Here is a 57,671-nt window from a genome sequence, read left to right on the forward strand (position 1 = left end):
TCTCGCGCACGCCATGGATTTCGACGACACGCACCTGCCGTCGGTCCTGCATCCCTCCGCGAGCGTGGTGCCCGCGGCGCTCGCGGTCGCGGAGTCGGTCGGGGCCGGCGGCGCGGCCCTGCTGGACGCCATCGCGGCCGGAGTGGAGATCACCGTCCGCCTCGGCATGGCCGGGTACGACGACGCGCTCGGCAATTCGGTGTTCTTCGAACGAGGTCTGCACGCGACGGCGATCTGCGGGGCGGTGGGCGGCGCGGCCGCCGCGGCGATGCTGTCGGGCCTGAGCACCGAGGGCATCGCGCACGCCATGGGGATCGCGGCGAGCATGGGATCGGGTCTGCTCGAAGCCAATCGCACCGGCGGCACGGTGAAGCGGGTGCACTGCGGCTGGGCCGCGCACGGCGCGGTGACGGCGGCGCAGCTCGCGCGCCACGGTCTGACCGGCCCGCCCACGGTGATCGAGGGCAGATTCGGTCTGCTGCAGGCGTTCTGCGGTGACGATGCCCATCCCGAGGTCATCGTGGCGGGGCTCGGCGAGGACTGGGAACTGCCCGGGGTCTTCTTCAAGCCCTACCCCTGCAATCACTTCACCCATGCCGGCATCGACGCGGCGCTACGGCTGCGGGCGCGCGGTGTCACCGCCGATGCCGTCGTGCGCCTGGTCCTCGGTGCGCCGACTCCGGTCCTGCGCACCATCGGAGAACCGGCCGACAGCAAGCGAAGCCCCGAATCCGGTTACCACGCCGCGTTTTCCGGTCCGTACACCGTGGCCGCCGCGCTACTGGGCGGCGGCGGTCTCGGAGTCTTCCATCAGGACTTCACCGATGCCGCCGTCCGCGATCCCGAGCGGCTCGCGCTCGCCGCCAAGGTGGAGTGCGTCGCCGATCCGCGCAGCGACGAGATCTTCCCGCACCAGTTCCCCGCCGTGCTGACCGCCGAACTGCACGACGGACGCACACTCGTCGAGCGGGTGGAGGTCAACCGCGGCGGCCCGGGCAACCCACTCAGCGCCGAGGAACTGGCGCTCAAGTTCGAGCTGAACACCGCATCGGTGCTCACCCCCTCCCAGGCGCGCCGACTCACCGAAATCGTCTACGACACAGCCGCACTGGAGACGTCGGGGCACCTGTTCCACCCGCTGCACGCCGCCGCGGCCACCGCCGCCGACCCACGAACGGCGCGCTGAACCGCGCTCGCTCCCCACACCCACCGAGGCACGAACACCACCACGTTGTCCCCCACCACCACCGCCGCCTCGCTCCACCGTCAGGTTCGCCCACCAACCGGTTCGCCCGGCAGCCGGTTCGCCCGGCAGTGGGTTCACCCGGCAGTGGGTTCGCCCGGCAGTGGGTTCGCCCGGCAGTGGGTTCGCCCGGCGCCAGGTTCGTCTCCACCGCGAGGTTCCTCGCGGCGCCGGGTTCCTCGCGGGAGCGGGTTCCCGCAGCAGACCCGGCAATCAGCGTGCGGTGGATCGGTTCACCGATTCGGCCTCCGTCGGAGAATCCGTGTGGTCACGGCCGGGCTTGTGGCCGCCGGCACCGCTTGCCGTCGATCATTTCGTCTCCGGCGGAAACGGTCCCGCACGCCCCAGGAGCGCGGGGACGGGGGCGGCCAGCACCTCGCCGAGCCAGCGTCCGGTCTCGATCACCCGGCCCAGATCGATTCCGGTGACATACCCCATGCGATCGAGCGTGTAGAGCAGATCCTCGGTGGCGATATTGCCGGTGGCGGCGGGCGCGAAGGGACAGCCGCCGATTCCGCCGGTGCTCGCGTCCAGTACCCGGGCTCCGGCCTCGAGCGCGGCGAACGCGTTGGCGTAGCCGGTGTTACGGGTGTTGTGGAAATGGCATCGCACGTCGGCGTCCGGTGCGATCGCGCCGGTTGCGGCGACCAGCGCCCGCACCCGGTCCGGAGTGCCGACTCCGATGGTGTCGGCCAGGGCGATCTCCTGCGGACCGTCCTGCGCGACCCGCCGGACCAGTTCCAGGACAGTGGATTCGGCGACCTCGCCCTCGAAGGGACATCCGAAGGCGGCGGCGATCGTGACCGTTCGCACCAGTCCGGAGTCGGCCGCCCGTGCCGCCAGCGCCCGCCAGCGTTCGATTCCGTCGGCGACGGTGCAGCCCTGATTGCGCAGGCTGAACGTATCGGTCGCCACCACGACCACATTGATCTCGTGCACCCCCGCCGCCAGCGCGCGGTCGAGTCCGCGCTCGTTGAACACCAGTCCCGCATAGGACACCCCGTCCATCCGCGGAACGCCCGCCAGCACCGCTTCGGCATCCGCCATCTGCGGAACCCGCCGCGGGTGCACGAAACTCACCGCCTCGATCCGCCGCACGCCCGCCGCGATCGAGCGTTCGATCAGGCGGATCTTGTCCGCCGTCGACACGATTTCCGGCTCGTTCTGCAGCCCGTCTCTGGGCGCGACCTCCACCACCGTGACGTCCACTGGTCCTCCCGACCGTCGCATGGCTGATCACACCGAGACCCGTCGCGGCGGCGAATTCCCTTAGCGCCGAACCACTTCGCTCACGGTGCGATATTTTCGTCTTGCCGCACTGTTTCACTGAGGGATACAGTGTCACCACTTTCAGTCACCCTACCCGCCTCCGCACCGCACCGCGCGGGATCGCGCGCGCATCAGAAGAATTGGAGAGGCCGCATGCCAGCCGAGAAGACGACAGCGACCGGACCGCTCACCGACCTGCGCGTGATCGAGATGGGTCAGCTGCTGGCCGGGCCGTTCTGCGGACAACTGCTCGGGGACTTCGGCGCGGAGGTGATCAAACTCGAATCGCCGGGCACCGGAGATCCGATGCGCCAGTGGGGACGCGAGCAGTCCGACGGGAAATCACTGTGGTGGCCGGTGGTGGCCCGCAACAAGAAGTCGGTCACCTGCAATCTGCGCGCACCCGAGGGCCAGCGACTCGCGCGCGAGCTGATCGCGCAGTCCGACATCGTGATCGAGAACTTCCGTCCCGGCACCATGGAACGCTGGGGTCTGGGCTACGAGCGGCTGCGCGAGCACAATCCGGGCCTGATCATGGTGCGGGTCACCGGCTACGGGCAGACCGGGCCCTACGCGCCACGCGCGGGCTACGGGTCCATCGGCGAGGCCATGGGCGGAATCCGTTACACCACAGGCGATCCCGACCGCTCCCCCGCACGCACCGGCATCTCGCTGGGCGATTCGCTGGCTGCCGTGTTCGCCACCATCGGCACGCTGGCCGCGGTGCACCACCGCGACCGCACCGGGCAGGGCCAACTGGTGGATTCGGCCATCTACGAGGCGGTGCTCGCCATGATGGAATCACTGCTGCCCGAATTCGACATCACCGGCTACCAGCGCGAGCGCACCGGCTCCGTGCTCCCGAACGTCGCACCCAGCAATGTGTATCCGACCGCGGGCGGGGAGATGGTGCTGCTGGCCGCCAATCAGGACACCGTGTTCACGCGGCTGAGCGAACTCATGGACCGGCCCGAATTGGCCACCGACGAGCGGTATTCCACGCACATCGCACGCGGCGCGCGTCAGGACGAGCTCGACGAGCTGATCACCGAGTGGACGGTGCCCCAGGACGCGGAGGCGCTGCTGGCGCGCCTGCACGAGAAGGGCATCCCGGCCGGGCGGATCTACACCGCGCGAGACATGTTCGCCGACCCGCATTTCGCGGCCCGCGAAGCCATCGTGCGCATCGCGCATCCCGAACTCGGCACGCTGCCCATGCAGAACGTGTTTCCCAAGTTGAGCCGCACGCCCGGTTCCATCCGGCACGCCGGACCGAGGCTCGGGGAACACAATGCCGACGTCTACGGGCGGCTGCTCGGCCTGGATCCCGGCCGGCTCACCGAGCTGGCCGACATCGGCGTGGTCTGAGGGGGATTCGATGCGGGACAACCACGCCGTCGACCTCGGTGAGGACGCGCGCAGCGCCGGATACGGCGCGCCGCTGGGCGCGGGCGATCACCCGGCCGTGCTGGTGATCGATATCTGCGCCGCCTACCTCGCACCCGGCTCCCCACTGCGCGCCCCCGTCGCCGACGCCGTCCGCGCCGCCGCCGCAGTGGTTCATCGGGCCAGGACAGGCGGGTATCCGGTGGTGTTCACCAGGGTCAGTTACCGCCCCGGCACCACCGAGGGCGGCCTCTTCCGCCGAAAGGTGCCCACGCTGGCGGTGTTCGAGGAGGGCAATCCGCTCGCGGACTTCCTCGACGACCCCCGCCCGCGCCCCGGCGAGAGCGTGATCGTCAAGCAGTACCCCAGCGCGTTCCACGGCACCGCACTCGCGGCCAATCTGACCGCCGATCGCATCGACACGCTCGTGATCGTCGGACTCACCACCAGCGGATGCGTGCGCGCCACCGCCACCGACGCGCTCCAGCACGGGTTCCGGCCGCTGGTGGTGGCGCAGGCGTGCGGAGATCGCGATCCGCGCCTGCACGAGGCGAACCTGTTCGATCTGAACTCGAAATACGCCGACGTCATCGATCTGGACCGCGCGCTCGAGCTGCTCGCCGATCCGGAACCGGCTCGCACCGAACAGAATCGGGAGAAGTGAATGGGACCGCATCCGTACGGCTGGTGGATCCTGCTGCACCTGGTGTTGTTCGTGTTCTGGCTGGGCGGTGACCTCGGGGTCTTCTATTCGAGCCGGTTCGTGATCAACCCGAATCTCACACCCGCCGCCCGCGCCGCCGCCCTGGGCATCATGAGCGGGCTGGATCTCGGGCCGAAGGTCTGCCTGGTGCTGTTCCTGCCCAGCGGCGTGACCCTGATGGCCACCGCGCCGCACGGTGCGTCCGTGTTCGGAATCGCGCTGTTCCCCTGGTGGTTCGTGGCAGCGGTGTGGGTGTTCGCGGCAGTGTGGTTGGCGCTCACCGTGATTGCGCATCGCACGCACGGCCGGATCGCCGCCGTCACGCGGGCGGACCTGGCCATCCGGATCGTGGTGATCGCGAGTCTGGCCGCGGCGGGCCTGTACACGGTGTTGGCCGCCGAACCGTTCGGGGTCACCACCCACCCGAGGTGGCTCGGCGCGAAGATTCTGCTGTACACCCTCGCCATCGCCGCCGGGCTCGGCATTCGAATGACCTTGCGCCCCTTCGGCCCCGCGTTCGGGGCGCTGGTGTCCACGGGCTCGACCGCACAGCTCGAGCACACCCTGCGGCGCAGTGTGAACGGCTGCCTGCCATACGTCTGGCTGATCTGGGGCAGTGTCCTGGGCGCCGCCGCGCTGGGCGTGTTCAAGCCCGGCGCGCAGCTGTGAACCGGCTACCCCGAATAGCCCAGCTGCGCCGAGACCGCGGCGGAGGCCTTCTCCAGCAACGTCACGCATTCGCGCATGCGCGGCTCGAAGCGCGAGAGCGGACCGCACACGCTGATCGCGGCCACCACCCCGCCATCGTGATCCAGTACCGGCGCGGCGACCGAGGCAGCCCCGATCTGCCGCTCCCCCAACGAGACCGCGTATCCGCGCTTGCGAATATCGGCGAGTTCGGTGCGCAGCTTGCGCGGGGTGGTGATGGTCGCGTCGGTGAACGGCGTGAGCTCGTGCCGGTCCAGGTATTCGTCGACCTCCTCCGTGCGCAGGAACGCCAGGATGACCTTGGACGAGCTGCCCGCGTGCAGCGGATACGGCACCCCGAGCGCGACCTCCATGCGCAATTCCTGGTCCGGCACAACCTGATCCACGTACATGCGGGTATCGCCGCGGCGAATCGAGAGGGTGGCCGTCTCTCCGGTGGCGGTGGCCAGCCGGCGCAGTTCGGGGGCGGCCATGACGCGCAGATCGGTGCGGGCGAGGTACGCGCGCCCGAGCGCGATCGCCGCATGCCCGAGCGCATAGCGACGCGTGGTGGGTTCCAGCGCGATCAACTCGCGATTGCGCAGGGCGGTGAGGATGCGATGCACCGCGGCCTTGGTCAGGCCCAGCTCATTGGCGATTTCGGTGACCCCGAGATCGGGACGGCCGGTGCGGCCGAACAGCAGCAACACATCCATGGCCCGCTCCACGGCGGCGATGGAACGACTCTGACCTTCGGCCTCGTTGTCCGACACGCGTTCAGCTTAGGCCACACGATTTCCCGATGGGAAACGGCACACCGAATATGCGCCGCGCCCCGCATCCACCGGCCGCCCACTTGCACGGTCCCGACGTCGGCGTTACCGTGTGCGTAACAGCGTTTCCTCTATCGAAACGGAGGCAGGGTGGATACCACGTATCTCCGTGCGGTACTTGCCCAGTGGGCCACCGGCGTGGTCGTCGTCACCACCGTGCACGGCGACGGTGAACGGCACGGTATGACCGCCAGTTCGTTCACCAGTGTCGCGCTGGAACCGGGCCTCGTCTCGGTATGTCTGGCATCGGGCAGCACCACCTGCCGAATGATCCGGCGCAGCGGCGTTTTCGCCGTCAACGTGCTCGGGCACGACCACGAGGACATCGGCCGCCGATTCGCCGGCGGCGGCGCGGACACCGACCGTTTCGCGGTGGGCCACTGGGATACCGCGACCACCGGCGCGGCCGTACTGGCCGAGGCGGTGGCGTGGCTGGACTGCGTCGTCACCGCATGTCACCCCGCCGGGGATCACACCATCGTGCTCGGGCTGGTGCAGGACGCGGCCACACCCCGGCCCGCACCCCCGCTCATCTATCACGATCGCACCTACTACGAGGGGATGGCCCGATGATCGGCGAACGACTCGTCGAAGACATGACCGACACCGAACGCGCACGCGCCCAACGGGTCGAGTCGATACTGCCCGCGCTGCGCGCCGCCGCGGAGGAGGCCGATCGCACGGCCACCTTCCCCGCCTCGCACGTCGCGCTGTTGCGCGACGCGGGACTGCTCGGCCTGGTGGTGCCCGAGAAGTTCGGCGGCCTGGGCGGCACGCTGCGTGATCTCGCGGCCGCCACCTTCGCCATGGGCACCGCCTGCCCGTCCACCGCGCTGGCGTTCTTCTTCCACAACACCAGCGCCTCGCGCGGACTGCTGCCGCTCGAGGCCATCGATGCCGGCCTGTTCGACGACGCGGAGATTCCGGTGGTGCGGGCCTTCGCCGAGAAGGTGCTCACCCGCATGGCCGGCGGCGTCTGGCTGGCCAACTTCGCCTCCGAGGCGGTCAAGACCGCCGCCGCGAACATCACCATCGCCACCACCGCCCGCCGCGTCGACGGCGGCTGGATCCTGCAGGGCGAGAAGTCCTTCGGGTGCGCGACCGGTGTCGCGGACTACTACCTGACCTCCGCCAAACTGGAGGGTTACGACACCGCGGAGGGATTGGCCACCTTCTTCGTGCCCCGGGACGCACCCGGGGTGAGCGTGCGCGCCCCGTGGGACGGGCTCGGCATGCGCGCCACCGCCAACAACGGCATCCGCCTCGACGAGGTCTTCATCGCCGAGGACGAGGCGCTCGCGGTGCCGGGCGCGTTCACCAAGATGCTCACCATGAGCCGGGGCAGTTTCGTGGGCAACCAGCTCGCCATCGCCGCGGTCTACACCGGGTGCGCCCAGCGCGCCTATGACGACACCCTGGCCGCGACCACCCGTAAAACCTTCGCGGACACCGGCGCTCCCATCGCCTCCTCCCCCGTGCACCAGGTGCTCATCGGCGAGATGACCCGGCAGCTGCACACCGCGTACCTGTGGCTGCGCTACCAGCTGGCCATCGAGACGGTGGAACCGCCGATCAAGCCCAAGCCGGAAGTGTTCGCGCAGTGGCGACTCGGCAAGGGCGCGGTCACCGAGGCCTGCTTCCAGGTGGCGCTCGGCGCGCTCAAGGCCGGTGGCACCTCGGCCGCCTCCATGGACGGAGTCGCCGGGCGCGCGCTGCGTGATCTCGCGATGGGCCTGGTCATGACCTTCCCCGCCGAACGCGGCATGCTCGAGGTCGCGCGCATGGTCACCGACGCCAAGGCGAACGAACTCTTCGCCACCGCACCCCCGACGCCTGCGGCACCCCCGACGCCTGCCGCACCGGCGCGCGCCACGCCCGCCGATGGCGCGGCATCCGAGCGGATCGCTTCGCTCGCGGACGGGGCGCGATGAGCACCGCGTTTCCGGTGGCTCGCGCCCACACCGCGGAACCCCAGGCCGGGCAGACCGCGGAACCCCGTGCCGGACAGTTCGATTCCACGCTCTCCGCCGCGCCGAAATCTCCTACGGGAGAGATACTCACCGCATCCCGGGCGCCCGAGGTGGACCACCTCGAACGCGCTCGCCCGCCACGGGCGCAGCCGTGCGCACGAGCGCCACACAGACCCGTACGAAGGAGGACCCTCCGGTGATCGCCGAACTGCCGCAGACCGTCGACCTCGTGGACGGCGAGTGGGGAACTCCGCCGACAGACCTCGGGGTGTCGCTGGAAGATCCGGCGACGGGGGCGGAGGTCGCCCGCACCGTCGCCACCTCGGCGGCCCGAGTCGACCGGGCATTGGCGGTCGCCGAACGCGCGACCGCCGCGGTGACGCCCGAGATGCTCCACGCCATCGCCGACGGGCTCGACGCCCGGCTCGAGTGGATCGCCGAATTGGATTCTCGCGCAACGGGTGTGCCGATCACGCAGACCCGGTTGCTGGGGGTGATCGTCTCCGGCTCGTTCCGGCTGGCCGCCGAGCAGCTGCGCGGCGGAGCGCTGCGCGCGGATCGGGACGGTGTCCAGGTGCACCGGCTGACGCTGGGCCCGGCGCTGTGCCTGGTGCCGTGGAACGCTCCCGCGCCGATGGCCGCGCACAAGGTGGCCAATGCGCTCGCGGCGGGCTGTCCGGTGATCCTCAAGGTCAGTGAGCTCGCGCCCTACAGTGCGATGCCGCTGGCCGAGGTGATCGCCGACCATGTTCCCGCCGGGATGTTCCAGCTCGTGCACGGCGATGCCGAGACCGGCGCACGCCTGGTCGCGGATCCGCGCATCAAGGCGGTGTCGTTCACCGGCGGGCTCGCGGGCGGGCGATCGGTCGCGACCGCGTCGGCCCCGCTGCTGCGGCCGTGTCAGCTCGAACTCGGCGGGAACAACCCGCTGGTGGTGCTGCCCGACGCGAATCTCGACACCGCCGCACGGATGGCGGCGGAATTGCTCACCACCCTCAACGGCCAGTGGTGCCGGGCGCTGGGACGACTCATCCTGCCCGCCGATCGCGCCCCCGAGCTGCTCGACGCGATCGGAAAACGCCTGGGAGAGTTGCGTATCGGCGCACCGCTGGACCCGGAGACCGATTTCGGTCCGCTGGTGCACTCACGCCATGTGCGCACGGTGCGCAAAGCGGTGGCCCGTGCCGGGCATCGGTCCTACGGGGAGCTTCCCGAGATCGGGAACTACTTCGCGCCGACCCTGCTGGACGGTGATCTCGCCGACGAGGTGTTCGGACCGGTCGCCGGGACCCGCACCTACGACTCGATCGAGGAGGCGGTGCGGCTGGCCGACGCGGTGCCGTACGGACTCGAAGCCTATGTCTGCGGCACCGACGAGGACCTGGCTCTCGCGGTGGCACAGCGCATTCGCGCGGGCGAAGTGAAGGTCAACGGCTCCTCGGTCATGAGTCTGCACCTCATGACGCCGCGTCCGGCCTGGGGTCTGTCCGGGCTCGGCGAGGAGGGCACCGCGGAAACCCTGCGATTCTTCACCGGAACGCGGGTCATCGGCGTCGAGGGCCGCTTCGCCCTGCACACCTCGTGAGCACGATCGTGGTGGCCGGCGCGGGACCGGTCGGTCTCACCGCCGCGATGGTTCTGGCCCGGCGCGGCCACGAGGTCGTGGTGCTGGAGCAGGGCGACGAATTGGCCACCGAATCGCGCGCCTCCACCTTTCATCCACCCACCCTGGAGATGCTCGACGATCTCGGGGTGCTCGAGGCCCTGCTCGACCGCGGCATCGTGGCGACGACCTTCCAGTACCGCGAACGCGGCGGCGGCGAGATCGCCACCCTCGATCTGGGGGTGCTGGCCCCGGACACGCCCTATCCGTATCGCGTGCAGTGCGAGCAGAGCAGACTGACCCCGATCCTGCTCGACGCCCTGCCCGCACCCGCGCGAGTGTTGTTCGGGCACACCGTCGATGACGTCACCCCCTCCGAGCACGGGGTGCTGGTGCACACCTCCCGAGGCCCGATCGCCGCGGACTGGCTGATCGGCGCGGACGGGGCGCACTCGGCCGTGCGTCACGCCGTCGGCGCGGCGTTCGACGGCGACACCTATCCCGAACGCTTCCTGGTCGCCTCGGTCGAGGAGGATCTGACCGCGGCGCTCCCCGGGATCGCGCCGATCAATTACGTCTTCGATCCGGCCGAATGGCTGGTGCTCCTGCGCACGCCCGCGCACTGGCGGGTGCTGCTGCCCACGCCCGGCGATACCGGCGACGACGTCGAATTGTCGCGACTACCCGAGCGTTTGGCGGCCGTCGCGGATCTGGGGCGGCCGTGGAGACTGCTGCACGCCTCCCTCTACCGGGTGCATCAGCGCGTGATGGAGAGCTTCCGGGTGGGCCGAATCCTGTTCATGGGCGATGCCGCCCACGTCAACAACCCGCTCGGCGGTCTGGGCATGAACAGCGGCATCCACGATGCCGTGCAGATGGCCTCGGCCCTCGCCGATGTCCTCGAAGGAGGCTCGGAGTCGGCGCTGGATCTGATCGCGACCCGCCGTCGTACCGTGGCGGTCGAGCACGTGCAGCGCGCCAGCCACGACAACTGGAAACGGCTGCGCGAGCGCGACGACGGCTTCCGGCAGCATCTGCGAGAGCTGGCGGCGGATCCGGTGGCGGCCCGCGCGTATCTGCGCCGTGCCTGCCTGCTCGATTCGCTCGAGGCCCGGCCGTGAGTGCCGAGCGCGCGGCGATGCGGATCACGCGGGAAAACCCCGCCCGGCCCAGTGATCAGGTCGGATCGGTCCCGGTGACCACGCCCGGTGCAGTGGATGCCGTTGTGCACCAGATGCATCGGCGGCACCGTGAGTGGGCGGCGGTCCCGCTGCCGCAACGACTGGCGGCACTCGCCTCGGCCGCCGACGCTCTGCACGCGAGATCGGCGGACCTGGCGATCCTGCTGGCACGGGAAACCGGAAAACCCGTGGCGGACTGCCGGGGTGAGATCGGTTTCGCCGCCACCTATCTGCACTGGGTGTGCCGCAACGGTCCGAGACTGTTGGGCGAGGCGGTGATCGACGACGCCCAGGGACGGATCGTGCGCACCCCGGCGCCGTTCGGGGTGATCGCCGCGATCACGCCGTGGAACGCGCCGATCATCCTGTCCGTGCTCAAGCTCGGCCCGGCCCTCGCGGCGGGAAACACCGTGGTGCTCAAGCCCTCTCCGCTCGCGCCGCTGGCGGTCACCGAGATGGCCGCCCTGTTCCCCGGCGTCCGGGTGATCCACGGCGGCCCAGAGACGGTGCAGGCGCTCATCGCGCATCCGCTCGTGCGCAAGGTCGCCTTCACCGGCGGCGAAGCGGCCGGCCGCAGTATCGCCGCCGCGGCCGGGCAGGCCCTGACCCCGGTGGTGCTCGAGCTCGGCGGGAACGACCCCGCGGTATTCCTCGACGACTTCGCCCTGACCGCCGACGATTACGACCGTCTGGTGCTCGCGTCCTTCGCCACCGCGGGCCAGGTCTGCATGGCCGCCAAACGGCTCTACGTCCCCACCGCCCGCCTCGAGGAGTTCCTCGAGGCGTATCGCGCTGCCGCGCACCGCATCCTGCGGGTCGGTGATCCTCTCGACGAACACGTCACCATGGGCCCGGTCGTGACGCGCGCCGCCGCGCAACGCATGACACACCTGATCGCGGACGGCTGGAATCGCGGCGGCTGGATGCTGCCGCTGGCCGATATCCCCGGCCACGACGGCTATTTCGTCGCCCCGGCCCTGGCCCTGGACCTCCCCGACGACGCCGATCTGGTGCGCTGCGAACAGTTCGGCCCGGTCGTGCCGGTCCTGACCTACGACTCCGAGCCCGACGTGCTGCGGCGCGCCAACGATTCGGAACTGGGCCTGGCCGCCTCGGTGTGGTCCGCGGACGAACAGCGCGCCCTGGACTTCGCCGCGCGACTCGACGCGGGCTTCACCTTCCTCAACACCCACAATCGCACCGGCATGTCGCTGCGCGCCCCGTTCGGCGGCACCAAGCACAGCGGCTTCGGCCGCGAGTACGCCGACGAGGGTCTGCTCGAGTACGTGCAGCCGACGATCGTGCACGCTCCCGCCGCCTTCCGGCCGGGCGGGCCGGGCATGCCTGCCCGCTCGTATCCGAATACCCTCGTGGACTGACACTTTCGCGCGTGCGACGCCGTTGCCACGGGACATCTCATCTCCGCTACGGTCACCGCCGACGACTGGGACCGATACCACCCCCGCGCGGGCCCTGTCGCGGCCGCTGAGCGCTGCGCCGATCTCGATATCCGGGCCGCAGGGTCGGCGGCCGGTGCGAGAGGCGCTGCCACCGGCTCACGGGCGGTCCGATCTGGTGCCGGACGCCCGCGTGACACGGTCCGGCGCACGCCTGCCCACCGCGTCGTCCGGTCCGTGCCGGAGCGAATGCGATGGGCAGGCAGTGTCGTGCGGGCAGTGTCGTGATCACAGGTGGCAGTCGAGCACCACCTCGCTCGCCGGTCGCCGGACCGACCATCCGGCGACCCCGCGACGCGCTGAATCCGGCTGGTGCGCGGCCGATCCCGATCCGGCGGCGTTCACCGTGTTCCGCTCCCGCGGCGGCGCACCGCCACCACGGTCACCGCGAGCACGACCACCACGACGGCGACGGCGATGCCCACGATCAGGCCGGTATTGCTGTCGTCACTGTCGGACGTCGCCGAATCACCGGCCACCACCGTGGTTTCCGGAGTCTTCGCCGCACCGAAGGTCAGCGGGACCGAGGTGAGAATGTTGGACGGATCGGTCAGGCTGGTGACGCTGATCGTGCAGGCCCCCGGTGCGCTCGTACAGTCGGTGCCGCCGATCGAGCTGACCAGAGCGAGGGTGTGGTTTCCACCGGCGGGCTGCCACACCCCTTGCGCGTCAGCCTGACCCATCAGCGAACCGGTCAGATTGCAGTCGGTGGGCTGAACGATCTGCGGTTTGCACTGCCCGACCGCGACGGTGGGCATGTTCGCGGTGAGCCCGTCGAGCGTGACCGTGACCGTCTGACCCGCCGTCAGACCCGAACTCGGGCTCAGCACCAGCGCCGGTGCGGCGGAGGCGACGGGACCGCCGCCCAGCAGCGCGAGGCTCGCGAGAGCCGAGATGATCGCAGCGCGAAAACCGCTGCCCCCGAGCCGTTTCACCCGAAGCTCAGCGGTGCGGAGGTGATGATCGCCGACGGATTCGTCAGGCTGGTGACCGCGATCGTGCACGCGCCGGGGCCCGAGGCGCAGTCGACGCCGCCGATCGACCCGACCAGTGTGATCGAGTAGCCGCCGTTGGACTGCCAGTTGCCGTCTCCGTCGGCGTGCCCCATCAGGGTGCCGACGAGATTGCAGTCCGCGGGTCCGGACACCTGGGCCTTGCACTGGCCCACCGCCACCGAGGCCAGGTCGGCCGGCAGTCCGCCGAGTGACACCGACACCGATTGCCCCGCGGACACTCCGTCGGTCTGACTCAGGGACAGGAACGCTCCGGCCGTGGCCGGGCCGCTCGTCGCGAGCAGGCCGCCCGCGACGGCCGCGGCCAGCACACCGGCGCGCAGAATGATGTTCTTCATTGTTCCTCCTCAGGAAATCTCACAATCGCCGCCGATCGATCAGCGCGAGGACGGCGACTGTGAAAAGCAGGGCGGCTGTCGCGCCCCACAGGGGTGTGGAGGGTCCGCGGGTGTCGGTCACCGTGCGGGCCTCGACGATCGGGGCGGTGGTGGGTGCGGGCACCCGTGAGCCCTGGAACACGATCGAGATGGACGCCGAGTTGGCGGTGATGATGGCGGGCGGCTCCGTTCCCGGCAGCGGCGCGGCCGCGATCACGCACTGCTGTTCGAGACAGTCGATGTTCCCGAAGCGGTGACGCGCGGTGAGCACGACGGTGGGCAACGTGCCGTCTCCGGCGACGTTCACGAATGTCGCGCCGCCCTCCAGATCACAGTCGCGCAGGCCGTTGACGAAGTGCTCCTTGCACAGGCCGATCGCCACCGCCGCGATACCGTGCTGGAAGCCGGTGCCGTTCACAGTGATTCGCTGCCCCTCGGCCAGCTCGCCGGTGACATCGAGACGTAGCGCGGCCGGATTGTCGGGCGAGGCGTGTGCCGGAGCGGGACCTGCGGCGGTGAGGGTCGCGGCGGCCAGCGCGGCCAGGATTGCGCGGATCACGATGCGCCTCCTTCGAGAATCGGGGCGGGCAACGCCGAGCGGGGTGCGAGACGGCGACTGCCGCAATACAGGGCCACGAGCAGGGCCGGGAGGGCGAGCAGGGTCACGCCCGTTCCCACTCCTGCCGGACCGGCGAGAACGGTGACCAGACCCAGGCCCGCGAGACCGGCGAGGACCATCGATATCGCCGTGGCCGCCGCCCCGTCGCCTCGATGCCGTTCGGCCAGTACGAGATCGAGTCCGCGCGCCGCGCGCGCGGACGCCGCGAGGGTGAGCCCCAGGCCGATGGTCAGCGTCACCCGGCCCGGCGCGGTCGCGACGAGCAGCGCACCCCCGGCGGCGAGCACCAGCAGTACCGCGAGGGCGTCCGCATTCGGTCCGGGCAGGGCCAGCACCACGAGCGCGGGCAGGGTCGTCGCCAACAGCAGCACGGCTTGTTCGGCGCCCAACGCGTTCCAGCGGAACAGCAGCAGGTGCAGCGCGGGCAAGACGACCCCGCCCAGCGTCAGCCCCACCGCCGCATAACCGGGCAGCAGGGATCGCACGGAGTGCGGGCTCGCACTCGATGCAGCGGAATCGCGTGCGGGAGAGGGCGAATACCGCGTGGGGCGAGTTCCGGCAGCGCTGTCGGCTGGTGCGGCGAGCATCAGCGCGCCGCACAGCACGGTCACGACACCAGTGCCGAGGACCCCGCTGCCCGGTGTACTCGCGCACAGTGCGGCAAGCCCGGCGGCGCCGGCGAATCCGGCCGCGCAGCAGACGTGCCACACGGTCAGCGACGCCGCCCTGGATCCGAGAACGCGAGCTCGGCCCCGCACGACGACCGGACCGGCGGCGACGCCGGCCGAGAGCAGCGTGATGGTGAATCCCCATGTGCTCGAGACCGTTCCCGCCGCCACGAGCGCGGCGCCCGCCACCACCGTGCACCAGCCCGCACCGCGCGAGGACACCCGCAGCCGAGTTGTCGCGGCGGCACTCGCGCACCCCAGCACGAGCATGGTGAGCGCGATGTATCCGACCACCTCGCCGGGCAGCCCCAGCACACCTCCGAACGGTTTGGTCAACAGCGCCAGCTGCCCGCCCGCCGTCGGCCCGAGAAGTATTCCGGCCAGCGCCGATGCCGGCGCGCCGAGTCGATCGCGGCGCATCTCAGCAACCCGCACAACGAGAAAGCCGGGCGCGGGGCAGGTTTCGCCGACCGACCCGGACCGAGTATCGCCTCGCGCAGTGCCGGACACCGGCGGACCCACCCTGCCGGACCCCGGCCGGTTCGGACTGCCGGACTCCGGCGGACTCGGACTGCCGGACCCCGGCGGACTTGAACTGCCGGACCCCGGCGGACTTAGACTGCCGGACCCCGGCGATGAACGTGAAGGACGATTCGCAGGTCATCACACCTACCCTCCCGCTAGCGTTTCTCACACGGAAACGCGGTTTCGGAATGGGCATATTGAACCCGGGGTGTCAGCGGGTGTCAACCCGCAGCGGCGAGGACTCGCGGAGCGAACACTCGCGCAACCGCACGGAAACAACAGGATTCGGTTACCGCGGGTTGCGGTCGCGTGAAATCGGGAACCAGCCCTGGACAGATCATCCGGTCGGGTACAGAATCAGCACATCGGAAACACCGTTTCGCTCTCCGAAACATGCGTTCCGACACCTACCGCCGAGCAGAAAGGTGGCGCCCATGACCCGAGTCGCGGCCGCCCAACTCGCCGCGGGCACCGACGTCGCGGCCAATCTCGAAGCCTGCCTGCGCCTGATCGATGCCGCCGCCGGCGTCCGGGCCGAACTCCTCGTCCTGCCGGAGTTCTGTAACCACCTATCCTGGTACGCGGATCGCGACCATGCCCGCCGAATGGCCTGCCGAATCGGCGATCCCTTCCTGAGCGACATCGCCGAGCGGGCCGAACGGCACCGGATGTACGTCAAGATCGGTGTCACCCTGGCCCAGGACGACGGCCGCACCACCGGCACGAGCCTGCTCTACGGACCCGACGGCGCACTGCTCGGCCGCTCCGACAAGCAGATCCTGATGGGCGCGGAGAACGACTGTCTCGAACCGGGATACGAGGACTCGCCCGTCATCGAGACCCCGCTGGGCCGCATCGGCATGTACGCCTGCATGGAGGGCGTCGTCAACGAGGTCACCCGCTCCCTGGCGGTCCGCGGAGCGCAGTTGCTGCTCAACAGCCTCAACTCGTTCGCGACCGACGAAGCGAGCCTGCACATTCCGGTGCGGGCCGCGGAGAACAAGGTGTGGGTGGTCGCGGCCAACAAGGTCGGCCCGCTGCTGCCCGCCGACCAACTGCCCGCCATCGCGGCACGACTCGGGGTTCCGCCCGATCGCCTGCACGGAGCGGGCGAGAGCCAGATCGTCGCGCCCGACGGCACCTGCGTCGCCATGGCCCCGGCGAGCGGGGAGGCGATCGTGATCGCGGACATCGATATCGGCGCGGCCGACGACAAACGCCGGCCGGACGGCACCGATCTGCTCGCCGCTCGCCGACCCGAGTTGTACGGGCCACTGCTGACCACCGGGGCCGGACGGTATTCACCCGCCGGAGCCGACCAGCTCACGGCCGCGATCGCACTGCCGGACGCCGAGATCGTGCGAAAGCTGGCCACCAAGGGAGCCGAACTCGTCGTGCTGCCGGAGCTGGCCGCGCTCGCGGTGCCGGATATCGTGCGCGCCCTGCGTGATACGACCGCCTACGCGGTGACCAGCGTGCGCGCCGGAAACGCCCACCTGGGGCTGCTGATCGGCCCGGACGGCGTCCTGGCTCGCCAGCCACAGTTGCACCCGACCGCCCGGCACCCCTGGCTCACCGATCCCGGCACGAAACTGAACGTCGTCGAACTGCCCTGGGGCCGAATGGCACTCGTGGTGGGCGATGACGCACTGTTCCCGGAGACCTTCCGGCTGGCCGCCGTCCAGGACGCCGACGTCGTCGCCGCACCGTTCACGCCTGCCGAATCCTGGGAGCTCAGGCTCGGACTACCCGAGCGCGCCGCCGAGAACCGGCTCAACGTGGTCTCCGCGGGAATGGGCGAACACGGAACGCTGACCGGTGGAATCTACGGTCTGACACCGGATTTCACCCTCTGGACGACATGGAGCGGACCCTTCGACGGAATCATCAGCCATCCGCTGGTGACCACTCCGGAGCCCGGCGCGAGCAGCGCCCGCGCCGTCATCCGCCCCGCGCAGGCGGTGAACCGCCATGTCTCCCGGGGCACCGACCTCGTCGACGGCCGGCCCCGCCGACCGCTCGATGCCCTCACCGCGCACTGACGCGCGCCTCTCGAACGAACGCCGCCACCGACAACCCACCGGAGCAGCCATGAGCGAAACACTCCAGCACGTCGAGCAGATGGTCGACACCACTCCCCGCGCCGACGTCACCGAAACCTTCCAGGAGTGGCAGGAACTGCTGAGCGGGCTCAAAACCCGTATCGCACAACGATTCGAGCTCATCCGAGACCCCTCGACCGAGGACCTCGAGTCCTACGGTGACGCGGCCACCGGTCCCTCGGGCAGTCTCGCCGCGTACTCCGGTCCCGAGATCGACTGGCTGGTGCACTCCTGGATCGGTGATCCCCGGACCGGTTTCGTGAACCTGCATCTCACCGCCTGGCTCGGTCCGCACATCCGGGTCCCGCATCTGGGTTCGGCACTGCTGCTGTGGCCGGACGGCTGGTTCTACGTCGATGCCATTCCGCGTGGCGATATCGTCGGCGACGGAGCGTGTTTCGACCGGTACTACGCCGAGAACGACGCTCCGTGGCTGGCCTTCAAGCAGGAGCATCCGGACTTCACCTGGTTCACCAGCCGCACCGGGTTCATTCGCGCGAGTCTGTCGCCCACCGCGTACTGCTACTCCTTCAAGCCGACCCGCCCCAATCTCGATACCGTGGCCGAGCTGTTGACCGCCCGGGTCGAGCAGTGGCTCGGCTGGGTCGACGCGGCCGAACCCGTCCCCCTCGCCGAGCGCGAGCAGCTGGCGGAGCGGGATCTGGCCGTGCGCCGCAATATCGCCGAACGCGATCCCGCGAACGCGATGGGAGAGCGGCTCTTCGGACCGGAACTCACCCAGCGACTGGTGCGCGCCCTGTGGGGCGGCGACAGAGAACTGCCGAGGCCGACCGCATGAGCCTGATCCGATCCCTGTGGTGGTCCACCCGCACCGACGGCGAACCGCCCTTCGACACCGCCCATCTGAAGATCTACTACCCCGCCATCGCCACCGGGGACGACGCCGAGCGCCTGACCGGGGTGTTCGCCCCCGACCTGGCCGGTGCGCCCTATCCGGTGGTGGTGTTCCTGTCCGGCGTCAATGTCGGGCAGGACGCCTACCGCCGCTTCGCCACCGCCGTCGCCGCGAGCGGCTTCGTGGTGGTGACCATGGATCGGGTGGCCGAATTGTTCGGCGGCCAACGCGGTCTCACCCCCGGCGTCGATCTCGATGCCGCCCGGCCCGACGCCTACGGCACCCGTCCCACCTGTCCCACCATCGGGGCGGTACTGGATTCCCTCGCCGAGCTGAACGAACTGCCGCCGCTGCGCGGTGCGCTCGATCTGGACCGGATCGCGCTGGGCGGCCACTCCGCGGGCGGCACCGTCGTCCTGCAGTCCGCGCGCTATTTCCCCTCCGTCGCAGCCGTTTTCGCCTGGGGCGCACACACGATGGTGGCGACCATGCTGGGCTGGGAGCCGGGGACCGTGCTGCCCGCGCAGGTGAGCTGCCCGGTGCTGCTCGGCGTCGGCACCAATGACGGCGTGATCCGCGGCAGCGCGGATCGCTACGGCGAGGACGGGGCCGACCGCCCCGATCCGGTGCGGCGCACCTTCACCGAGGCGCTGCCGCCCGGAGACCACCTGCTCGCGGTCGTGCCCGGCGCCAACCATTTCGGCATCGCCGATGCCGACCCGACCGCCGCGCGCGCGTTCCTGGACGGTCCGGCCGACACCGACGCCCTCGTGCCGTTCGCCCGGTTGACCGCGGCGTTCCTGCGCGCGCATCTGCGCGGCGATCCCGAGGCGAAAACCGTACTGGCCGAGCCCGACTCGGATATCCGGCTGACTCGGCGAGAGGAAACGACATGTTGAAGAACTTCTGGTACGCGGTGGAATTCGCCGATCAGGTCGGGCCGCAGCCCCGCAAGGTCACCTGCCTCGGTCAGGATTTCGTCCTGTTCCGCACCGCGTCGGGGGCGGTGACCTGCCTGTCGGATCTGTGTGTGCACCGGGGCGGGGCGCTGTCGATGGGCACGGTCGTGAACGACTGCATCGCGTGCCCGTATCACGGCTGGCAATACAACACCGACGGTGAGTGCGTGAAGATTCCGGCCAACGCCGACGAGCGCAAGATCCCCCGCAAAGCCCGGGTGGACGCGTATCCGGCCGTCGAGCGCTACGGCATGGTGTGGGCGTTCCTGGGTGATCTGCCCGAGGCGGAACGGCCGCCGATTCCTCGGATCCCGGAGTTCGAGGACGCCTCCTTCCGATGTGTGCAGTACGAGATGGTGGTCGAGGCCAACTACGAGCGCACCTTCGAGAACGTGGTGGACGCCTCGCACACCCCGTTCGTCCACGGCACCGCCTTCGGCAATCCCGGCAAGCCGCAGATCCCGGATTTCCGTATCCACCAGACGGAGTGGTCGGCCGAGGCCGACATCGAACTGAGCCCGCCACCGCCCAAGGGCCTGTGGGGCATGCTCGCGCGGCGCCGCGAACAGCCGGAGTTCGTGACCGTCACCAACGCCTGGTACCTGCCCAATATCGTGAAACTGCACGTGCGGCTCCCGATCGGGGATCTGCTGCTCTACGACTTCAATATCCCGCTGTCCCAGGACCGGACGCTGATCAAGATTCTCGGTTTCCGCAACTTCTTCACCGGATCGTGGGCGGACGGCAATACCCGCAAGCGGATCGAGAAGATCCTGTTGCAGGACCGTCCGGTGGTGGAATCGCAACGGCCCGAACTACTTCCGTTCGACCTGTCGGACGAATTGCACGTGCGCAGCGACGGACTGCAGGTCGCCTATCGCAGGCGGCGGCTGGAACTGATCAAACAGGGCTGGTGGGTGGGCGGCGACGACGTCATCACCGGCGACTCTCCGCGCCGCACGGCCACCGTGCTGGCCTCCCCCGCCCGCCGCGACAATCCCGAACTGGCCAGTGCCTGGGTGCACAAGGCCCGCACCGGAGGTATCGACCGATGAGCCTGCCCACCGCGCTGAGCGAGCGCACCCTCGAAACGCTGCGCGACACACTCGGCCTCGAGACCGTCGAGGATCTGCCGCTCACCAGCGCCATGTCCCCCGAACCGGTGGGCCGGCTGCGGGTGCTGCGCGGCGGCCCGATCGACAAGGCCGTCACCGTCGACCTGGTCGTCCCGCCGATCGGCCTGGACAGCCACATGATCTTCGCCTTCACCGGAAGCGATTCGGCCGTACCGCATTTCACGCTGGACTCGGTATACGGCGGCGAGTACTACGCGATGCACCTGGACCTGATTCCCCGCGTGGATCTGGCGGTGCACCTGGAGTATCTCGACGCGGCCTATCTGCCGCTGACGCCGCTGCTCGAGGATGCCTGGACCATCGAGGGCGTCACCGCCGCCGCCATCGGCCCGCGCCAGCGCGCGCAGATGTCGCCGTGGATGGTGGTGTGCCGCGCCACCGAGACCGCGTTCCACGCGCTGGACGACACCGTGCATCAGTATCTCGATCACTGGATCTCGTTGCTCGACAAAGGGGTTCCCGCCGTGGACGCCGATCTGCCGGGCCGGGATCGGGCGAATCGCGCGAACCTGTTCAGCCCCGAGGTCGATCCGGTGTGGGCGCGGGTCAGCCGGTTGCTCGGAGCCCAGCAGTGCGAACGGGTGCGCGGGGAGCTGCTGCGGTGAGCGCGCCGAGCGAGTTCCAGCAGCGGATCAGCGGTGAATGGGTCGGGCGCCCTTCGCTCTTCGATGCCGGCGGCACCTGGCGCGGCTTCGAGGACATCCGGCGCTCGTCGGTCTTCGACAACGGCGTCACCACCTACTACATGGACGGCGGGCTCACCGGCGGCGGCGATCTGGCGGGCCGGTTCGCGCTGGGCGCGCCGTTCGCGTTCGGGGTGCGCGACGCGGACGACGATCGGCTCTACACGGGACCGGATTTCTTCGGATCCGGGCAGCCCTACGGCGGATTCGTGGACGCGAACTACTACGGGCCGGGGTGGCAGGTGTCGCTGAACACCTGGAATCAGACGCTCGGCGATACCCAGGTGTACTCGTCGGTCCTGTATCAGGGACCGGCGATGGTCGGGGTGTTCGACGGCGTCTACACCCGCGACCCCGGCCTTGTCGAGCAGCGAGTCGAGACCGAGACTCGGTGCGGCGCGGTGCCGTTCACGGTGCCGACCAAGGAGAAGTCCACCTATGCGGGCGTGGTGGAACTCTGGAGCGCCGAGCAGCGGTTGCTCGAGCCGGTCGCCCTGGAGTGGGAGATCGATCCGCTGAACCTGCTCGTCGCGGAACGTCTGCTGCGCCTGTCGGGGCCGATCGAGGCCACGCTGCGGGCGACGGTACGACGCGACGGAACCCACTCCTTCCACGAGGGACCGGACCTGTGGGGCAATGGAACCTCCTACGGCCGCGCGAATTTCGTGCGACTGCACACCACCGACGGGCGTCGGCTCGTCGGGCGGGAGTTCATGATGGACGCCGAACCGGGCATGGGCGCGGGTACGAGGCTCGCGGTGGTCTATCAGGTGTTCGAGCACAATCGCCTGAGTTCGATCCTGCACGGCGTGCTGGAGCGCTCATGAGCGCGGTGGTGGTGACGGGCGGGACCCGGGGCATCGGACTCGGAATGGTGCGCGCGCTCCTGGGCAAGGGACATCGAGTCGCGCTGTGCGGCACCGATTCCGAGCGAGTGGACACGGTGCGTGCCGAACTGCCGGGCACGCTCGCGCTCACCGCGGACGTCACCGACCGCGAGCAGCTGCGGGCGCTGTGGGACGCGGCCGTCGAGGAGTTCGGCCGGGTCGATGTCTGGATCAACAACGCGGGCATCTCACACGATCGCACTCCCCTGTGGCAGTTGCCCGAACAGGAGGCGCGACGGGTCGTGGACACCAATCTGCTCGGCGCGCTCAACGGTTCGGCCGTCGCCCTGGCGGGAATGAGCGCCCAGGGCGGCGGGCACGTGTGGAACATGGAGGGCCTGGGCAGTGACGGGCGCACCGTCGCCGGACTCGGCACCTACGGCGCGAGCAAGCGGGCGGTCACCTATCTGACCACCGCGCTGGCGAAAGAGGTGCCCGCGGGCGTATCGGTGGGTCTGCTCAGTCCCGGCATGGTGGTCACCGACCTGCTCACCCACGGCTACGACGACGCCGAGGAACTCGCGAAGGCGCGCAAGATCTTCAATATTCTCGCCGACCGGGTGGAGACCGTCGCGCCCTGGCTCGCCGAACAGGCGGTCACCCGCACCCGCAACGGCGCGCACGTCCGCTGGCTCACCACACCCAAGATCATCGGCCGTTTCGTCTCGGCGCCGTTGCGCCGCCGAGACCTGTTCACCGACCAGGAGAGGACCCGATGACCGACGCACTCGGGTGGCGGGGCAAGTTCGGCGTGCTCGCCCCCTCCACCAACACCATCGTCGAACCCGACTTCTACCGGATGGGGGTGCCGGGGGTCACCGCGCACTTCAGCCGCATTCACATCCGCGACCAGAACATGAGCGACGACGCCGGAATGGGGCGTCTGCTGGAACAGATTCGCGCCGAACTGGTGTCGGCCTGCGAGCGGGTGCTGACCTGCGAACCCGATTACATGGTCATGGGCATGTCGGCCGAGACCTTCTGGGGCGGCGTGGAGGGCAATCGGCAGTTCGTGCGGCAGATTCACGAGGTGACCGGGCTCGAGGTCGCCACCGGCGCGGAGGCGTGCCGGCGGGCCCTGGAGATGTACGGCGCGAAGCGGATCGGCGTGGTGACGCCGTACCAGCCGGTCGGCGACGAGAACGTGGTGCGGTTCTTCGGCGAGCTGGGCTTCGAGGTGAAGGCGATCCGCGGATTGCGCTGCCCCACCGCGGTATCCATCGCCCATGTCACCGAGAGCACACTGCGCGCCGCACTCCTGGAGGTGGACAGCGACGGCGTGGACGCGCTGATCCAGTGCGGCACCAACCTGTCGATGGTGGGGCTGGCCGAAGAGGCCGAACGCTGGCTGGGCAAGCCGGTGCTGGCGATCAATGCCGCCACCTGGTGGATGGCGCTGCGCGACAACGGAATCGAGGATCGGGTAGAGGGAGCGGGTTCGCTGCTCAGGGACCACTGACCACGCTCGCGGGTGCCACCGAGCGCCGCCCCCGCGTGCACCGCCTTCGCGCCGCCGGAGTCGACAACCGGCACACAGCGACCCACCACGACTGTCGCAACTTCGGCCGGTAGGCGGGCGGCGGCGACCCGGCTATCGGAGCAGTCTGCGTGCTTGGCGGATCACCGCGAGATCGACCATGCGGCCCTCGGCGTCCAGGACCACGCCGCCTTGCGCCGCCTCGAAGCGCTCGATCACCGCACGTGCGCGGGCCAGTTCCGTCGCCGACGGCGTGAAGATCTCGTTCACGATCGGCACCTGATTCGGGTGGATGCAGGCTCGGCCGCGAAATCCCAGGCGTGCCAGTGCTTTCGTGGAGTGCCGTAGGGCGGCCAGGTCGGTGAAGTCGGTGCTCACCGGGGCCAGCGGGGCGTCGATTCCGGCGGCGGCGCTGGCGAGCACCACGTGGCTTCGGGCGTAGAGCATTTCGCGTTCGTCGGGGCCCGGCGAGATCCCCGCGTCGGCCCGCAGATCCGCTTCGCCCAGTTGCAGGCGTGCGATGCGCGGCGCGGCGGCGATCTCTCGCGCGGCGAAGAGCGCCGCGGCGCTCTCGAGCAGCGCGCAGAGCCGAATCTCGGCCGCCCTCCGGCCGTGTTCGTCCAGGAGGGTGCTGATCTGCCGAACCTGCTGTGCCGATTCGGTTTTGGCCAGGCAGATCGCGGTGACCGCGGGCTGCGCCACCGCGTTCAGGTCGGCACGACCGAGCTCGCCGGGATTGATCCGCACCCAGATGCCCCGTGCCGGACCGGGAAAGCCGCGCAGCCAGTCTCCCACTTCCGCACGCGCGGACTCCTTGTCCGCCAGGGGAACCGAATCCTCCAGATCGATCAGGATCACGTCCGCCGGCCCGGCCACGGCCTTGTCGAACAGGTCGGGCCGGTTACCGGGGACGTACAGTGCCGAGCGCACGGATCAGTGCTCCCGCAGCAGAGCGCCGCCGCCCGCGAGCCGATCGTCGATTCCGTGCTCGCGCAGCGCATGCCAGAGTGTGGCGGTGTTGATGGCGATCACGGGTTTGCCGAGTTCGCGTTCCATCGCCTCCGCCTGTGCGACGAAGGACAGGTTGGTGCCCACCTGCACGATGGCCTCCACGTCGGGCCCGTCGATCTCGGCGACGACCTCGCGCAGGCGCTGCGCGCCCACCCGGGCGATGGACATCGCGGTCGGACAGCGCAGGCCGGTGATCGCCGCCACCTCGAAACCCGCCTCGGTGAAGAATCTCCCGACCTCGGTGTCCGCGATCGGCTGATAGGGCGAGAAGACCGCGATCCGGCGGCATCCCAGCGCGCGCAACGCCGCCCGGCAGGAACTCGCCCCGGTCGTCACCGGCAGGCCGGTGCGCTCGCGCAGCCGCCGCTCGAAGGCCGCATTGCCTTCCACACCGCCCCAGAAGGTTTCGGCGGACATCCCCATGACCAAACGGTCCGGCTCGGCGGTGAGTACATCACGCACCGCCGTGTCGATCGAGGCGCGAATCTGCCCCAGTAGTCCCTGGAAGTCCTCGTCGTCGCCCATGACCGGGTTCGGAATGAACATCGACCCGGCACGGTAGGCGACGCCCGGTACCGCCGCTCGCCAATAGTCGTGTTCCACAACGGTATTCGTACTGGGCACGATCACACCGAAGATCGCGCGGGCACCGACGGCGTTGGGCATCGACGCCCCGCTACTGGTAGGTGGGATCGGCCCACCGGCCGATCGACCGCGAACGCACCGGTTCGACCACCCGGGGCAGCAGGCTCTGCGGGAAGTCCGGGCCCCAGTTCGTGGCGTCACCGCTCATTTCGATCCGGGCGTTGTCGGTGTACCAGTCCACCAGGTCCGCGTCCGAGCGGACGATCCACGTGCAGCCCGATTCCGCGTCCGCGGTGAAGTCGCCGTGCCGGATCAGGGCCGGACGCCAGAAGTAGGTGCCCGGCCACATCTTGCCGTAGTTGTAATCGAATCCCCCGTCCAGGCAGTATGCCTCCTCGCTGCACGGATGGTGCGCCAGCGGCTCCTCGCGCCACCCCGGCTTGGCCTTGATCAGCCGGGTGTAGAAGCCGGTCTTCACGTCCCGATGCAGGAGCTTGATGTACAGGCCGGGCACGGGGGTGCCGCCCAGATCGAAACGCATCGGGCTGCCGTCCTTCACGTCGATCCACGGCATCACCGCCGAATCCAGGATCACGAGCGTCTGATCCTCGCGAACGAAGTCCCGGTCACCCTCGGCCGGATCGAACTCCCAGCCGCCGCCCTCGCGGAACAGAAGGATCTCGGTGCCCGCGGCGACCGAGATCGGAGGCGTGTACACACCGGTCGGGGCCATCCAGAAGCCCTCCGGGCCCAGCTCGGTGTCACCGATGGTGACGCTGCCGGTCAGGACGTACCACTCGGTCTCCGCCGCGTGCACCCCGGCGGGACGGGACCAGTCGGTGCCGAAGCGCACCTTGAGCGAGGCCGAGCCGTCCTCCTCGTCGTAGCTGAGGTTGCGCTGTTCCGCCCGGCCTTCGGCGTGCGCGAATTCGGCGGTGTGCCAGATCAGGTCGCTCTCGTCGATCAGTTCTACGTGTGGACGCATGGTGTTCTCCTGAGGGATACGGCGTTTCCATTACAGAATGTACGGTCGATCGATACCCCGCACAAGATCCGGAACGCACACGGCCCGAACGCTGTAGCGTTTGACAGACTCTCGAAACTGGGCGCTAATAGTCACCCAAACCAGGAAACGCGATTTCCCCAACGGAAACAGCGTCCTTCATCGCTGGAGAGCACGATGCACCTTCGAGGTACCGCCCTGGCCGTCGCCGCCGTGTGCACCACACTGGCCGCGCTCGCCGCACCCGCGAGCGCCGAATCGACAAGGGCTCCGGGCGGAATCGACATTCCGTGCGCCGGGCACACCCTGCACCAGCAGGCGTCCTGGTACCTGCCCCCGGGCGCGCCGCGCGGATTGATCTGGCTCCAGCACGGATTCGCTCGCACCAGTGACAATGTCGCGGATCTGGCCGCCGGGTTCGCCGCCGCCGGCTATCTGGTCTTCACCCCGAGTCTGCCGTTCCTGGACCTGTCCGGGTGCACCCTGCAGAACCTCGGCGACAACACCGGATTTCTGGACAATGTGGCCCAATTGTTCGCCACCGCAAGCGATCCGGACGGCGCGCTGGCGCGCAATCTCCGGAGCGCGGCGACCCCGCTCGGCCGCGCCGAGCTGACCATTCCCCCGAATCTGGTCTTCATCGGGCACTCCGCGGGCGCGGAGGCGGTCGAATACGTGGCGCACCGCCTGCACACCGACCACCCCGCCGCCTGGGCCGCGCTGCGCGGGCTGATCCTGCTGGATCCGGTGAAGTCGTTCCTGGGCGACAACACCGACACCGCCCTCACGGACCTGGACCGGACCGAGCTGCCGATCCTCACCGTCTCCGCGCCGCCCTCGCTCTGCAACAACCTCGGCAGCGGCACCACGGCCATGCAGACCCTGCTGCACCGCCCCTACCTCGGCATCCGCATCTCCTCCGGCGTGCACACCGACGCCGAAGGGGACAGTACCGACATCATCGGCGAGATCGCCTGCGGCACACCCGAATCGGTGAACATCGCCACCCTGCACAAGCTCACGCTCGGCTGGGCCGGGGATTACCTCGACGGCACCCGCACCGCCGACTACTACCCGCCGGCCGCCCCGATCACCGATATCGTCATCGCGGCCGCGCCCAGCGCACAGATCCTGCGCGGTCTCCCGGACTGACTCCCGAGCCGACCTCGCGGGGAGTTCCGCTCCGACTCCGGCCGCCGCGGGTGGCGCGGCAGCCGGACTGCCGAGTCAGCCGAGCGGGTTGAGGCCCAGCTCCGCACCCGACATGTCGGTGATCAGGTCCCACTGGGCGGCGACCTCGTCGATGCTCGGCGGGGTGGCGAAGTGGGCGCCCTTGTTCTGGAACAGGGCAACGCGCCGGACGCTGCCGCCACCGGCCACGACCACCGTTGCGGTGTCGGTGCATTCGTCGCTCATCAGGTAGCCGACGACGCCTGCCACGTGGGCCGGTGGGAGCTGGTCGAGCATTTCCTGCGGCGCGATGTCCGCGGTCATGCGGGTGGCCGCGAGCGGCGCGACGGCATTGGTGAGGATGTCGTTCTTGCGGCCCTCGATGGCGAGGGTGTTGATCAGGCCGACCAGGCCGAGCTTGGCCGCGCCGTAGTTGGCCTGACCGAAGTTGCCGAACAGGCCGCTGGTGGATGTCGCCATGACCACCCGGCCATGGTTCTGCTCCTTGAAGTACGGCCACGCGGCGCGGGTGACGAAGTAGCCGCCCCACAGGTGCACGCGCTGCACGGACTCCCAGTTCTCGGTGGTCATCTTGGCGAACGAGCCGTCACGCAGGATGCCCGCGTTGTTGACCACGCCGTGCACGGTGCCGAATTCGTCGACGGCGGTCTTGATCAGGGCGGCCGCGCCCTCCTCGGTGGCGACGCTGTCGTAGTTCGCGATCGCGGTGCCGCCCGCGTCCCGGATCTCCTGCACGACGGCATCGGCCATCGAATGTCCGGCACCCGAACCATCACGCGCGCCGCCGAGGTCGTTCACCACGACCAGCGCGCCCTCGCGCGCGAGCAACATCGCGTACTCGCGGCCGAGGCCGCCACCGGCTCCCGTGACGACGATGACACGATCGGCTACTCCGGGCATGAGCTGTCTCCCTTGACAAGGCTGTGGGTCGCGACCGATCACCCGACCGGCCAGTACAGACTCACCCTAATCCGACGAACCGGTCGAACAGCCCGCCGGTGCCCTACCCGCTCGGCGTCGCGGTCCGCCCGAAGTCCCGTTCGAGGATCTCCTTGAGCGTCCGGTCCGAATGCCGGACCGCGATCGCCACGAACGGCTCGATCGCGATTCCCAGCGCCCGGCCGGCCAGACCACCGGGCAGCTCGTAGTCGATATCCACCGTGATCGCGGTCTTCGTGTCCCCGACCGGCTCGAACAGCCACTTCGAGCGATTGACGAAGCCCTCGACGGTGTCGGTGCCGACCCGCGAATCCTGTTGCCAGTCCACCACTTCGATCGTCGAGTGCAAGGTCTTGGGTCCCAGCTTCATCGACCCCCGATAGACCGCGCCGAGGCCGATCGGGATATCCCCTCGCACCTCGAGCGCCGAGATTCCGAAGATCCACTCCGCGGCCCGCCCGAAATCGGCGGCATACGCGAACGCGAACTCGACCGGAACCGCCACCACACTGCGGTTGTGCACGTGAACCATCGGCACTGCTCCCCTCTCGATCCCGCAGACAGTCTCGCAGCTCGCTGCCCACTTCGCCCGTTTCCACGCCTATCCCGCGCCGACCGCCCCGGGCCACCGGCACGCCCGCTCGGCACCACCTGAATGCGCGGCACCGCCCGGCACGTTCGGCACCGCCCGGCACGTTCGGCACCACCCGGCACGTTCGGCACCACCCGGCACGTTCGGCACCACCCGGCACATCGCTCGCGCGGCACTGGAAGCCGGGTGCACACCTCGCGAACCAGCGAGTACGACCGGCGCCCGCATCGACGAAAGGCTCAGCGGCGCAGTTCGATCGAGCGGATCAGGTCGTGCATCGTGGCATCGGCCGCCAGTTTGCCGTCGAGCACCACATTGATCGCACCGCGCAGCAGGGAGTACGGAATCCAGCCCGCGGGGGCGATGGTTCTCGGGGCACGTCGCGCGATGCCGTCGACGACGCTGTGAGCGGCCTGCTCGGCGGTGATGCGGACGCCCAGCGGCCAGGGCAGCATGGCGTCGAGCCGGCGGCCCAGATCGTCGGTGTCGAGCATCTCGTGGGTCATGGCGGTCTCCACGATCCCGAAGTAGGCGACGCCCGCGCTCGCGCCGTGGGCCGCGAGTTCCACGCGCAGGGCCCGGCCCAGCTGCTCGACGGCGGCCTTGCTCATCATGTACGGCGACCCGCCCGCGCCGGGGGCGAACGCGGCGCAGGAGGAGACCACCACGACGTGCCCCTTCGACCGCACGATGTGATCCAGTGCCGGGTGCACGGTATTGAACACACCGGTCAGATTGATGCCCATGACCCGGTCGAACTCCTTCGGGTTCATCGAGCGCAGCGTCGCCGGCACCGGCGTCACACCGGCATTGGCGATGACCACGTCCAGGCGGCCGAAGCGCTCGACCACCTCCGCGATCCGCTGCGCCATCTCCTCGCGGTCGGCGACGTCGGCGCGCACCGCGAGGGTGCGCGGACCGAATTCCGACGCGGTCGCGCGCACCGCGTCCTCGTCCACATCAGAGAGGACCACCACCGCGCCCCGCGCGTGCATCGCCCGCGCCAGGGCGGCGCCGATGCCCTGCGCCGCTCCGGTGATGAGCACGACCTTGCCCTCGACAGCGAAGGCGCCACCGCCGAACCACGTCGTGGGATCGATTCCCGGGAACAGTCTCATGCGCCCACCTCGTACTTGTCGCTGTCGAATCGTCGTGTGCGTCTGCGGTATTCGAAACTCCAGTTCGGATACAGGCCCGCGTTCTGCCCATCGCTGGTGTAGTAGCTCTCGCATCCGCCCGTCAGCCAGACCGTGTCGGCGCTGCGCCGGCGCATTTCCTCGACGAAGTCCTCCTGCGCCCCGGCGCGCACCTCCACCCGCCGCGCACCCCGCGTGCGCATCGTGGTGAGCGCGTCCACGATGTAGGCGATCTGCGACTCGATCATGAACACCGCGGACTGATTCCCCGCCGCCCCGAACGGACCGAGGGTGGAGAAGAAGTTCGGGAATCCCGCGATCGCCGCGCCCAGGTAGGCCTGCGGCTGCTTGCGCTGCAGCTCTCCGATCGAGAGACCGTCGCGTCCGGTGATCCGGTCGAAAATCCCGGGCAGCGGGGTGAACCCGGTGCCGAAGATGATGGTGTCCACTCCGATCTCGACGCCCCGCCGGGTGAGGATTGACCGTGGCCTGACCTCGGCGATGCCGTCGGTCACCACCTCGACATTGTCCTGGTCCAGGGCGGGCAGATAGGCGTCGGAGAAGATCGCGCGCTTGCACCCGATCATGTAGTCCGGCGTCAGCTTCGCCCGCAGCCGTGGATCACGGACCTGGCGGCGCAATTGAATCCGGCCCAGCAGCTCGTACGGGTGCCGAAACCGATTGTCCACGAACCCGACCAGGCCGAACCCCTCGATCAGCGAGTACCAGGCTCCGCGAACCAGTTTCTGGGTCAGTGGAATCCGGCGCAGCAGCAGCCGTTCGACCGCGTGGGTCGAGCGGTCCATGCGCGGCACGATCCACGGGGCCGAACGCTGGAACAGCGTCAGGGCGGACACCGCCGGCTGGATCTCGGGGACGAACTGCACCGCCGAGGCTCCGGTGCCGATCACCGCGACCCGTTCCCCGGTCAGATCGTGGTCGTGGTTCCAGTGCAGCGAATGAAAACTCGTGCCCTCGAACGTCTCCATCCCGGGCAGGTCCGGATACTTCGCCTCGGCGAAAACCCCTGCCGCCGAGAGGAAGTAGTCGGCGGTGAGCACTCCCCGCGAGGTCTCGATCCGCCACCGCGACTCGGACTCGTCCCAGCGCGCGTCCAGCATCTCGGTATCGAGTCGGATATCGCCCAGCACCCCGTGCCGCGTGGCGACCGCGCGAATGTAGTCGAGGATCTCCGATTGGCGACCATAGGTGCGCGACCATTCGGGGTTGGGCGCGAACGAGTAGCTGTACAGCTGAGAGGGCACATCGCAGGCGCAGCCCGGGTAGGTGTTGGCCTGCCAGGTGCCGCCCAGATCACCCGCGCGCTCGAGCACGACGAGGTCCTCGAACCCCGCCTCGCGCAGTTTGATCGCCAGGCCGATGCCGCCGAAACCCGCGCCGAGAATCACGATCTGCCGGTGTTCGATATGTGTAACCATTTGGGACCGAATGCCTTTCGCGGTCAGAGATCCAGAACCAGCGGGCCGCCGGTCGAGCGCGAGACACAGGTCAGCATGTGGCCCGCCCGCTCACCGTCGCTCAGCAGCCGATCGCGGTGCTCGACGTCGCCGGAGCGCACGCCGATCTTGCAGGTGCCGCAGAAGCCCTGGCGGCACGAGTACACGACGTCGGATTTCACCCGCCGGATCGCGGCCAGCGCGGTCTCACCGCTGCCCACCCGCACCGTCACGCCGGTGCGGGCCAGGGTCAGATCGAAGTCGCGGCCGTTCAGTACCGGTAGCGCCGAAAAGCGTTCGGTATGCAGGGAAGCCGTCGGGTTCAGGTCGAACAGGCAGCGCTGGGCCGCGGTGAGCACCGCGGGCGGGCCGCAGACGTACACCGCCGCGCCGGGCCGCGCGCTCGCGAGGATCGCCGCGATATCCGGTGTGGCGCCTTCGTCGTCGGGGCGAATGTCGACGCTGCCGGGCAGCTCGTCCAAGAACGGCATGCTCTCGCGGGAGCGGCCGAGATAGACGAGTCGTCCGCGCGCACCGGCGGCACGCACCATCGGCAGGATGGGGGTGATTCCGATGCCCGCCGCGAGGAACAGATACGACGGCGCGGTCTCGATGAAGGTGAAGGCATTGCGCGGCCCCTGAATTCGCACCGGGTCACCGACCGCGAGCGTGTGCGCTTCGCGCGATCCGCCCTCCCCGTCGGCGAGGCGGCGCACCGCGATTCGGTAGCTGCGCCGCTCGCGCGGATCGCCGCACAGCGAGTACTGCCGCTGTCGCCCCGAGGGCAGGAACACGTCGATATGGGAGCCGGGTCGCCACGACGGCAACAGCTCGCCCCCGGGCAGGGCGAGGGTCAGGCTCACCACATCGCGCGCCTCGACCCGCACCTCCCGCACCACGGCCGTCATGTCGAACCCGGTGAACCGCACCGGATTCGGCGGTGACAGCGCCGGTACGGTGACGACCCTCTTGTACACGTCCAGCGCCGCGGCGAGCACGCGCAGACCGGTCGTGGGAGCGTCCGCCCTCATCCGCGGACCGCGGGCGACTGCGCGAGGTAGCGCAGCGCATTGTCCATCGATCCCAGTTGCGAGGGGTGGAATCGGGGGCTCAGGTAGCGCGGCATCTCGGTGAAGAAGGTGGTGAAGCTGGGGATGACCTGCCGCCGGGTCGCACTCACGAATTGCGCGCCCCAGAATCGGCCCTTCCGCGGGCTCGGATCCTGCCGGTACAGGTACGCGGTGGAGACCACGAACAGCGGCAACAGTAGTGCGCTCGCCAGCACGCCGGTGCGGGCCCGGCGTGCGTAGCCGCCGTCGACGTGCATGTACGCGTCGAAGACCACGCTGCGGTGCTCGACTTCCTCCGCGCCGTGCCAGCGCACCAGATCCAGCATGGTCGGATGCATGCCGAGTTCGTCGAGAGTGCTCGTCTCCAAGAGCCATTCGCCGATGACGGCGGTGAAATGCTCCATGCCCGCGAACAGGCCGAGCCGTTCGCGCAGCCACTGCTGCTTGGCCTTGCCGGTGAGCCCGTGATCGCCCAGGGCGCGATCCACCAGCCAGGCGACCTTGGCCACATAGGAATCCACGTCGAGTCCGATCGACTGCAGGTGCGCGCGAGCGCCCTCGTGGCTGCCCGCGTGCATCGATTCCTGGCCGACGAACCCGGTCACCTCCTCGCGCAGGCGCTCGTCGGCGATCTCCGGGAGCGCCTCGGCCAGGCAGGCCGCCATCGCCCGCTCGCCCTCGGGCAGCACCAGGTGCATCACATTGACGACGTGGGTCGCCACCACCTCCCCGGGGATGTAGTGCAGGGGAACCGTGGAGAAGTCGAAGTGGACGTCCCGCGCGTGAATCGCGTGCGCTTCTTCCTGATAGGAGCGCGCCGTTGCACTGTTCTCAGCCATGAGCGAACCGTACATTGCAACGTTTTGCATGGCAATGTTGCAGCCACAAATCGGCCATGATTGTTGCAATCGCGCGGATGCCTGCTAGCGTCGACACCGTGCCACGAACCGCCCCCGCCTCGGCGAACGCGCCCAGGACCGACGCCACCATCGAGGACCGGATCCTCGACGCGGCGCTCGTTCAGTTCGAACAGGTGGGCGTGAAGAAGACGACGATCGAGGACATCGCCCGCAAGGCCGACGTCGATCGGGTCACGGTCTACCGGCGCATCGGCTCACGCGATGACGTGGTGCGCGCGGTAACCGGCCGCGAGATTCAGCGGCTGCTGGCCGAACTGCGCGAAATCCCTTCGCGGCACGCGACTTTCGAGGACATCGTCACCGCCACCTTCGCCACCGTGATCATGCGGTGGCGCTCGCACGCCCTCGTCGAGCGCATGGTCACCCTGGAGCCGGAGCGGCTGCTGCCGCAGCTGACCACCGAGGGCGGCACCTTCTTCGTCATCTCGGTGCACGCGACCGCGGATATCCTGCGTGATGTCGTGCACGAGAAGAACTTTCGCGAGCTCCCCGATCTGGTCGCCCGCGTCGAGGTCGCGTGCCGCGTGGTGCATTCGCTGATCCTGCAACCCGCGGGCACCATCTACCTGGATTCCGACGAGGCCCTCGCGGATTTCGCCCGCGAGTACATCCTTCCGATCCTCACTCGCTGAGATCTCCCGCCACGGCGGGGCGACGCTACAGCCAGAGCGCGGCGATGCGCGCGGATTCCGCCTTGCCCTGCGCGCGTCCCGCGTGCGCGACCGGCACCCGGGCGGACGGGTCCAGCGGGTTGTCGCCCGCCGCCGCGTGCGCGGCCTCGTCCAAGGTGATCACCTCGACGCGGGCACCGGAATCCAGGAGCACGGTGATCTGCTGCGCCAGGTCCGGATCATCCGGCATCGGGGCCACGACCAGAACCCGCTCGTAGCCGAGCGCGTAGTCGGCATTGCATCCCGAGCGCACCCCACCGTCGACATAGCGCACGCCGTCGATGGTGACCGGTGGCCAGATTCCGGGCACCGCCGAACTCGCCGCGACCACATCGACCAGTCCCGCCCCGGAGCTGCGATCGAAGAGCCGGGGCTCGCCGGTTTCCGCCTCGACCGCCGCGATCAGCAGCGGCCGATCCGGCCACACCCGCACCGGCAGACGACTTTCGATGACCGCGCGGCGCACGGGTCCCGCAACGGTGGGCGCATCCAGTGCCATGCGGCCCAGCCGCAGCCGCCGCTGCGCCGGATCGTCGTCGGTCTCGGTGAAGATGGCGGTGAGGATGTCGTGCATGTTCGCCGAGGAATCGCCGGCCGGAAACAACTCCCGGCTCTGCAACTCCGGGTCGACCTGCCGCTGGAACAACTGCTCCGGTGACGCACCCGAGGCGATCTGCACCGCGACATTCGCACCCGCCGAGGTACCGATGATCAGATCCGCATCGGTGATGTCCACACCGGCGTCCGCCAGCCCCGCGACCACGCCGTTCTCCCACGCGATCCCGGTGACACCGCCACCGCCCAGCACCAATGCCCGCTTGTCCGTCATGCGCACTCCCGTCTCGCACTGCACGACATCCATCTTGCCCGCCGCGACCGGGTTCCCGCCCGGCCGGGTCACCGCCCGCGTCGTCTCATTGCGTGGAAGTAGCCGATATCGGGTCAGGCGGTTCCCTTCGCACCGGAGGTCTCGGTGACCCGCACCCTCGGGCGCAGAGTGATTCGGGCATTGTCGGCGGGACTCAGGCCGGTGTGGAAACGACGGGGAGGTTCGAGGGCGTCGACGATGGGCTCGATGCGGCGTTGTTCGAGGATGGCGCGGAACAGGATTCGGGCTTCGACGAGGGCGAAGGACGCGCCGAGGCAGCGGTGAGGACCGGCGCCGAAGGTGAGCCAGGTGTGACCGTTGGGGCGTTCGTCCAGGAAGCGTTCGGGGCGGAAGACCAGCGGGTCGGGGTAGTGCTCGGGGGATTCGTGAATCAGCAGGATCGGCAGGATGACGATGGCGCCCTTGGGGATCAGCACGCCGTTGACCACGGTGTCGCGCAGCGCGCGCCGCCCGGTGAAGGGCGAGACGGGCCGCAACCGCATGGTCTCCGCGACGACCGCATCGAGGTACGCGTCCAGTCCGGCGCTGTCACCGGACTCGATGCGCGCGTCCAGTTCGGCCATGACCTGTGGATGCCCGGCGAGCATGGCGGCGATCCAGCCCAGCGTGATCGCGGTGGTCTCGTACGCGCCCAACAGGATTCCGCGCATATTGCGCGCCAGGGCGACATCGTCGTGCTGATCGAGCTCGGTGTCGATGTACCGCGACAGCATGTCCTTGCGGCCGCTTCCGCCGCCGGGCAGGGCGCGGCGGGCGGTGATCTCCTCGATCACGACCGCGTCGACCGCGGCCTGGCGAGACACCAGCGGCGGATACGGCAGCGTGTACCCGCCCAGCGCCGGGGTGAGCAGGGTGACCGCGAGGAAACCGCGACTCTCGATGGCCCCGAACCATTCCTGCACGGCCGACTTCAGCCGATCCTGGCGCTCGGGCGCCACATCACCGAAGATGACGCCCAGCAGCACGCCGATTGCCAGGTCGTAGCCGACTTTCAGGAACTCGATCGGTTCCCCGACCGGCCAGTCGGGCAGCGTGCGCTCGACCACCTCGACCATGACGTCCTCGTAGGATTTGAGGGCCTTGCTCTGGAACGGCGGTGAGAACAGCCGCCTTTCGCGGCGATGGTCGTCACCCTCGAGGAAGATCAGGGTCTCCCGGCCGAACACCCGGTCGTGACTGGAAAGCCTGCTCATCAGCTGTCCGACCGAGAAATCGTCGTGGTTGGAGAACACCTCCCGCACATCGTCCATGTCGTGGGTGATGAGCATGGGCGGAAATCCGGGGGGCGAGAGGACGAATCGCTTGCCCAGCGCCAGCAGCGGGGACTCGTGGGTGCCCGGACGGATCAGGTCGCCGAGTCGACCGTAGTGGCGGGCGCGTAGCCGGGGAAGGTGGGCCAGCGATATCGGAGTAGGTGACACGCAGCCATCCTCACCGTTGAAGCGTCATCTCGCAATCGCGAAATCCATACGGCCACAACGGGTGCCGATCGATAGCTGCCCCTACTTTTAGGGGCAGGCCGAGACGAACGTTGATGTCGCTAACCACCGTCGCCCGGTGTAGACATGCCTATATGGTGGGCGCGGTTCGGCCACAATGCGCCACCTGCGATCGCCCGTTCGACGGGGATCGAGGATCGACCGAATCTCATAGTTGCACCAGGTAGAGGAAGTTAGTTCGTGCTCAACACTTTCACTGGAACACTGTTCGACCAGATTGCGAACCGGCCCGCCGACCTGGTGTACCGCTTCCTGGACAGTGGTGACATCGAAGGCGTTGTCCACGAGGTCTCCTACGGCGATCTGGGCCTCAGGGTGCGGGCCATCGGTGCCGCCCTGCAGGATTCGGGACCCCAGCGCGCCCTACTGCTGTACCCGGCGGGTCGCGAGTTCGCCGAAGCCTTCCTGGGCTGCCTGGCGGCGGGCGTGATCGCCGTACCCGCGCCGCTGCCCGAATGGGACAACCGGTCACTGCGGAGGCTGCGGCGCATGGTGACCCACGCCGAGGTCGATGTGGTGCTCGCGCCGCAGCGGGTCGTCGCGGAGCAGGCCACCCTGTGCGCGGAGATCCCGGAACTGTCCGGCGTGCACTGGCTGGCCACCGATCTGATCACCGACGACGAGGCGGCCCGCTGGCGCGAGCCGGACCTGAGCCCGGAGTCGGTCGCGTTCATCCAGTACACCTCCGGCTCCACCAGCGCGCCGCGCGGTGTCCTGCTCACCCACGAGAACCTGCTGCACAATCAGGCGGCGCTGGCCGACGGGCTCGGTCACGAGCGCTCGTTCGCCGAGTCCTGGGACGGCGCGCTGTTCGCCAGCTGGCTCCCGATGTACCACGACATGGGCCTCATCGCGCCGCTGCTGCACACCATCTATCTGGGCGCGAACTCGGTACTGATGTCGCCGCTGCACTTCCTGCAGCGACCCGAACGCTGGTTGCGGGCGGTCTCCGCCTATCGCGCGCACACCAGCGGCGGCCCCAACTTCGCGTACGAACTGTGCGCGCGCAAGATCGCTCCCGAACAGCTCGACCAGCTGGATCTGAGCCGCTGGCGGGTGGCGTTCAACGGCTCCGAACCCGTCCGCGCCGCCACCATGCGCAAGTTCTCCGAGGCCTTCGCGCCGGCCGGATTCCGCGCCAGATCGCATCAGCCGGTCTACGGTCTGGCCGAGGCCACCCTGATCGTGACCGCCTCCTCCACCACCGCGGCCCCGATCCTGCGCCCGGTGGCCGGGACTCGCGCCGAATCGGTCGGCGTCGGACGCCCGGTCGAGGGAATCACGGTCGCGATCGTCGATCCCGAGAACCGTGTGGAACGACCCGACGGCGCCGAAGGCGAGATCTGGGTGGCCGGAAAGAGCGTGGCCGCGGGCTATTTCCGGGACGAGGCGGCCACCGCCGAGGTGTTCGGAGCGACCCTACCCGGAGACGAGCGCCGCTACCTGCGCACCGGCGACCTCGGAATCCGTTCCGAGGGTGAATACTTCGTCACCGGCCGGCGCAAGGATCTGCTGATCGTCGAGGGCCGCAATCACTATCCGCAGGACATCGAATCGACGGTCGAGACCGCGCACGACGGCGTCCGGGCCGGATGCGTGGCGGCGTTCTCGGTCGAGATCGGCGCCACCGGTGAACAGCCGATCGTGGTGGCCGAGGTGCGCACCGAGGACCCGGGCGAGCTGGCCGAGATCGAGGCGGCCGTGCGCGGCGCGGTAGCGACCGAGCACGGGCTCACCCTCGCCACGGTGTTCCTGATCCGTCCCGGAACCGTGTTCAAGACCAGCAGCGGCAAGATCCAGCGCTCCGCGTGCCGGGCGGCATATCTCTCGGGTGAATTGCTCACCTTGACGGCGGGACCGCTGTGGTCGCCCGAGGACGAGATCTACGATCTCGAAACGACGACGGCGACAACCGAATCCACGACGACCGAGGGCGCCGAGGCACAGACGGCAGAGAGTTCCGAGGCCGGGCCGTCGGCCGAGGCCATCCGTTCCTGGCTGGTGCGGGAGATCGCGCAGCAGGCGGCATTGGACCCCGAGCGCATCGACGTGCATCTGCCGCTGGTCGAATTCGGTTTGGGCTCACACGATCTGGTCGAACTCGTGGTGGATCTGTCGGACTTCGTCGGCCGGTTCCTCGATACCAACGTGTTCTTCGATCACCCCACCATCGACGGCGTGGCCACCGTGCTCGCGCCCGCCGCGCCGATCGAGCCCGTCGCGACGGACGGCGAGACCGCCCCCGCGGGCGACGCGCAGGACCCGATCGAACACGACGATGACGACGCGATCGCCATCCTGTCGATGTCCTGCCGGTTCCCCGGCGCCGCTGACTCCCCCGAGGCGCTCTGGAAGTTGTTGGACGACAACAACGATGGGCTCGGCGAGGTGCCCGCGGGACGATGGGACATCGAGGGCCTCTACGACCCCGACACGACCGCCACCGGCAAGGCGTACACCTTCCGCGGCGGCTACGTCGACGGACTGGATCGTTTCGACGCCGCCTTCTTCGGCATCGGCCCGCGCGAGGCCGCGGTGATGGACCCGCAGCAGCGGATGATGCTGAATCTCGCGTGGGAGGCCATCGAACGCTCGGGCCGCGATCCGCGCACCCTGCACGGCACCCCGACCGGGGTGTATCTCGGCGTCTACGGCACCGGCTATCTCGCCGATCCCGCGCCCGAACAGCTCAACGGTCAAGTGGGAACCGGCCTTTCGCCCAGCGTCGCCTCCGGGCGCATCTCGTACACGCTCGGTCTGCACGGTCCTGCGATCACCCTGGACACCGCGTGCTCCTCCTCGATCGTGGCCATGCATTCGGCGATCGCGGCCCTGCGCGCGGGGGAATGCGACCTCGCGCTGGCGGGCGGCGCGACGCTGCTCATGTCGCCGGTCGCGCACATCGAGTTGAGCAAGCTGGGCGTGCTGTCCCCGACGGGCCGCTGCGCGCCGTTCTCCGCCGAGGCGGACGGAACGGTGTGGGCCGAGGGCGCGGGTCTGGTGCTGCTCAAGCGGCTCGGCGACGCCCGGCGGGACGGGGATCGGGTGCTCGCGGTCGTGCGCGGGTCCGCGGTCAATCAGGACGGCCGCAGCCAGGGGCTCAGCGCCCCCAATGGCGCTGCGCAGGAACAGGTTCTGCGTACCGCGCTGCGCGTCACCGGTCTGTCTCCGCACGACATCGACTATGTCGAGGCGCACGGCACCGGCACCGCGCTCGGAGATCCGATCGAGGCGCGGGCGCTGGCGCGGGTGTTCGGACCGGACCGCGACCCCGCCCGGCCGCTCGCAATCGGCTCGCTCAAATCGAACATCGGCCACACCCAGGCCGCGGCGGGCGTGGGCAGCGTCATCAAGCTTGTTCTCGCACTGCAGCACGAACGGATTCCCGCCACCTTGAACACGAGCGTGCCCTCCCCGCACGTGGAGTGGGAGCGCAGCGGTATCGCGGTGGCCTCGAAGGCGCTGGCGTGGCCGCGCGGTGAGCGGCCGCGCCGGGCCGGAGTGAGCGCGTTCGGGCTCAGCGGGACCAATGCGCACCTGATCCTGCAGGAGGCGCCCCTCGACCTCGGCGCTACCGGCACCGACGGCGATCCGATCACCGATACCGACACTCACGCAACCGAATTCGACGATCGAACTCCCGCCGAAGGAGAACACGGCGCCACGATCTCGCTGCTGCCGATCTCCGCGCGCTCGGAGAGATCACTCCGGGGTCAGGCCGAACGCCTGCTCGATCTGGTCCTCGCCGATCCGAGCTTGGAACCTGCGCCCGTCTCGCGCTCACTGGCGTTGCACCGCACCCAGTTCGAGCGCCGCGCCGTGATCGTCGCCGACGACCGGGACGCCATGGTCGAGGGGCTTCGCGATCTGGTGGCGGGCCGGCCGTCCCCGAATGTCCTGCTCGGCGCGGGCGCGGTCCTCACCAATGCCAAGACCGCGTTCGTGTTCCCCGGCCAGGGCACCCAGTGGACCGGGATGGCCCGCGACCTGCTCGCCGGATCCGAGGCCTTCCGCGCGGAGTTCGAGCAGTGCGACAAGGCATTCGGCGCACAGCTGGGCTGGTCGCTGGTGGATCGCCTCACCACCATGACCGACGCGGACCTGCTGGATTTCCCGGTCGTGCAGCCGCTGTTGTTCGCGACGATGGCGGCGCTGGCCGCCACCTGGCGGGCCGCGGGTGTCACCCCCGATGCCGTGATCGGGCACAGCCAGGGCGAGGTGGCGGCCGCGTACTGCGCCGGTGTGATCGAACTGAGCGATGCCGCGAAGATCGTCATCAGCCGCAGTCATCTGATGCGGGACATCCCCGAGCCGGGCGCGATGGCCGTGGTCGGCCTGCCCGAAACCGAACTCGGGCGGTGGCTGAGCGATGTCGAGGACCGGGTGTCGGTCGCGGCGGTCAATGTCCGCCGCTCGACCGTCATCACCGGCCAGCAGGCCGCGGTGCAGGACCTGCTGGCCGAGCTGGACCGCGCGGGAATCCACACCAGCCTGCGCGCGACGGGCACCGGGTACGGCGGGCACAGCGCCCTGATCGACACGATTCGCGATTCCCTGGCCGACGAACTGGCCGACGTCACCGCCGATATCCCCGTGACACAGTGGTATTCGACCGTCACGGGCGAACCGGTCACAGGTGCGCCGATCGAACCCGACTACTGGTTCCGCAATGCGCGCGAACCCGTCCGCTTCGCGGACACGATCGAGCGCATGATCGGCGACGGCTTCCGGTACTTCGTCGAAGTGGGCGTGCACCCGTCCCTGACCACGGCCGTCAAAACCCTCGCGGACGAGCTGTCTCGCGAAGTCGTGGCCGTCGCCTCACTGACCCGTGACCAGGACGGTCCCACCTGTCTGGCGCGCGCCCAGGCCGAGCTCTACACCGCCGGTCACGAACTCGACTGGACCGCCCTGGTTCCCGAGTCCGGCCGAGTGGATCTGCCGACCTACGCCTTCGACGAGCGGCGTTTCTGGACCGAGCGCCTGCACCGCGACACCGGTTCGCTGGGACTCGGCGACATCATCCATCCGATTCTCGGCGCCGTTGTGCCACAGCCGGATTCGAACGGCGTCACCCTGACCGGCCGAGTATCGCGCCATCTGCAGCCATGGGTCGGCGACCACGCGAGCCCGACAGCGGTGCTGCTGCCCGGCACCGCCCTGGTCGAGCTGGCCGTGCGCGCGGGCGACGAAGTCGATTGCCCGGCGCTGCGCGAACTCGTGCTGCGCGCACCGGTGCTCGTTCCCGAGCGCGGCGCCGTGCGGATCCAAGCGGTGGTCGGCGGGCCCGACGACGCCGAGCGTCGCCCGGTGCGCATCTACGCCCGGGACGACAGCGACCCCGACGCCCGGTGGACGCTGCACGCCGAGGGCACCCTGGCCGAGGACACCGAACCTGTTCCCGCACAGCTCGATTCCCCGGACTGGCCGCCCGCCGGCGCGGCGGCCGTGGACGTGCGGGACCTCTACGCCGGACTCTTCACCCGTGGCCACCACTACGGTCCGCTGTTCCGCGGCCTGCGCGCGGCCTGGCGACGCGAGGACGAGATCTTCGCCGAGATCGAACTTCCCGATTCGGCGCACGAGGACGCGGCGGCGTTCGGCATTCATCCGGCGCTGCTGGACTCCGCGCTGCACAGCACCGCGCTGTTCGGCGCGGACGGCGACCACGCGCTGCTGCCCTTCGCATGGAGCGATGTGAACCTGTGGGCGTCGGGGGCGACCTCGCTGCGGGTGCGACTGACCCGTTCGGGTCCCGAGACGGTCGCCCTGACCGCCACCGACCGGACCGGGCAGCCGGTGGTGTCGATCGGCTCGCTGCTGCTGCGCCCGGTCGTCGCCGCCCAGTGGGACGCGGCATCGCTCGTTCCCGCCTATCGACGCCTGTTCCAGCTCGAGTGGGCGCAGCTGCCACCGCTCGTCCCGGGCAGGGCACTCACGCTGCGCGACTGGGACTCTCCGGACGCGGGCACCGCCGACGCGATCGTCGTGACCGTGCCCCAGGGCACGACGCCCGCACAGGTCCACGACACCGCTCAGCACGTCCTGGCCACCCTGCAGACGATCCTGAGCGACAACCGGTTCGAGCGCACACCTGTGCTCGTGCGCACTCGCGGCGCGATCTCGGTGACACCGGGCGCGGCGTTCGCCACCGCCTCCCCGAGCTCCACCGCGCTCCCGGCCCACGGAACGTCCGGCGTGGAGGTTCCGGATCCGGCGGGCGCCGTGGTCTGGGGGCTGGTGCGCTCCGCGCAGTCGGAGAACCCGGGCCGCATCGTACTGCTCGATACCGCCGATACCGAAGTGGATGTGGCAGCCGTGCTCGCCACGGGCGAACCCCAGGTCGCCGTGCGCGACGGTATGGCCCTGCGCCCGCGGCTGACTCGACGTGTCGAGACCACGGAACCCGCGCCCGACGGCCGGATCTCGCTGGGAGACGGCGCGGTGTTGATCACCGGCGCTCCCGGACGGCTCGGCTCCGCGCTGGCCAGGCATCTGGTCGATGCCTACGGTGCCCGAGATCTGGTACTCCTCAGCCGCCGTGGCATCGACGGTCCCGGCGGCCGGGAGTTGCGCGAGCACCTCGAAAGTCGTGGAGCCCAGGTGCGATTCGCGGTCTGCGACATCACCGACCGCACCGCCCTGGCCGGTGTGCTCGACGGCGTGCGGATGACCGGCGTGATCCACGCGGCCTGCGTCCTGGACGACGGCATCCTCGGCGCGCTGACGCCCGAGCGCCTGGACCGGGTGCTGCGCCCGAAAGTCGATGCGGCACAGCATCTGCACGAGCTGACGGCCGATCGGGACCTGTCGATGTTCGTGCTGTTCTCCGCCGCCGGCGGCTTGTTCGGCACCCCGGGACAGGCCAATTACGCCGCGGCCAACGCCTACCTCGATGCGCTCGCGCTGCATCGCCGATCGCTCGGACTGCCCGCTCAGGCCCTCGCCTGGGGCACATGGGAGGTCGATATGCACGACCACTACGCGCAGGCGGACATTCGCCGTATCGAGCGTGCGGGTATTCGCACCTTCTCCGTCCCGCAGGGCATGGCTTGCCTGGATGCCGCACTGCGGCTGGGTGATCCGATGCTGGTGCCGCTGCTGCTCGACACCGAGGTCCTGCGGCACTCGCCCTCGGTGCCGCCGCTGCTGCGCGGACTCGTGCGCAGCCGGACCCGCCGCGCCGTGGCCGATGTCGCGGTGGCCGACGCCGTCGCCGGATCGCGCTTCGCCGAACGCCTTCGGCCCCTCCCCCGGGCGGAGGCGCTCGCCCTGGTGATGACGGCGGTGACCGAATGGACCGGGCAGGTGCTCGGCCATACGGGAACCGAGAAGGTCGCGACCGCCGAGACGTTCCAGAGCATCGGCCTGGACTCGCTGATGGCGATCGAATTGCGCAACAAGGTGCGTGAGCACACGGGTGTCTCGGTGCCGCTTGGCACCATTCTGGCCGAGCGGACCCTCACCGACCTGGCCGACTATCTCGTGGATGAAGCACTGCGGCAGGGGAATTCCGGCGCGGCCGAGTCGGCCGCGGAAGTGCCGGAGTTCGAGGTGCTGCCCGTGACCCGGGACATGATGCGTCTGCTGCGCACCGAACAACTCGGCATCCCGAGCGCCGCCCAGACCGGTGGAGTGGCCGTTCGACTGGCCGCCTCCGTCACCGAGCCGATGCTGGAGCAGGCGCTCGCGCGCCTGGCGCGCCGGCATGCGGCCCTGCGCACCACCATTCGACCCAGTCAGGAACACGGGCGGCAGTTGCAGATCAGCCGCGAGCCGGGCCTGCTGGCCGGGTGGCGGGATCTGGAGCACCTCGACGACGCGGTCGTGGGCCGGCACTTCCGGGATCTGATGGCGGGGCCGTTCGATCTGGAAACGGGGCCGCTGTGGCGGTTCGAACTGCTGAACGCCGAATCCGCCGACCCGGTCCTGCTTTTCGGCGCGCACCACAGCATGAGCGATGTGCAGTCGATGCTGCTGGTGGCCGGTGAGCTGGCCGCCGAACTCTCGGGTGAACCGCTCGATGACACGGTCACCAACCGGGACATGCATCAGCTGCTCTCGGCGCAGCGGAGTCGTCGCGAGGGCGAGGAGACCTCGGCGGCCCGATGGCGGGCGAACTTCGAGGGTGCGGCTCGACTCGAATTGACCTGGGCACAGCCGCGTCCGGCCGAACGCACCTACGGTGCGGGGGCGATCGCGGTCGATATGCCCGAGGGATTGCACGATCGGGTGGCCGAGCGGGCCCGCGAACTCGGGCTCACTCCGGCCGCGGTGTTCCTGGGCGCGCTGACCGTGCTGCTGGCTCGCCGTCAGCAGGTCGAGCGATTCACCGTCGCGGTTCCGGTGGACACCCGCATGCACGCCGACGCCACCGATGCGGTCGGGTATTTCGGTGTGCCCGTGCCGTTCCCGGTGTCGGTCGGGACCGACGAGGTGGTCGCGGATGTGCTGCGGCGCACCGGAGACCGGCTGCGCACCCTGCTGACGCCGGGCGCGGGATTCGCCGAGGTGCTCGCGACGCTGGCCGCCGCGGGCCTGTACCGCGACAACGCGCCGCTGGTCGAGGTGTACTTCAACTATCTGCGCGCCAACTCCGCCGTGGCGGCGGCCGAGATCGTCCCGGTGAGCACCGGATACTCCGACCTGGACCTCATGGTGGCGGTGCTGCCCGATACCGGTCAGGTGTGGTTCACCTTCAACAGCGACATCATCGACGCGACCAGCTGCGCCGAGTTCGGTGCGCAGTACCTGGAGACGATCTCCGCGGCGATCACCGATCCCGGAGCCCCCGCGCTGCCCGCGGAAACCGTTGGGCGGCAACCGGTGTCCGGCATCCGTGCCGCGCTGGGCGCGACGTTCACCCTCGGCCGAATCCCGGAACTGCTGGCGGCGGCCGCCACCGGCAGCACCCCGATCACCGTCGCGGAGGCCCCGTATCACCAGATGCTGACCTGCCTGCGCGACCCCTCGGGCGTGTTCGCCGCGCCCTCCACGGCGCTGGGCGTCGTGCTGCTGCGCGCCGCGGATCTGGAGCGGTTCGGCGCGATCACCGACGATGTGCTCGCCGAACTCGCCGAGGACTATCCCGCAGCGGTGCGCGAAGTCACCGAACGCACCCGCAAGCCGATCATCGTCGGGCTCCTGCCCACGGCCACCGAGCAGGATCGCTTCCTGGCCTGGGAGCGGACCGTCTCGGCGCGCCTGCGTGAGATACCCGGCGTAGCCGTGCTGGACACCGACGAATGGACGCGAATCCATCAGGTGGACAACCCGTTCGACGATCGCACCGAGATCCTGGCTCATCTGCCCTTCTCCCCCGAATTCCAGGCCGCCGTGGCGCTGACGCTGGTCGAGACGGTCGCGGCCGTCACCGAACCCGCACCCAAGGTCATCGCCGTGGACGGCGACGACACCCTCTGGAGCGGCACCGCGGGCGAACTCGGCTCCACGGCAGTGACTTTCGATGCGCCGCGCATGCTGCTGGCGACGCGGTTGGCGCGGTGGCGCGCGGCGGGAACGCTGCTGGTGCTGGTGACGAACAACGACGAGGATGTGGTCGAGGCCGTTCTGGCTCGTCCGGACAGCCTCCTGCACCGAGAGGACTTCGCCGCCGTCTCCTGTGGTTGGGACGCCAAACCCCAACGGCTGGAAGCCATCGCGCAGGAACTGGGGCTCGGGCTCGACACCTTCTGCTACCTCGACGACAACCCCGTCGAGGTGGCGCGGATGCGCGCCGAACTGCCCGAGGTCCTGTCGGTCACCGTTCCCCCGGCCGAGGATCTGGGCGCGTTCCTGACCCGGCTGTGGCCGATGACTCCGATCGCCGCCACCGCCGAGGACCGTGCCCGCGCCGACTTCTACCGCCAGGAACAGGACCGCGACAAAGCCCGCGCCACAGCGGAATTCGCGGACTTCCTGACTCAGCTCGAGCTGCGAGTCGACACCGAACCGCTGACCGAGGCCACCGTCGAACGGGCGAGCCAGCTCATCCGGCGCACCACCCAGTTCACCCTGGCCCCGGTCACCGCCGAGGAGCTCGATCGCTGGCGAGCGGGCGGCGAGGTCTGGACCGCCACCGCCGGTGACCGCTTCGGTGACTACGGCCTCATCTCGGTCGTGGCGCTGCGCAAGGACGGCGACTCCCTGTGGATCGACGGCTGGCAGCTGAGCTGCCGCGCGCTGGGCCGGGGCGTGGAGGAACGTCTGCTCGCCCATATCGCCGAGAGAGCCGAGGCGCTGGATTGTGTGAGCGTGCGCATCGCGTTCGAGCACACCGCCCGCAACGAACCCGCCCGCCGTCTCGGTGCTCGCCTGCTCGGCAGCGCGAGTACCCCCGATCATCACTTCGAGGTGGCGATCTCCCCGGCTCGCCTGCGGGCCTTCCGTTCCTGGGACATCCAGCCGATCGACCAGGAGCACACCCGATGACCGGCCCCGCCGAACCCGCCTCGGTCCGCAACCCGGCCGTGGACCGCCGCACCCGCGCCGAATCCCTCGAGCGCGGCGCCACCCTCGACGTCGCCGCCCTCCTGGCTCGCACCAACACCCCCGCCCCACCACGCCCGCCCGACGCACAGCGAGAGCACCGACCCGGTTCCTCGCTGGTGAGTGACTCCGCTGCCGTGCTGATCGACGCACAGCACGCACCGCGGAGCCACGCTCCGGCCGACACACACCCCTCCGGTGCACACGCCGCGCCGAACACGACCGACCGACGCGGTCCGCGCACCTGGGACGCCGACGAATTGGCCTCGGCGATCACCGAACTCGCGAACCGCTTCACCGCCTCACCGATCGACGCCGACACGGACTTCTTCGACGCGGGCGGAACCTCGATCGCCGCCGTCGAACTGGTCGCCGCGCTGAGCAGCGAACTCGGCATCCACCCGGACCTCGACACGGTGTTCTTCGACGCGCGTCCCCGCAGACTCGCCCGCCGGTGGCTCGCGGACAATCCGCGATCACGACGCCCACAGCACGACACGCCGACCGACCCGGAGTCCCGGGCGCTCGGTCGGGTCCATCCGGAACGACAGCCTCGCACCACGGTCTCCCCCGCCGCATCCGACGCAGGACCGCGCGCACTCGACGCGAACTCCGGTCCCGACCCCCGGGTCGCGAGGACACCAGCCGGTCTCCCGGGCACAGGCACACGAACACCGACCCTTCCGGAATCGACGCACAGCCACCACGCGGTCGCAGTGCGCGCCGAGACCGATCAGGGGCCCGACACCGGGATGGACGACGACCTCGCCCAGTTGTTCGCCGATCTCGGCGGCGCGGACAGGCTGCCGGTGGTGGATGCGCCGCGACCGGTCGCACCGCAGCGGATTCTGCTGACCGGGGCCACCGGGTTCCTGGGTAGTCATCTGCTGCTGGATCTGTTGCGGCACAGCCAGGCTCATGTGGTGTGCCTGGTCCGGGCACAGGACGATCAGGCTGCCACGCACAGGCTCGAGCAGGCGCTGCGGCGCTTCGCGCTGCCGTGGTCGAGGGAGGTGCTGCGGCGGGTGACGCCGCTGGCCGGCGATCTGCGCGAACCTCGGCTCGGGCTCTCGGACGAGCGATGGGACGCGCTCGCGGGTGAAATCGACTCGATCGTGAACGCCGGTGCGGCGGTGGACTTCCTGCGCGGGTACCCCTCGCTGCGCCGCACCAATGTGCTCGGTCCGCTGACCCTGGCGGAGCTGGCGTGCACCGGTCGGCCCAAACCCGTGCATCACATCTCGTCGCTGGCGGTGTTCAACGGATCCGATGCGGATGTACTCGCCGAGGACGAACCGACCGCGAACGTGTCGCGGCTGCCGATCGGGTACGACCGCTCCAAGTGGGCCGCGGAGGCGGTACTGCGCCGTGCGGCCGAGCACGGTCTGGTGGTGACCGTCCTGCGCCCCGGCGGGATCGGCAGCCATCCGGAGACCGGTGCGCACAATCCGCAGGACCTCAGTGCGGGAATCACCGCGGCGCTCATGCGATTTCGCACGGTGCCGGGCTTCCGGTACCTCAATGCCGCCCCGGTGGACTGGGTGAGCCGGATCGCCGCCGAGATCGTCGGCACACCCGATGCGTGGGGGCACACCTATCACCTCACCGGCACACCCACCTCACTCGAGCAGATGGTCGCCGAAACCACCGTCGGCGGGCTGGGTGTGCGCGTGCAGCACTGGGAGCAGTGGTGCGAGGACACGGTGCGCGCCATCCGTGACACCCCGGTACCGGAACTGGAATCGCTCGCACAGGTGCTGCAGAGCCCGGCGGCCCGCCGTCAGCTCGCGGCCATGGTCACCGCCTCGCCGTCCTCGGCCACCCGCACCGAGGCCTTCGTGGCCGCGCACGGCCTGCCCGCACCGCTCGTCAACGGTCCGGCGGCCCGGGGCGCGCTGCTCGCGGCCATGGCTTCCACGACGCCGCCGGACGCGGAACCCTACCTCCGATTCAACGAAACACTTTCCGGCACACTGAGTCCCATCGACGAGACGGTTCGATTCCCCGGGCCCGCGGGTGAGACCGTGCGGATTCCGGGCCCGATCGGCGAGACCCGCGACTTCCCGTGCGATCTGCGCCTGACGCTGTCCGTCGCGAGCAGCGCACAGGTGTTCGTGGCGCGCACCCTCGACGTGAGCGGCGAACTGCGCTGTCCCGGTCTGCACGACGACCCGCTCGTGGTCGAGGGCACCGCCGTGGTGCGACCTCACGACGGCATCCCGCTGCGCCACGAGGTGCGGCACCCGATCATGCATTATCGGCTGACACTGCGCGATTCGTCCGGCGACAGCTGGTGGCTGGAGGGCTACAAGTTCGCCGCCGCGCAGCGCCGCCTGGTCCGCCAGCTCGGCACCCAGGTGATCGAGATCGGCCGGGCCGGGGAGCCCGCGGCGTACACCGGCGAGGTCTCGGTGCCGATGCACACCTATCTGCCCGACCAGATCGACGGCATCCAGATCGATCCGAGACTGCCCGAACGCCAGCAGCGCCTAGCGAAACTGCTGTGGCTCAGCTGGTTCGGCGGTCAACTCGGCAAGAGCGTGCTGGAACCGATGCTGCGCGTCGGCACCGATCTGCTGGATCTGCGCCGCGCCCTGCGTAAGGAGAACCGCCGATGACCGGACTGCGCTCGACAGGTGCGGAACTCGCTGCCGCGGAATCGTTTTCGTTCACCACCGCCGACGGCGTACAGCTTCGGCTGCACCGGGTCGGCCCGGACGACGCGCCCGCGGTGCTGCTGGTGCACGGGCACGGGATCTCCTCGGAGATGTTCGCACTGCCCGAGATCCGCAATGTCACCGATGTGCTGGCCGAGGCCGGATACCAGTCGTGGCTGCTGGACTGGCGCGGCAGTTCCCGGCTCCCGCACAACGAATCGGGCCGCCCGTACACCGTCGACGATGTGGCCCTCTACGACCTCCCGGCGGCGGTCGATCGGATTCGGGAGCGGATCGGCGAACGTCCGCTGTTCGTGGTGGCGCACTGCATCGGCGCGCTGGCCCTGGCGCTGAGCATGACCGGCGGCCTGCTCCCCGGATTGGCCGGGGTCGTCGCGCAGGGCGTCTTCCTCACCCCGAAGGTCACGACCTCGGCCAGAATGCGAGTGCTGCTGGGCAGCGAGTTGATCGGCTCGCGCATGACCCATCTGGATTCGGACTTCCGCAAGGTCGGACTGTGGTCCAAGCGCACACTGCTGTACGCCGCGCTTTCGCGCAAGGGCGACTGCCCCGACCCCACCTGCCGGATGGTCCAGCACGGCTGGGGCATGGGCGCCAAGCTGTTCGAACACGATCAGCTGCACGCGCGCACCCACGATCGACTCTCCGAACTGTTCGGCGCGATCCCGCTCTCGGTGCTACCGCACCTGCGCCAGATGGAACTGGCGCACGCCGTCGTGCGCTGGAACGTGGACGACGAGCGCTACCACGCGCTTCCGGAGAACGCCCTGGACCAGGCCGACCGGATCGACTGCCCCGTGCTGCTGCTGACCGGCAGCCGCAACGAGGCCTGGCTCGATTCCAACAAGCTGTGTTACGACGTGCTTTCCGCGCGGAACCCGGGAGTCGAGGTGCGCTACACCGAGATTCCGTCGTACGGGCATCTGGACACGTTCATCGGCCGCGGCGCGGCCCTGGACGTGTTCGGGCACATCGTCGATTTCCTGGACGAGGTGTCCGCGCGGGACTCGACCTCAGCTCGGAACGCGTAGGGGCAGGCCGGCGGCTTGGTAGACGGCATCGATGACGGTCATGGTGGCCACCGCGTCCTGCGGCGTGGTGGCCACCGGCTCACCGTGCAGCACCGCGCCCGCGAAGGCGTCGAGCTGGAAGTCGTACGAGGGACGACGCGTGAAACGCTCTATGCGCCTTCCCTTCTCGGAGCGCACCAGCATCAGATGACCGTACTGGGGCAGCACCGGATTGAGCAGCGTGATCCGTCCGCGCTCACCGATCACCGTGGCGCTGATCCGCAGCACGTCGGTGGACCACATCGAGCAGCGGATGCGCCCGGTGTGCCCGGACTCGAAGGCCAGCTCGGCGCTCATGGCGCGGTCGATCCGGGGATCGTGCAGTTTCGCCCGGGCCGAGACGACCGTCGGCTCCTCGCCGCCCAGCACCCGCGCCATGTGCACGGCGTAGCAGCCCGCGTCCATGAGCGCACCGCCCGCGAGGTCGTAGTCGTAGCGGATATCGGAGAACTTCGGCAGCGGGAAGCTCAGCGCGGTCTCCACGCGCCGCAGCGTGCCCAGTTCACCGGAGGCGATGATCTGCTCCGCGGCGGTGATCAGCGGGTGGTAGCGGTAGTGGAACGCCTCCATCACCACGCGGTCCGAGGCCTTCGCCACCGCCGCGACCGCGCGCGCCTCCTCGGCGTCGGCGGTGAACGGCTTCTCGCACAACACGTGCTTGCCGGCTTCGACGGCCGCCCGGGTCCAGCGGCCGTGCAGGCCGTTGGGCAGCGGGACGTAGACCGCGTCGATATCGGGAGCCTCGATCAGCGCCTGATAGCTGTCGTAGACCTGCGCGATGCCGTGCTTGTCCGCGTACGCCCGCGCCCGCGCACCGTCCCGAGCCGCGATCGCCGCGACGACCACATCCGGGTTCCGTCCGGCCGGTGCGATCAGGGAGGACGGCGCGATGGCGGCGGCACCGAGAATCCCGATGCGGAGGCCGGGGCGTGTGTCTTCGGTCATCCGCAGACACTAACACCGCCGCCGGAGCACGTCCGGGCCGTTACACGGGCCCGGCGCCGGCGGGGTTCGCTTCATGAATACCCAAGCATCCCAGCAGATTACGAACGGAAGGCGAGAGCATGCGCATCGCATTGTTGACGGCGGGAACCCGGGGCGATCATCAGCCGTACCTCGCGCTGGCCGATGAATTGCGTTCCCGCGGACACCATGTCGAGATCACCGCGACCGAGAATTACGCCGACGTGGTGCGCCGCTCGGGCTTCGAACCACACGTCATCCCGTTCAACTCCGCGGAGCTGCTCGAGTCCCCCGCCGCCAAACGCGGACTGTCCTCGGGCAATCCGCTGCCGTTCCTGCAGATCATGCTCGACACGGTCAAGATCATGGCGGGCGAGCGGGGTGCGCAGATGCATCAGGTGCTCAGCGAAGCCTGCGACTCGGCCGAGGTGATCGTCTCGTGCGCCTCGACCCTGCCGTGGGCGATGGAGCGCCGTGAGAAGACCGGCCAGCGGGTGATCGGCGGCCTGCCGTACCCGCTCGAGCGCACCGGCGACTTCCCGTCCTCGTTCACCGTCAAGCACATGATCTCCTCGCGGCGGCTGCGGCTGGCCAGCTACTGGGCGTTCGAGCTCGCCTACGGCATCGCCTACCGCAAGATGGATCGCCGGGTGCGCGAGATGATGGAGCTGCCCGGCAAGCCCCGCAACCCGTTCAAGCGCATCCGCGAGGACTCGATCCCGCTGGTGCACATGGTGAGTCCGGTGCTGCTGCCCAAGCCCGCCGACTGGCCCGAGCGCTCCACGGTCGTCGGCGCGCCCGTCCTGCCGGCGCACATGCGCGAGGCGTGGGGTGAGCAAACGGTCGATCCGGCGCTGACCGAATGGCTCGACGAGGGCGAACCGCCGGTCTACTTCTGCATGACCGGAATGCCGATCCTGGACCCCACCGCGTCCTGCGATCTGATCGCGACCGTGTGCCGCCGGCTCGGCGTGCGCGCGCTGGTCACGGTCAAGGGTGAGGGTTACCCGCGCGGCATCGGCTACGACCGCGATCTGTACGTACTGGACTCCTTCGACTACGACCGGGTGCTGCCCAGGTGCCGCGCGGTCGTGCACCACGGCGGCAGCGGCAATACCCACGACGTCCTGCGCGCCGGACTGCCCGCCGTGGTGATCGGGGTGCACAGCGACCAGTTCTTCTACGGCTGGCGGATTTCGGCGCTCGGCATCGGAGCCGATTTCCCCTATCCCTCGCTCACCGAGGATCGACTGCACGACGCGCTGGCCACGACACTGACCCCCGAGGCCCGCGACCGGGCCGCGGAACTGGGCCGTGTCGTCTCGGCCGAGAACGGGATCCGCGCCACCGCGGACGCGGTCGAAAAACTCACCGCCGACGTATCGGCCTGAGCCATGGGCGATTCCGTGCACGTGGCGCTGTTCACCGACTTCCATCCGGCCACCCTCGGCGGCGTGCAGACCGCCATGCGGTCACTGTGGGACGGACTGCGGGGGCTCGGTCACCGGGTGACCGTATTCTGCCCTCCCGCACCGGGATCCACCGCCACCGAACCCGATATCGTGGTGCTCGACTCGACCCGGATGTCGATGTCCAACGGTCTGCCGGTGGTCCTGCCGACCCGCGCCAATCAGCGCCTGATCGACGCGGCCTTCGCCGAGCGCGGGCCGATCGACCTGGTGCACACCCTCACCACCTACGGCGGCGGGATCGCCGGTATCCGCGCCGCGCGCAGGCACGGCGTCCCCACCGTCCAGACCATGCAGAGCCGCGATGACACCGTCATCGAGAAGTATTCGCCCGCACCGTATCCGGCGGCGCTGACCATGCGGCTGCTGCACGGCTGGTTCGTGCCGCTGCGCCGGCAACCGCCGTACGCCGGGGACAGCCGGGTGGCACGACTGGCGTGGCGGCCGCTGATCGCGCAGGCCCAGGCCTCGGATCGGGTGATCGTCCCGACTCGTCACTTCGCTCGCCGCCTGGCCGCGCGCGGGGTCGATCGCCCGATCCACGTGGTGTCCAACGGAATCGACGACGCGGCGCTGGAGCGCGCACGCGCCGCCGTGGAGCCGACCCTCGATGCCACCGCTCCCCTGCGCGCCCTGTGGTGCGGGCGGTTCTCCGCCGAGAAACGTCCCCTCGAAGCGATCGAGGTGGCGCGTCTGGTCCAGGACTGCACCCTGGACATCTACGGCAGTGGCCCCCTCGTCGAGCGCGTCCGCGCCGCGCTCACCGCCGACCTCACCGACCGCGTCCGCCTGCACGGCGAGGTCGAGCAGTCCACCTGCCTGCACGCCATGCGCACGCACGACGTCCTGCTGCTCACCTCCGATTGCGACACCCAGGGCATGGTCCTGCTCGAAGCGGTCGCCATGGGTCTGCCGATCCTCTACTGCGACCCCGAACTGTCCGAAACCATCCCCGAGGACGGCGGACTCCGCACCGCGACACCCTCGGTCGATTCCTTCGCCGCGGCCCTGAAGTCGTTGGCGCACACCAGGGAACAGATTCCGCTGATGCGCAAGGCTCTCGCGGCTCACGCCGACGAGCCACGCCAATCACGGCATCTGGCCGCGATCGTGTCGGTGTACCGGGAGGCGATCGCGGCGGGCTTGAGCTATGCGGGCGGGTAGAGGGCGCGGAGCCGGCGCTTGTAGAGCTTGCCCGAGTCGTCGCGCGGGAGTTCCTCGACGATGCGGATGACGGCGGGGACCTTGTAGTCGGCGAGTCGGTCTTTCACCGCGAAGCGGACCTCGGAGTCGGTGAGGGTCGCGCCGGGGCGCAGGACGAGGTGGGCGGCGAGTTGCTCGCCGAAGTCACCGGTGTGGGGGATTCCGAAGACCGCGACGTCCTCCACTCCGGGCAGGGCGCTGAGCGCCGCCTCGATTTCGGCGGGATAGATGTTCACGCCGCCGGAGATCACGACCTCACTGCTGCGGCCGGTCAGATAGAGATAGCCGTCCTCGTCCAGGTGACCCAGGTCGCCGACCGTGATCAGGCCGGGAACCGGGCCCGCATCCGGCGCTGGGCGGTTGAGGTAGGCGAATTCGGGCCAGTAGTCCGCACCCTTGATGAAGACCCGCCCGACCGCACCCGGCGGTAGCGCCCGGCCCTGCTCGTCGAGAATCGCGACGGCCGATCCGTCGAGCGGTCGACCGACGCTGCCGGGTCGCGCCAACCATTCCCGCGCGCCGATCCAGGTGACGACGCCGGTTTCGCTGCAGCCGTAGAACTCCCACAGCGCATCACCGAACCAGTCGATCGCCGCGCGCTTGATAGCCGGTGGGCACGGGGCGGCCGAGTGGATCAGGTGGGTCAGGCTCGAGATGTCATAGCGCGCCCGGACCTCGGGCGATACCGACAGCAGCCGAGACAGCATGGTCGGCACCACCTTGGCATGCTGAATCCGGTTCTCGTGCACCGCCTTCAGGAACTGTTCGGCATTCCAGCGCGGCAGGATCGTGATGTGCGCGCCCATTCGCAGGGCGAGCGTGGCGACCGCGTTCGGGCTGGTGTGATAGAGCGGTCCCGCCACCAGCATCCGCCCGCCGGGAGCCACACCCATCCGACTCGCGGTCGCTCCGGCGATCGACAACAGCTGCTCGGCGGTCATGCGCTGTCGCAGTACGCCTTTGGGCCGACCGGTGGTACCGGAGGTGTAGATCAGCCCCATCGAGTCCGCGATCGCGCCCTCGACGTACCCGAGCGGAGCAGCGTGCCCGCTCGCCCAGTCCTCGAACAACTCGTGTCTGCCCGTCGGCCGACCGAGCTCGCCGTCGAGCCCCGCGGCGCGCAACAACTCCTGCGGCATGGCGATCTCCACGATGCGCGGCGTGAGGTTCGCCGCCGCGGTCGCCCGTTCCACGACCGGTACGAATTCGGTGTGCGCGAACACGACTCGCACGTCCGCATCGGCCAGCACGTGCGCCACCTCGGGCGCCTGCCACCGTGTATTGATCGGGACGGGGTTCGCCCCACAGGTCGCCGCGGCCAGCGACGTCTCGAGAAACTCGATGTCGTTGCGGGCCATCACCGCGATGCGCTCCCCCTTGCCCACACCCGAATCCGCCAGCGCCGCGGCAACTCTGCCGGCCCGCTGATGCACATCGGACTGGAGCCGAACCCGGCCGCCACAGCTCACCGTCGGGACAGAGGCATCAGCAGTCTCGCTCATAGCCGAAGTCTCCCATGCGGTTCCGACCACGATCACCGCTTGCGCGATCTCGAATCGGACCGGCAGAGGTCGTGTGCCCCTCTCACCAGCTGCGCGACCTCGGTACGCGGGCCGGAGCGTTCGGGTGTCACCCTCGGGACCCCGGCGTCTACCTTGCCCGGACCCCGAGGGTGACATGCGCGACGAAGGTGTGGCGCGGGCATGATCAGTTAGTTAGGCTAGCCTCACCAACCTTGTAGGGTGCGGGACTGCGCCGAGAAAGGAAACCGAGCCTGTGCGGGTCGTCATTCTGTTCGGAACCGAGATGGGCACGGCCGAGGACACGGCGGAACACGTCGCGGATGCGCTGGCCGCGCACGATGTGTCGATCTACGACATGAGCGATTTCGCCGTCGAGGATCTCGACGTGCGGGCCTTTCATGTCATCGTGTGCTCGACCTACGGGGACGGCGATCTGCCCACCGGGGCCGAGCCGTTCTTCGAGGAACTCGAGGACGCCATGCCCGACCTGACGGGATTGCGCTTCGCCGTGTTCGGACTCGGGGACAGCGTGTACGGGGACACCTTCAATCGGGGCGGGGAGATCGCGAGCGAGAAGTTGATCGCCCGCGGCGCGATCCAGGTCGGCGCGCACGGCCGGCACGACGCGCAGACCGATGTGCGCGCCAGGGATATGGCGCGTGAATGGGCTGCGGCCCTGCCGATTCCGGCCCTCGCCCCGGCCTGATTCGACGGCGCCGAACCGGGCCCGATTGAAATCACCGTGATTTTCACACTGTGGAAAGGCTGTTGCGCAATGCGATAGCCATCCGCAGAGTCGCCGGGTGACCATGTCTCTGCGGCCGCTGCTGCTCACCGTGTATGTGCCCGCGGCCACATACGGAATCGGGATGGGCGCGGCCGCGCCCGTGATGGCGTTGACCGCACTGGATCTGGGTGCGTCGGTCGCGGTCGCCGGACTGACCGTCGCGCTGGTCGGGCTGGGTCAGATACTCGGCGACATTCCCGCCGGACAGGTGGTGTCCCGGCTCGGTGAGCGGATATCGATCATCGTCGCCAGCAGCGCGGGTGCGGCGGGCGTACTGCTGTGCGTGTTCGCGCCGACGGTACCGCTGCTGTGCGTGGGATTGGTGATCGTCGGATTGTCCAATGCCATATGGGGTTTGGCGCGGATGAGCTATCTGTCCGAGGCGGTGCCGTTCGAGCAGCGCGCCCGGGCGATGGCCTTGTTCGGCGGCTGCATGCGACTGGGGTTCTTCCTCGGACCGTTTCTCGGAGCAGCCATGATCGCCGGATTCGGCACCCGCGGCGGTTTCGTCGTGCAGTTCGCCGCCATCGCGATCGCGGGCTATCTGATGGCCCGGTTGCCCGATCCGCAGCTGCCCGCCACCGGCGGGATTCCCGCGCCGACCCTGTCCCTGATGCAGATCGGCCGGTCCCATCGCGCGGTGCTGCTCACCCTGGGCGCGGGATCGCTGCTGATGGGCGCGGCCCGGTCCTCTCGCGAGGCCGTACTACCGCTGTGGGCCGATCATCTCGGCACCAGCGCGACCACCGCGAGCCTGATCTTCGGCATCGGAGCCGGACTCGACGTGCTGTGCGCCTACCCGGCCGGACACCTGATGGACCGCTTCGGCCGACGGTTCATCACGGTGCCGTCGCTGGTCGTCCTGGCCCTAGCGTATTTCGCTGTGCCACTGA

45 protein-coding genes (1 of these 45 running past the window's edge) are annotated in these 57,671 nt (G+C 69.5%); 26 read left to right on the forward strand and 19 right to left on the reverse strand.

All coding sequences use genetic code 11. The annotated features are described in order from the left end of the window. Window positions 1-1,186: MmgE/PrpD family protein (locus NJ1_RS30980; protein ID WP_157574371.1), on the forward strand; the 1,186-nt coding region annotated here is incomplete at its 5' end. Window positions 1,187-1,552: 366 nt separating this feature from the next. On the opposite strand, the gene NJ1_RS30985 is transcribed toward NJ1_RS30980, so the two are convergent. Further along, on the reverse strand, window positions 1,553-2,473 hold the full coding sequence (locus tag NJ1_RS30985; protein WP_067701417.1) for a hydroxymethylglutaryl-CoA lyase: 921 nt from the start codon (window positions 2,471-2,473) through the stop codon (window positions 1,553-1,555). Window positions 2,474-2,665: 192 nt separating this feature from the next. Between NJ1_RS30985 and NJ1_RS30990 the strand changes: the two genes are divergently transcribed. The 3 genes from NJ1_RS30990 to NJ1_RS31000 are packed head-to-tail and all read left to right on the forward strand — an operon-like array spanning window position 2,666 to window position 5,270. After that, a complete protein-coding gene (locus NJ1_RS30990; RefSeq protein WP_067701419.1) occupies window positions 2,666-3,880 on the forward strand; it encodes a CaiB/BaiF CoA transferase family protein in 1,215 nt (404 codons plus the stop codon). A gap of 10 nt (window positions 3,881-3,890) precedes the next feature. Next, complete coding sequence (locus NJ1_RS30995; RefSeq protein WP_067701422.1) at window positions 3,891-4,562, forward strand: isochorismatase family protein; 672 nt, start codon at window positions 3,891-3,893, stop codon at window positions 4,560-4,562. Next, window positions 4,563-5,270, forward strand: a complete 708-nt coding sequence (locus tag NJ1_RS31000) for a hypothetical protein (protein WP_067701424.1) — start codon at window positions 4,563-4,565, stop codon at window positions 5,268-5,270. Window positions 5,271-5,275: 5 nt separating this feature from the next. On the opposite strand, the gene NJ1_RS31005 is transcribed toward NJ1_RS31000, so the two are convergent. Beyond that, on the reverse strand, window positions 5,276-6,061 hold the full coding sequence (locus NJ1_RS31005) for an IclR family transcriptional regulator (RefSeq protein ID WP_067701427.1): 786 nt from the start codon (window positions 6,059-6,061) through the stop codon (window positions 5,276-5,278). Between the two features lie 150 nt (window positions 6,062-6,211). Here NJ1_RS31005 and NJ1_RS31010 point away from each other — a divergent pair, with 150 nt between their 5' ends. The 5 genes from NJ1_RS31010 to NJ1_RS31030 all read left to right on the forward strand — a co-directional run bounded on the left by NJ1_RS31010 (window position 6,212) and on the right by NJ1_RS31030 (window position 12,254). Continuing rightward, a complete protein-coding gene (locus NJ1_RS31010; RefSeq protein ID WP_067701430.1) occupies window positions 6,212-6,694 on the forward strand; it encodes a flavin reductase family protein in 483 nt (160 codons plus the stop codon). Then, a complete protein-coding gene (locus tag NJ1_RS31015) occupies window positions 6,691-8,052 on the forward strand; it encodes an acyl-CoA dehydrogenase family protein (RefSeq protein WP_245717666.1) in 1,362 nt (453 codons plus the stop codon). Before NJ1_RS31010 ends, NJ1_RS31015 begins: the two co-directional genes overlap by 4 nt. Before the next feature lie 235 nt (window positions 8,053-8,287). Continuing rightward, window positions 8,288-9,676: an aldehyde dehydrogenase family protein gene (locus NJ1_RS31020; protein WP_157574373.1), complete on the forward strand. Its 1,389-nt coding sequence runs from the start codon at window positions 8,288-8,290 to the stop codon at window positions 9,674-9,676. Beyond that, window positions 9,673-10,815, forward strand: a complete 1,143-nt coding sequence (locus NJ1_RS31025) for an FAD-dependent oxidoreductase (RefSeq protein ID WP_067701433.1) — start codon at window positions 9,673-9,675, stop codon at window positions 10,813-10,815. Before NJ1_RS31020 ends, NJ1_RS31025 begins: the two co-directional genes overlap by 4 nt. Next, window positions 10,812-12,254 (forward strand): aldehyde dehydrogenase family protein, encoded by a 1,443-nt coding sequence (locus tag NJ1_RS31030; protein WP_245717667.1) that lies wholly within the window; start codon window positions 10,812-10,814, stop codon window positions 12,252-12,254. The genes NJ1_RS31025 and NJ1_RS31030 overlap by 4 nt, the downstream gene beginning before the upstream one ends. 419 nt (window positions 12,255-12,673) lie before the next feature. Here NJ1_RS31030 and NJ1_RS31035 read toward each other — a convergent pair whose 3' ends face one another. The 4 genes from NJ1_RS31035 to NJ1_RS39855 are packed head-to-tail and all read right to left on the reverse strand — an operon-like array spanning window position 12,674 to window position 15,429. Next, window positions 12,674-13,267 carry a neocarzinostatin apoprotein domain-containing protein gene (locus NJ1_RS31035; RefSeq protein ID WP_067701437.1) on the reverse strand — a complete coding sequence of 198 codons (594 nt, stop codon included), beginning with the start codon at window positions 13,265-13,267 and terminating at the stop codon, window positions 12,674-12,676. Further along, window positions 13,264-13,683 carry a neocarzinostatin apoprotein domain-containing protein gene (locus tag NJ1_RS31040; RefSeq protein WP_067701440.1) on the reverse strand — a complete coding sequence of 140 codons (420 nt, stop codon included), beginning with the start codon at window positions 13,681-13,683 and terminating at the stop codon, window positions 13,264-13,266. The genes NJ1_RS31035 and NJ1_RS31040 overlap by 4 nt, the downstream gene beginning before the upstream one ends. A 19-nt stretch (window positions 13,684-13,702) precedes the next feature. Further along, window positions 13,703-14,281 carry a GPS-CTERM domain-containing protein gene (locus NJ1_RS39850; protein ID WP_067701443.1) on the reverse strand — a complete coding sequence of 193 codons (579 nt, stop codon included), beginning with the start codon at window positions 14,279-14,281 and terminating at the stop codon, window positions 13,703-13,705. Then, window positions 14,278-15,429, reverse strand: coding sequence for a hypothetical protein (locus NJ1_RS39855; RefSeq protein WP_067701446.1), 1,152 nt, complete (start codon window positions 15,427-15,429; stop codon window positions 14,278-14,280). The genes NJ1_RS39850 and NJ1_RS39855 overlap by 4 nt, the downstream gene beginning before the upstream one ends. A 539-nt stretch (window positions 15,430-15,968) precedes the next feature. Between NJ1_RS39855 and NJ1_RS31055 the strand changes: the two genes are divergently transcribed. From NJ1_RS31055 to NJ1_RS31090, 8 genes are read left to right on the forward strand one after another with little or no spacing between them, the layout of a single operon-like run. Further along, window positions 15,969-17,576 (forward strand): nitrilase-related carbon-nitrogen hydrolase, encoded by a 1,608-nt coding sequence (locus NJ1_RS31055; RefSeq protein ID WP_067701449.1) that lies wholly within the window; start codon window positions 15,969-15,971, stop codon window positions 17,574-17,576. A 49-nt stretch (window positions 17,577-17,625) separates the two neighbouring features. Next, window positions 17,626-18,435: an oxidoreductase gene (locus tag NJ1_RS31060; protein ID WP_084479050.1), complete on the forward strand. Its 810-nt coding sequence runs from the start codon at window positions 17,626-17,628 to the stop codon at window positions 18,433-18,435. Beyond that, the gene (locus tag NJ1_RS31065; protein WP_067701561.1) at window positions 18,432-19,391 is read left to right on the forward strand and encodes an alpha/beta hydrolase family protein; all 960 of its coding nucleotides are present in this window, start codon (window positions 18,432-18,434) and stop codon (window positions 19,389-19,391) included. Before NJ1_RS31060 ends, NJ1_RS31065 begins: the two co-directional genes overlap by 4 nt. Beyond that, on the forward strand, window positions 19,385-20,506 hold the full coding sequence (locus NJ1_RS31070; RefSeq protein WP_067701452.1) for an aromatic ring-hydroxylating dioxygenase subunit alpha: 1,122 nt from the start codon (window positions 19,385-19,387) through the stop codon (window positions 20,504-20,506). Before NJ1_RS31065 ends, NJ1_RS31070 begins: the two co-directional genes overlap by 7 nt. Then, on the forward strand, window positions 20,503-21,192 hold the full coding sequence (locus NJ1_RS31075; RefSeq protein WP_067701455.1) for a hypothetical protein: 690 nt from the start codon (window positions 20,503-20,505) through the stop codon (window positions 21,190-21,192). The genes NJ1_RS31070 and NJ1_RS31075 overlap by 4 nt, the downstream gene beginning before the upstream one ends. Continuing rightward, a complete protein-coding gene (locus tag NJ1_RS31080; RefSeq protein ID WP_067701457.1) occupies window positions 21,189-22,097 on the forward strand; it encodes a hypothetical protein in 909 nt (302 codons plus the stop codon). Before NJ1_RS31075 ends, NJ1_RS31080 begins: the two co-directional genes overlap by 4 nt. Further along, a complete protein-coding gene (locus NJ1_RS31085) occupies window positions 22,094-22,876 on the forward strand; it encodes an SDR family oxidoreductase (protein ID WP_067701460.1) in 783 nt (260 codons plus the stop codon). Before NJ1_RS31080 ends, NJ1_RS31085 begins: the two co-directional genes overlap by 4 nt. Further along, window positions 22,873-23,616 carry a maleate cis-trans isomerase family protein gene (locus NJ1_RS31090; protein WP_067701462.1) on the forward strand — a complete coding sequence of 248 codons (744 nt, stop codon included), beginning with the start codon at window positions 22,873-22,875 and terminating at the stop codon, window positions 23,614-23,616. Before NJ1_RS31085 ends, NJ1_RS31090 begins: the two co-directional genes overlap by 4 nt. A gap of 132 nt (window positions 23,617-23,748) precedes the next feature. Here NJ1_RS31090 and NJ1_RS31095 read toward each other — a convergent pair whose 3' ends face one another. Genes NJ1_RS31095 through NJ1_RS31105 form a run of 3 tightly spaced genes read right to left on the reverse strand, consistent with a single transcriptional unit; the run spans window position 23,749 to window position 26,215 of the window. Next, complete coding sequence (locus NJ1_RS31095; protein ID WP_067701464.1) at window positions 23,749-24,564, reverse strand: HpcH/HpaI aldolase/citrate lyase family protein; 816 nt, start codon at window positions 24,562-24,564, stop codon at window positions 23,749-23,751. A gap of 3 nt (window positions 24,565-24,567) precedes the next feature. Then, window positions 24,568-25,311, reverse strand: coding sequence for a maleate cis-trans isomerase family protein (locus tag NJ1_RS31100; RefSeq protein WP_067701472.1), 744 nt, complete (start codon window positions 25,309-25,311; stop codon window positions 24,568-24,570). Window positions 25,312-25,321: 10 nt separating this feature from the next. Beyond that, complete coding sequence (locus tag NJ1_RS31105) at window positions 25,322-26,215, reverse strand: DUF4437 domain-containing protein (protein ID WP_067701475.1); 894 nt, start codon at window positions 26,213-26,215, stop codon at window positions 25,322-25,324. A gap of 195 nt (window positions 26,216-26,410) precedes the next feature. Here NJ1_RS31105 and NJ1_RS31110 point away from each other — a divergent pair, with 195 nt between their 5' ends. Beyond that, on the forward strand, window positions 26,411-27,385 hold the full coding sequence (locus tag NJ1_RS31110) for a hypothetical protein (protein ID WP_067701478.1): 975 nt from the start codon (window positions 26,411-26,413) through the stop codon (window positions 27,383-27,385). Between the two features lie 75 nt (window positions 27,386-27,460). On the opposite strand, the gene NJ1_RS31115 is transcribed toward NJ1_RS31110, so the two are convergent. From NJ1_RS31115 to NJ1_RS31140, 6 genes are all read right to left on the reverse strand, one after another. After that, a complete protein-coding gene (locus NJ1_RS31115) occupies window positions 27,461-28,324 on the reverse strand; it encodes an SDR family oxidoreductase (protein ID WP_067701481.1) in 864 nt (287 codons plus the stop codon). 103 nt (window positions 28,325-28,427) lie between these two features. Continuing rightward, window positions 28,428-28,895, reverse strand: a complete 468-nt coding sequence (locus NJ1_RS31120) for an SRPBCC family protein (RefSeq protein ID WP_067701485.1) — start codon at window positions 28,893-28,895, stop codon at window positions 28,428-28,430. Window positions 28,896-29,194: 299 nt separating this feature from the next. Next, complete coding sequence (locus NJ1_RS31125; RefSeq protein WP_084479053.1) at window positions 29,195-30,073, reverse strand: short-chain dehydrogenase/reductase; 879 nt, start codon at window positions 30,071-30,073, stop codon at window positions 29,195-29,197. Then, the gene (locus NJ1_RS31130) at window positions 30,070-31,530 is read right to left on the reverse strand and encodes a flavin-containing monooxygenase (protein ID WP_157574375.1); all 1,461 of its coding nucleotides are present in this window, start codon (window positions 31,528-31,530) and stop codon (window positions 30,070-30,072) included. The genes NJ1_RS31125 and NJ1_RS31130 overlap by 4 nt, the downstream gene beginning before the upstream one ends. Window positions 31,531-31,553: 23 nt before the next feature. Next, on the reverse strand, window positions 31,554-32,579 hold the full coding sequence (locus NJ1_RS31135; RefSeq protein ID WP_067701491.1) for a PDR/VanB family oxidoreductase: 1,026 nt from the start codon (window positions 32,577-32,579) through the stop codon (window positions 31,554-31,556). Next, window positions 32,576-33,457 (reverse strand): metal-dependent hydrolase, encoded by an 882-nt coding sequence (locus tag NJ1_RS31140; protein ID WP_084479057.1) that lies wholly within the window; start codon window positions 33,455-33,457, stop codon window positions 32,576-32,578. Before NJ1_RS31140 ends, NJ1_RS31135 begins: the two co-directional genes overlap by 4 nt. Window positions 33,458-33,555: 98 nt before the next feature. Here NJ1_RS31140 and NJ1_RS31145 point away from each other — a divergent pair, with 98 nt between their 5' ends. Then, the gene (locus NJ1_RS31145) at window positions 33,556-34,170 is read left to right on the forward strand and encodes a TetR/AcrR family transcriptional regulator (protein ID WP_245717668.1); all 615 of its coding nucleotides are present in this window, start codon (window positions 33,556-33,558) and stop codon (window positions 34,168-34,170) included. A 25-nt stretch (window positions 34,171-34,195) separates the two neighbouring features. On the opposite strand, the gene NJ1_RS31150 is transcribed toward NJ1_RS31145, so the two are convergent. Further along, window positions 34,196-35,038 (reverse strand): patatin-like phospholipase family protein, encoded by an 843-nt coding sequence (locus tag NJ1_RS31150; RefSeq protein ID WP_067701568.1) that lies wholly within the window; start codon window positions 35,036-35,038, stop codon window positions 34,196-34,198. Between the two features lie 113 nt (window positions 35,039-35,151). After that, entirely contained in the window at window positions 35,152-36,519 is a 1,368-nt protein-coding gene (locus tag NJ1_RS31155) for a cytochrome P450 (RefSeq protein WP_067701499.1), read from the reverse strand. A gap of 258 nt (window positions 36,520-36,777) precedes the next feature. On the opposite strand from NJ1_RS31155, the gene NJ1_RS31160 reads away from it, so the two are divergent. The 3 genes from NJ1_RS31160 to NJ1_RS31170 are packed head-to-tail and all read left to right on the forward strand — an operon-like array spanning window position 36,778 to window position 50,794. Next, entirely contained in the window at window positions 36,778-47,028 is a 10,251-nt protein-coding gene (locus tag NJ1_RS31160) for a type I polyketide synthase (RefSeq protein ID WP_067701503.1), read from the forward strand. Next, complete coding sequence (locus tag NJ1_RS31165; protein WP_067701507.1) at window positions 47,025-49,703, forward strand: thioester reductase domain-containing protein; 2,679 nt, start codon at window positions 47,025-47,027, stop codon at window positions 49,701-49,703. The genes NJ1_RS31160 and NJ1_RS31165 overlap by 4 nt, the downstream gene beginning before the upstream one ends. Further along, window positions 49,700-50,794: an alpha/beta hydrolase gene (locus NJ1_RS31170; protein ID WP_067701510.1), complete on the forward strand. Its 1,095-nt coding sequence runs from the start codon at window positions 49,700-49,702 to the stop codon at window positions 50,792-50,794. The genes NJ1_RS31165 and NJ1_RS31170 overlap by 4 nt, the downstream gene beginning before the upstream one ends. On the opposite strand, the gene NJ1_RS31175 is transcribed toward NJ1_RS31170, so the two are convergent. Next, window positions 50,777-51,778 carry a Gfo/Idh/MocA family protein gene (locus tag NJ1_RS31175; protein WP_067701513.1) on the reverse strand — a complete coding sequence of 334 codons (1,002 nt, stop codon included), beginning with the start codon at window positions 51,776-51,778 and terminating at the stop codon, window positions 50,777-50,779. The two genes, NJ1_RS31170 and NJ1_RS31175, sit on opposite strands and share 18 nt — an antisense overlap. A gap of 119 nt (window positions 51,779-51,897) precedes the next feature. On the opposite strand from NJ1_RS31175, the gene NJ1_RS31180 reads away from it, so the two are divergent. After that, window positions 51,898-53,187 carry a glycosyltransferase gene (locus NJ1_RS31180; RefSeq protein WP_067701516.1) on the forward strand — a complete coding sequence of 430 codons (1,290 nt, stop codon included), beginning with the start codon at window positions 51,898-51,900 and terminating at the stop codon, window positions 53,185-53,187. A 3-nt stretch (window positions 53,188-53,190) separates the two neighbouring features. Next, on the forward strand, window positions 53,191-54,429 hold the full coding sequence (locus NJ1_RS31185) for a glycosyltransferase (protein WP_245717669.1): 1,239 nt from the start codon (window positions 53,191-53,193) through the stop codon (window positions 54,427-54,429). Here the strand turns inward: NJ1_RS31185 and NJ1_RS31190 are convergent. Next, the gene (locus NJ1_RS31190) at window positions 54,414-55,970 is read right to left on the reverse strand and encodes an AMP-binding protein (protein WP_067701573.1); all 1,557 of its coding nucleotides are present in this window, start codon (window positions 55,968-55,970) and stop codon (window positions 54,414-54,416) included. The genes NJ1_RS31185 and NJ1_RS31190 overlap by 16 nt on opposite strands. A 274-nt stretch (window positions 55,971-56,244) precedes the next feature. Between NJ1_RS31190 and NJ1_RS31195 the strand changes: the two genes are divergently transcribed. After that, the gene (locus NJ1_RS31195) at window positions 56,245-56,697 is read left to right on the forward strand and encodes a flavodoxin domain-containing protein (RefSeq protein ID WP_067701520.1); all 453 of its coding nucleotides are present in this window, start codon (window positions 56,245-56,247) and stop codon (window positions 56,695-56,697) included. Window positions 56,698-56,800: 103 nt separating this feature from the next. Then, window positions 56,801-57,671 carry the 5' portion of an MFS transporter gene (locus tag NJ1_RS31200; protein ID WP_067701575.1) on the forward strand. The gene runs 356 nt beyond the window's last position, so only the first 871 of its 1,227 coding nucleotides appear in the window; the start codon lies at window positions 56,801-56,803; its stop codon lies off the right edge, out of view.

The sequence above is a fragment of the Nocardia jejuensis NBRC 103114 genome, from assembly GCF_001613145.1.
In the GTDB taxonomy this organism is placed as follows: domain Bacteria; phylum Actinomycetota; class Actinomycetes; order Mycobacteriales; family Mycobacteriaceae; genus Nocardia; species Nocardia jejuensis.

Bases quoted from the DNA above. Each gene is read 5' to 3' on its own strand.
- NJ1_RS30985 (WP_067701417.1), bottom strand. From the start codon at position 2,473: ATGCGACGGTCGGGAGGACCAGTGGACGTCACGGTGGTGGAGGTCGCG.
- NJ1_RS30990 (WP_067701419.1), top strand. From the start codon at position 2,666: ATGCCAGCCGAGAAGACGACAGCGACCGGACCGCTCACCGACCTGCGC.
- NJ1_RS30995 (WP_067701422.1), top strand. From the start codon at position 3,891: ATGCGGGACAACCACGCCGTCGACCTCGGTGAGGACGCGCGCAGCGCC.
- NJ1_RS31000 (WP_067701424.1), top strand. From the start codon at position 4,563: ATGGGACCGCATCCGTACGGCTGGTGGATCCTGCTGCACCTGGTGTTG.
- NJ1_RS31015 (WP_245717666.1), top strand. From the start codon at position 6,691: ATGATCGGCGAACGACTCGTCGAAGACATGACCGACACCGAACGCGCA.
- NJ1_RS31040 (WP_067701440.1), bottom strand. From the start codon at position 13,683: ATGAAGAACATCATTCTGCGCGCCGGTGTGCTGGCCGCGGCCGTCGCG.
- NJ1_RS39855 (WP_067701446.1), bottom strand. From the start codon at position 15,429: ATGCGCCGCGATCGACTCGGCGCGCCGGCATCGGCGCTGGCCGGAATA.
- NJ1_RS31055 (WP_067701449.1), top strand. From the start codon at position 15,969: ATGACCCGAGTCGCGGCCGCCCAACTCGCCGCGGGCACCGACGTCGCG.
- NJ1_RS31060 (WP_084479050.1), top strand. From the start codon at position 17,626: ATGAGCGAAACACTCCAGCACGTCGAGCAGATGGTCGACACCACTCCC.
- NJ1_RS31065 (WP_067701561.1), top strand. From the start codon at position 18,432: ATGAGCCTGATCCGATCCCTGTGGTGGTCCACCCGCACCGACGGCGAA.
- NJ1_RS31070 (WP_067701452.1), top strand. From the start codon at position 19,385: ATGTTGAAGAACTTCTGGTACGCGGTGGAATTCGCCGATCAGGTCGGG.
- NJ1_RS31075 (WP_067701455.1), top strand. From the start codon at position 20,503: ATGAGCCTGCCCACCGCGCTGAGCGAGCGCACCCTCGAAACGCTGCGC.
- NJ1_RS31085 (WP_067701460.1), top strand. From the start codon at position 22,094: ATGAGCGCGGTGGTGGTGACGGGCGGGACCCGGGGCATCGGACTCGGA.
- NJ1_RS31090 (WP_067701462.1), top strand. From the start codon at position 22,873: ATGACCGACGCACTCGGGTGGCGGGGCAAGTTCGGCGTGCTCGCCCCC.
- NJ1_RS31100 (WP_067701472.1), bottom strand. From the start codon at position 25,311: ATGCCCAACGCCGTCGGTGCCCGCGCGATCTTCGGTGTGATCGTGCCC.
- NJ1_RS31105 (WP_067701475.1), bottom strand. From the start codon at position 26,215: ATGCGTCCACACGTAGAACTGATCGACGAGAGCGACCTGATCTGGCAC.
- NJ1_RS31110 (WP_067701478.1), top strand. From the start codon at position 26,411: ATGCACCTTCGAGGTACCGCCCTGGCCGTCGCCGCCGTGTGCACCACA.
- NJ1_RS31115 (WP_067701481.1), bottom strand. From the start codon at position 28,324: ATGCCCGGAGTAGCCGATCGTGTCATCGTCGTCACGGGAGCCGGTGGC.
- NJ1_RS31120 (WP_067701485.1), bottom strand. From the start codon at position 28,895: ATGGTTCACGTGCACAACCGCAGTGTGGTGGCGGTTCCGGTCGAGTTC.
- NJ1_RS31125 (WP_084479053.1), bottom strand. From the start codon at position 30,073: ATGAGACTGTTCCCGGGAATCGATCCCACGACGTGGTTCGGCGGTGGC.
- NJ1_RS31130 (WP_157574375.1), bottom strand. From the start codon at position 31,530: ATGGTTACACATATCGAACACCGGCAGATCGTGATTCTCGGCGCGGGT.
- NJ1_RS31135 (WP_067701491.1), bottom strand. From the start codon at position 32,579: ATGAGGGCGGACGCTCCCACGACCGGTCTGCGCGTGCTCGCCGCGGCG.
- NJ1_RS31140 (WP_084479057.1), bottom strand. From the start codon at position 33,457: ATGGCTGAGAACAGTGCAACGGCGCGCTCCTATCAGGAAGAAGCGCAC.
- NJ1_RS31150 (WP_067701568.1), bottom strand. From the start codon at position 35,038: ATGACGGACAAGCGGGCATTGGTGCTGGGCGGTGGCGGTGTCACCGGG.
- NJ1_RS31165 (WP_067701507.1), top strand. From the start codon at position 47,025: ATGACCGGCCCCGCCGAACCCGCCTCGGTCCGCAACCCGGCCGTGGAC.
- NJ1_RS31170 (WP_067701510.1), top strand. From the start codon at position 49,700: ATGACCGGACTGCGCTCGACAGGTGCGGAACTCGCTGCCGCGGAATCG.
- NJ1_RS31175 (WP_067701513.1), bottom strand. From the start codon at position 51,778: ATGACCGAAGACACACGCCCCGGCCTCCGCATCGGGATTCTCGGTGCC.
- NJ1_RS31180 (WP_067701516.1), top strand. From the start codon at position 51,898: ATGCGCATCGCATTGTTGACGGCGGGAACCCGGGGCGATCATCAGCCG.
- NJ1_RS31185 (WP_245717669.1), top strand. From the start codon at position 53,191: ATGGGCGATTCCGTGCACGTGGCGCTGTTCACCGACTTCCATCCGGCC.
- NJ1_RS31190 (WP_067701573.1), bottom strand. From the start codon at position 55,970: ATGAGCGAGACTGCTGATGCCTCTGTCCCGACGGTGAGCTGTGGCGGC.